The organism is Hahella ganghwensis DSM 17046 (genome assembly GCF_000376785.1).
Lineage (GTDB): Bacteria > Pseudomonadota > Gammaproteobacteria > Pseudomonadales > Oleiphilaceae > Hahella > Hahella ganghwensis.
In genome coordinates this window covers 1-44,682 of record NZ_AQXX01000087.1, presented here as the reverse complement: position 1 = coordinate 44,682, position 44,682 = coordinate 1, and the positions used below count along the sequence as shown (strand labels likewise).

General features: G+C 49.5%; 33 protein-coding genes and 1 rRNA gene. 13 read left to right on the top strand and 21 right to left on the bottom strand.

Annotation, left to right across the window (positions count from 1 at the left end; genetic code table 11):
* The first annotated feature begins 150 nt into the window (after positions 1-150).
* The gene (locus F566_RS0106590) at positions 151-900 is read left to right on the top strand and encodes an NAD(P)H-dependent oxidoreductase (protein WP_020406195.1); all 750 of its coding nucleotides are present in this window, start codon (positions 151-153) and stop codon (positions 898-900) included.
* Positions 901-911: 11 nt separating this feature from the next.
* Here F566_RS0106590 and F566_RS35270 read toward each other — a convergent pair whose 3' ends face one another.
* The 3 genes from F566_RS35270 to F566_RS0106575 form a co-directional block, all read right to left on the bottom strand.
* The gene (locus F566_RS35270; protein WP_020406194.1) at positions 912-2,144 is read right to left on the bottom strand and encodes a HupE/UreJ family protein; all 1,233 of its coding nucleotides are present in this window, start codon (positions 2,142-2,144) and stop codon (positions 912-914) included.
* Positions 2,145-2,196: 52 nt separating this feature from the next.
* Entirely contained in the window at positions 2,197-2,769 is a 573-nt protein-coding gene (locus F566_RS0106580) for a hypothetical protein (protein WP_020406193.1), read from the bottom strand.
* 70 nt (positions 2,770-2,839) lie between these two features.
* On the bottom strand, positions 2,840-5,815 hold the full coding sequence (locus F566_RS0106575; RefSeq protein ID WP_020406192.1) for a fibronectin type III domain-containing protein: 2,976 nt from the start codon (positions 5,813-5,815) through the stop codon (positions 2,840-2,842).
* A gap of 432 nt (positions 5,816-6,247) precedes the next feature.
* Between F566_RS0106575 and F566_RS0106570 the strand changes: the two genes are divergently transcribed.
* The gene (locus tag F566_RS0106570) at positions 6,248-6,976 is read left to right on the top strand and encodes a class I SAM-dependent methyltransferase (RefSeq protein ID WP_020406191.1); all 729 of its coding nucleotides are present in this window, start codon (positions 6,248-6,250) and stop codon (positions 6,974-6,976) included.
* 68 nt (positions 6,977-7,044) lie between these two features.
* Here the strand turns inward: F566_RS0106570 and F566_RS37895 are convergent, their stop codons facing one another.
* Positions 7,045-7,167 carry a hypothetical protein gene (locus F566_RS37895; RefSeq protein ID WP_020406190.1) on the bottom strand — a complete coding sequence of 41 codons (123 nt, stop codon included), beginning with the start codon at positions 7,165-7,167 and terminating at the stop codon, positions 7,045-7,047.
* Positions 7,164-8,099: a PDC sensor domain-containing protein gene (locus F566_RS0106560; RefSeq protein ID WP_020406189.1), complete on the bottom strand. Its 936-nt coding sequence runs from the start codon at positions 8,097-8,099 to the stop codon at positions 7,164-7,166. Before F566_RS0106560 ends, F566_RS37895 begins: the two co-directional genes overlap by 4 nt.
* 427 nt (positions 8,100-8,526) lie before the next feature.
* Between F566_RS0106560 and F566_RS0106555 the strand changes: the two genes are divergently transcribed.
* The 6 genes from F566_RS0106555 (at position 8,527) to F566_RS0106530 (ending at position 15,340) form a co-directional block, all read left to right on the top strand.
* Positions 8,527-10,077, top strand: a complete 1,551-nt coding sequence (locus F566_RS0106555; protein ID WP_020406188.1) for an ABC transporter substrate-binding protein — start codon at positions 8,527-8,529, stop codon at positions 10,075-10,077.
* 154 nt (positions 10,078-10,231) lie between these two features.
* Positions 10,232-11,215, top strand: coding sequence for an ABC transporter permease (locus tag F566_RS0106550; RefSeq protein ID WP_020406187.1), 984 nt, complete (start codon positions 10,232-10,234; stop codon positions 11,213-11,215).
* Between the two features lie 10 nt (positions 11,216-11,225).
* A complete protein-coding gene (locus tag F566_RS0106545; RefSeq protein ID WP_020406186.1) occupies positions 11,226-12,167 on the top strand; it encodes an ABC transporter permease in 942 nt (313 codons plus the stop codon).
* A gap of 47 nt (positions 12,168-12,214) precedes the next feature.
* Entirely contained in the window at positions 12,215-13,210 is a 996-nt protein-coding gene (locus F566_RS0106540; protein ID WP_020406185.1) for an ABC transporter ATP-binding protein, read from the top strand.
* 18 nt (positions 13,211-13,228) lie between these two features.
* On the top strand, positions 13,229-14,236 hold the full coding sequence (locus F566_RS0106535; protein ID WP_020406184.1) for an ABC transporter ATP-binding protein: 1,008 nt from the start codon (positions 13,229-13,231) through the stop codon (positions 14,234-14,236).
* A gap of 177 nt (positions 14,237-14,413) precedes the next feature.
* Positions 14,414-15,340, top strand: coding sequence for a LysR family transcriptional regulator (locus F566_RS0106530; protein WP_020406183.1), 927 nt, complete (start codon positions 14,414-14,416; stop codon positions 15,338-15,340).
* Between the two features lie 10 nt (positions 15,341-15,350).
* Here F566_RS0106530 and F566_RS0106525 read toward each other — a convergent pair whose 3' ends face one another.
* Positions 15,351-16,253 (bottom strand): TraB/GumN family protein, encoded by a 903-nt coding sequence (locus tag F566_RS0106525; RefSeq protein ID WP_020406182.1) that lies wholly within the window; start codon positions 16,251-16,253, stop codon positions 15,351-15,353.
* Positions 16,254-16,780: 527 nt separating this feature from the next.
* Between F566_RS0106525 and F566_RS0106520 the strand changes: the two genes are divergently transcribed.
* The 3 genes from F566_RS0106520 (at position 16,781) to putP (ending at position 22,565) form a co-directional block, all read left to right on the top strand.
* Positions 16,781-17,551, top strand: coding sequence for an AraC family transcriptional regulator (locus F566_RS0106520; RefSeq protein ID WP_020406181.1), 771 nt, complete (start codon positions 16,781-16,783; stop codon positions 17,549-17,551).
* 237 nt (positions 17,552-17,788) lie between these two features.
* A complete protein-coding gene (gene putA, locus F566_RS0106515; RefSeq protein ID WP_020406180.1) occupies positions 17,789-20,968 on the top strand; it encodes a bifunctional proline dehydrogenase/L-glutamate gamma-semialdehyde dehydrogenase PutA in 3,180 nt (1,059 codons plus the stop codon).
* A 124-nt stretch (positions 20,969-21,092) separates the two neighbouring features.
* Positions 21,093-22,565, top strand: a complete 1,473-nt coding sequence (gene putP / locus F566_RS0106510) for a sodium/proline symporter PutP (RefSeq protein WP_020406179.1) — start codon at positions 21,093-21,095, stop codon at positions 22,563-22,565.
* 53 nt (positions 22,566-22,618) lie between these two features.
* Here putP and F566_RS0106505 read toward each other — a convergent pair whose 3' ends face one another.
* The 10 genes from F566_RS0106505 to ppc all read right to left on the bottom strand — a co-directional run bounded on the left by F566_RS0106505 (position 22,619) and on the right by ppc (position 33,708).
* Entirely contained in the window at positions 22,619-23,194 is a 576-nt protein-coding gene (locus tag F566_RS0106505; protein ID WP_020406178.1) for a YceI family protein, read from the bottom strand.
* Between the two features lie 132 nt (positions 23,195-23,326).
* The gene (locus F566_RS0106500) at positions 23,327-23,875 is read right to left on the bottom strand and encodes a cytochrome b (RefSeq protein WP_020406177.1); all 549 of its coding nucleotides are present in this window, start codon (positions 23,873-23,875) and stop codon (positions 23,327-23,329) included.
* Between the two features lie 116 nt (positions 23,876-23,991).
* Positions 23,992-24,900, bottom strand: a complete 909-nt coding sequence (locus F566_RS0106495; RefSeq protein ID WP_020406176.1) for a DMT family transporter — start codon at positions 24,898-24,900, stop codon at positions 23,992-23,994.
* A gap of 598 nt (positions 24,901-25,498) precedes the next feature.
* Complete coding sequence (locus F566_RS0106490) at positions 25,499-26,314, bottom strand: class I SAM-dependent methyltransferase (protein ID WP_020406175.1); 816 nt, start codon at positions 26,312-26,314, stop codon at positions 25,499-25,501.
* Positions 26,301-26,657 carry a hypothetical protein gene (locus F566_RS32120; protein WP_020406174.1) on the bottom strand — a complete coding sequence of 119 codons (357 nt, stop codon included), beginning with the start codon at positions 26,655-26,657 and terminating at the stop codon, positions 26,301-26,303. The genes F566_RS0106490 and F566_RS32120 overlap by 14 nt, the downstream gene beginning before the upstream one ends.
* Positions 26,658-26,794: 137 nt before the next feature.
* On the bottom strand, positions 26,795-27,595 hold the full coding sequence (locus F566_RS0106480; protein WP_020406173.1) for an undecaprenyl-diphosphate phosphatase: 801 nt from the start codon (positions 27,593-27,595) through the stop codon (positions 26,795-26,797).
* A gap of 55 nt (positions 27,596-27,650) precedes the next feature.
* Entirely contained in the window at positions 27,651-28,364 is a 714-nt protein-coding gene (tsaB, locus tag F566_RS0106475) for a tRNA (adenosine(37)-N6)-threonylcarbamoyltransferase complex dimerization subunit type 1 TsaB (protein ID WP_020406172.1), read from the bottom strand.
* Between the two features lie 71 nt (positions 28,365-28,435).
* Positions 28,436-29,089 (bottom strand): adenylate kinase, encoded by a 654-nt coding sequence (gene adk / locus F566_RS0106470; RefSeq protein ID WP_020406171.1) that lies wholly within the window; start codon positions 29,087-29,089, stop codon positions 28,436-28,438.
* Positions 29,090-29,438: 349 nt separating this feature from the next.
* The gene (locus F566_RS0106465; protein ID WP_026179808.1) at positions 29,439-30,824 is read right to left on the bottom strand and encodes an HDOD domain-containing protein; all 1,386 of its coding nucleotides are present in this window, start codon (positions 30,822-30,824) and stop codon (positions 29,439-29,441) included.
* 244 nt (positions 30,825-31,068) lie between these two features.
* Positions 31,069-33,708 carry a phosphoenolpyruvate carboxylase gene (ppc, locus tag F566_RS0106460; protein ID WP_026179807.1) on the bottom strand — a complete coding sequence of 880 codons (2,640 nt, stop codon included), beginning with the start codon at positions 33,706-33,708 and terminating at the stop codon, positions 31,069-31,071.
* A gap of 428 nt (positions 33,709-34,136) precedes the next feature.
* Here ppc and F566_RS0106455 point away from each other — a divergent pair, with 428 nt between their 5' ends.
* A complete protein-coding gene (locus F566_RS0106455) occupies positions 34,137-34,481 on the top strand; it encodes a hypothetical protein (RefSeq protein ID WP_020406168.1) in 345 nt (114 codons plus the stop codon).
* A gap of 80 nt (positions 34,482-34,561) precedes the next feature.
* Here F566_RS0106455 and mazG read toward each other — a convergent pair whose 3' ends face one another.
* From mazG to cysM, 4 genes are all read right to left on the bottom strand, one after another.
* On the bottom strand, positions 34,562-35,440 hold the full coding sequence (mazG, locus tag F566_RS0106450) for a nucleoside triphosphate pyrophosphohydrolase (RefSeq protein ID WP_020406167.1): 879 nt from the start codon (positions 35,438-35,440) through the stop codon (positions 34,562-34,564).
* Positions 35,433-37,682 carry a GTP diphosphokinase gene (gene relA / locus F566_RS0106445; RefSeq protein WP_020406166.1) on the bottom strand — a complete coding sequence of 750 codons (2,250 nt, stop codon included), beginning with the start codon at positions 37,680-37,682 and terminating at the stop codon, positions 35,433-35,435. The genes mazG and relA overlap by 8 nt, the downstream gene beginning before the upstream one ends.
* 207 nt (positions 37,683-37,889) lie before the next feature.
* Positions 37,890-39,224 carry a 23S rRNA (uracil(1939)-C(5))-methyltransferase RlmD gene (gene rlmD / locus F566_RS0106440; RefSeq protein WP_020406165.1) on the bottom strand — a complete coding sequence of 445 codons (1,335 nt, stop codon included), beginning with the start codon at positions 39,222-39,224 and terminating at the stop codon, positions 37,890-37,892.
* Positions 39,225-39,417: 193 nt separating this feature from the next.
* Positions 39,418-40,305 carry a cysteine synthase CysM gene (cysM, locus tag F566_RS0106435; protein WP_026179806.1) on the bottom strand — a complete coding sequence of 296 codons (888 nt, stop codon included), beginning with the start codon at positions 40,303-40,305 and terminating at the stop codon, positions 39,418-39,420.
* Between the two features lie 643 nt (positions 40,306-40,948).
* On the opposite strand from cysM, the gene F566_RS0106430 reads away from it, so the two are divergent.
* Complete coding sequence (locus F566_RS0106430) at positions 40,949-43,828, top strand: response regulator (RefSeq protein WP_020406163.1); 2,880 nt, start codon at positions 40,949-40,951, stop codon at positions 43,826-43,828.
* A 632-nt stretch (positions 43,829-44,460) separates the two neighbouring features.
* Here F566_RS0106430 and rrf read toward each other — a convergent pair.
* Positions 44,461-44,574: ribosomal RNA gene (gene rrf, locus F566_RS0106420) — 5S ribosomal RNA — on the bottom strand.
* Between the last annotated feature and the right edge of the window lie 108 nt (positions 44,575-44,682).

Below are 44,682 nucleotides of genomic sequence, written 5' to 3'. Positions count from 1 at the left end.
CTTACGCTTCTTATTCTGGTATTCAGCTTCGGAGAAAGTCATCTGATCCATGGATAGTATTCCTGATGAGTGAAGTTGGCCGTATTATGACTGATTTGGGGAGTTATTCAGAGCCTCCCTAAAGCTGAAAATAGAAATGAGGCCGCTGAAATGAACATACTGATCGTCTTTTGCCATCCTGAGCCCCAATCTTTCAATGGAGCCCTCAAGGAAGTGGCCAAAAAACACTTCCTCCATAAAGGTCACCAGGTAGAGGTATCTGACTTGTATGCCGATGGCTTCGATCCGACAGAACATCCCCGTCATTTTCCGATACGTGCAGACGGAGAGTATTTTGCTCCCCTGACGGAACAGCGAAACAGCTATGATCAGGGAAACCTGCCCCAGCAGATACATGAGGAGATCGAAAAACTGGAAAGAGCTGATCTGGTCATTTTTCAGTTTCCACTCTGGTGGCATGCTCAGCCGGCCATGCTCAAGGGATGGTTTGATCGGGTATTTGTCTACGGGGGAATTTACAGTGGCAGTGTCCGATTTGATCGCGGCAGATTCGTCGGGAAAAAAGCACTCTGCTCCGTCACAACAGGTGCACCGGAAGCCACTTTCTCCCCTTTCGGCAGAAGTGGCGACATCATACAACTCATGTGGCCGATTCACTGCTCATTATACTATGTCGGCTTCGATGTCCTTGCACCACAGATCACTTACGGAGTTCAGGGTGGTGGATTGAAGTATGTAACAGATGAAAACTTCCGGAAACATCTGGAAAACAGCAAAGATGATTACGCCAATCGTCTCGCCCACCTGGCTGAAGAATCCCCGATTCCCTTTACTGGTTGGGATGACTGGGACGAAAATGGAGAACTTGATGTTCGTCATCCAGCCAGGTGGCGAGCTTGACAAAGGTCAGGTCAGAACACTACACGCTGCCAAAGCCATAACGCCCCGAAGAGCGCGATATTGCCAGAAAGAATCCCCGCAAGAGCTTTGCCTTTGGACCAGCGAAACAGAAGAACAACAGGAGCACATAAGGCTGCCACCAACGCCAGTTGGCCCAATTCAACCCCGAGATTGAAATAGAACAGTCGGCCGACGGCGGGCAGGCCACTACCAAGCTCAATTAACAGATAGCTAAAGCCGACACCATGAATCAGGCCAAATACAGGGATGATCAGCGTACGCCACTTCAGCATGGAATTGCCATAACGCATCACCATGATGTTCTCAATGCCGATCGCCAGCACCGTTAGCGCTATGAGCGGTTCCGTCACTGATGGCGGCAATGCAATCACGTCATAATAGGAAAGCGCCAGCGTAATCGAATGGGCAACGGTAAACAGGCTGATCCAGAGCAACCAACGTTTCCAGGATACAGGAACCAGTAGCAGAGCTATCACGAACAGGACATGATCAATCCCACCCCAGATGTGTTCCATTCCCATCCAGATAAATCCAGGATCTGCCAGACCCGACTCAGATGACTCAGGATCTACCCAAACTATAGCCGCCTCCCCGGTATCCAGAGCTGCGGAGGATTGATCGGCATTTGCCAGTTCTTTGATCACCTTATTGGGGTCATCAGGAAAGAACTGCTCATCCAACGACCGGTCCCACTCTGCCAACAACTGCATGACAGGTACGGATAGCTTGTTTCTATCAAAAGCAAAGCGGGTTCGCATTTGCTGATCCGCCATATAGACACGACTGTAGTTTCGATGCCCCTGCCACTGTTCGGTAAAAAGAGAATAGTATATTTCGACATCATCCAGTCCCTGAGGACAGGAGAACAGAAGTGTGTACTGATAAGATTCCACGGTATCCAGTCTTACCGCTTTGAGGTCATCAAGGTGGCAATTGCGTTTACGGGAATCAACTTTCCAGCCATCAGCGACAGCGTTTGAATAAGCCTCCGGTGGCATGGCTTCTGATGCGAATGAATCACTATCTGTACCGGCAGTTACATCAACATCTGCCAGATTTTCCAGCCCGGGCGAGCCATCCAATTCAAGCAGGTTATCACTGGGGAGTGTGTAGATAATTTTGATGCCAGGTTCGGCAATCTGTATCGAAGTGTCTGTAAACCCCGAGAGGTGAGCCTGGGCATTGCAAACGAAAAACAACCAAAAAAATATCAGCTTTCTCATAAATCCATATCACCTGCACAGCCGGTAAACTGCACAGGTGCCTTCATCCATGTTAATCGAGACGGGATGATCTGGCGCGGTATATCCCTAATACCAGTATCAACAATCCCATAGATGCCGGAGCAGGAACCTCATTGGCCTGCAACGTCACCGAAGCATCGAAGTCCACGACCTCAGACAAATAGAAAAGCCCCTGGTTAAAGGATGCCTGGCTATCAGATGCAATTTGCAGCATCAATTGGCCTGCGCTGAGTACTTCAAAATACAGCGTGCCTAACAGCAAATCTGTCTGGCCGGTATCTTCAATTCCCGGAAAGTTGGATCCGGCGATATCAGTATCCGCAAAAAAATCTGAATCGTCATCCCAATTAGCTGAAATATTTTTCCCTGCCAGAAACAACTTGTTGGAATCAAACATCAGGTCAAACCCAAAGCCTGAAAGCACGTCTCCAGAAAACGCACCGTCAAACGGATCATTGAGCCTCACATCAACACTGAAGACATCACCGACCAGAACTTCCTGCTGACTTGATGTTAGCGTTATCAATCCTGCCTGAGCCATCGTCCCCGTCAGACAAAGCCCCAAAATCACAATAATCCGCGATAATCGTTTCATTTGTTTCATCACAAACCTCTTAAAAACTTCCAACACCTTTTAAACAACTTGCTGTCGCCTGTTGTGAATACCTGTTCGTCTAACCATTGCTTGCGCGGTACAACGCCAACCACCTACGGTAGTCCTGCATGGTGATGCAGCCATCCTTGTCAAGATCAGCAGCATCGGCATATTCACTGTCGCCACTGCACTGGCCAAATGCCTGACGTAGCTGGTTACGATCCGTTGCATCGAGCACACCATCACTATTCAGATCTCCCTCCAGAACGGCATCCACCACTTTAAACGACACTCTTGGTGTCACTTCGTCGTAACCGTCGTTGGCCAACACCACCGCAAAATACTCACCGACAAGTAAGCCGGAGAACCTCACACTACCTTCGGGTCCAGGCAGGTATTGCCATACCGTGGAGGCTGGTCCGCCCGGCTCTTCACCAACGTTGTATATGCCAATCCAGTCCTTGGCATGTCCCGGCGTGTCAGCCCAGGTCAAGACAACATCGTCTCCTACAGGAATCTCCTGACCGGCTACTGACAACTCACCCATCGCCGGGCCATCACCACAACCACTGATATTTCCAATAACAAAACAGGCCCGATTCGATACCTGGTCATAGGAGTCATTGGTGTACATTGCCAGAAAATACTCACCAACAGGGAAATCCTCGGTAAAGGTCACACTGCCGTTAACAGCGCCATCAAAGTACAGATAAGACACTAACTCGCTTCCTGTCTGACCTGGTATTGCGCCTTGCTCAAATACGCCGATATAGTCTTTGGGATGGCCCGGACCTCCGGAGAAAAACACCGTAATATCTTCAGCTTCCTCGAAACGGGCCTTCGTCAGGGTAACGTCTGCGATCTCTTCCCCGACAGAAAAGAAGACTCTTTCAGAAACTTCTGAATAGCCGTCGTTGATAAAGAAAGAAGCAAAGTAGTAACCTTTGGCCAAGCCACTAAATGTGGCGCTCCCACTTCCGTCAGGCGTGTATTTCCATAAGGTGGAGCTTTGATTACCCGGGGTGTCACCAATCCGGTATACTCCAATCCAGTCTTTGCTGCCGGCTCCGGAACCGCTCCAGCTGAGCACAATGTTTTCATCTTCTGAATACTGGGTTTTATCCGAACTTAACTGGACCACTGGCCCAACATAGAAATGTACCCGGTCAGCAATTTCGTTATAGCCGTCATTCTCGAAAAAACCGACAAAGTATTCGCCGTCCTGAAGTCCGTCAAAGCTGACAGAGCCGCTGGGCGCAGGAACATACTTCCACAGAGTCGCCTGAGTACCGTTCGGTGTTTCACCTTTGCGATAAATACCAATCCAGTCTTTCGAATTGCCGCGCCCTCCAGTGTAGTCAACGTCAACGGTTTCCCCGCTTTGGAAGCGCGTTTTGGACAGCACCAGCTCTGGGTCTCCATCAGAACTGCCTTCTACAGTAAAGGCCACAGCATCTGACCACTCAGACCATTCCATATTGCGGTCCCGGTGGCGCACACGAATGTAGTAATCACCATTGGCCAGACCGTATGCTGGAATTTCCCAGTTCAGAATATTCACGTTTTCATGGATATCCACGGGTTCGTACAAGGGTGCCCCGGTATCACCGAAGATATTTTCATAATCCCGGATACGATCCACAGCCAGATTATCGAAGCTTGACTCTGTCGCGATCTGAAACTGAGTACTGTTCAGTTGCTCAGAATCCGCCGTATTGAAAGCAGTACTTTCAAAGGTATATGGCAAGGCGATCTGTCCATTGATCACGTTAGTGATCGCCGGCTGCATCGGAGCAACACTGTCCAGTTTTCGATGGAAACGATCGATCAGGCGGCTGTTATAGTGGAAGCCTTCTGATTTGTAACGAATGGGATGTGCTTCCGCATAGGTTTCCACCAGCATCTCACGATTGGCGATATCGATATCGATGACCTGCCAGGCCCAGTTGGCGATGGTTTTTTGAACATCATCATAATCCACTTCATTGGATTGTCCCCAATATTGGTCCCAGGCCGTACCACCGGAAATCATATGGTAAGTGGGCCACTCCCGGGTTTGGCCGCGAGCATATAGATGATGGTGACCGCCGATATTCAGCACATGTTTACGCGTGCTGGAAAGAATACTTATCCAGCTGTCGCGCAAGGTCTGGGAAATATCTCCGACGTATTGTTCTGCCTGATAGGGATGGTGGATGACACTGATAATCCAATCCACAGAGCTGTCGGCATCTGCCGCCGTCACAATCTGCCCCAGCCAGTTTTGCTGCAAAGCATCCGCGCGCATGCTGTTCATATGGACAAAGAGTACTCGTCCGACCTGATAGGCATAGTAGCTCTCATCCTCTGCACCCTGAATGCCCTGATAACTCAATCCGTCATAGATGAAATGGGCACCATAGTTGGCCAGGTTTCCGTCATAGTAATACTCATGATTACCGACAGTGGTCATAATCGGCAGATTGGGAGAAAGCGCCGCTGATTGAGCAAAATGAAGGTTCTCATAGTGATCAAGTGTCCCCACATCCACCTGATCACCATCATTCAGTATCAGGTTAATGCTCTCCTCTATTGAAGAGCCATATAGGGATTCCAGCTTGCTTTTAGCCGCTTTGACCAACTGCTCGTAACGGTTTTCATTACGTATCTGATGATCCCCCATCACCAGGATGCGTATATGGCCACTATCAGTGCCTTTTACCGGCGGCGTTTTAAAACGATAGATGTCAGATGCATCATTACCGGTTCTGACCCGATAGTAATAAAGCGTGTTCGGCTGCAATCCGATCAGTTGAACCTGGTGGTAGAGATAATCGGAAGCCAGTGATTCATACTGACCACTGACACTTTGATCCAAAGAGGATTCACTGAGACCATATTCCACCACTGACTCAGTACCCTGGGCAGTTTTCCAGGACACCCAGATGGAGGTTTCTGTGGGAGATTGGAGATAAGGGGTTAGTGCTGCATAAGCTGGCAGACCCACCAGCAGCAATAACATCAGGCACACTCTTTCCCACCAGTTGGAGTGGCCCTGTTGCAAGTTCAGTTTCATACCGCGTACTCCGAGTAGTCGTTTGCGGACGCCATTGGAACATCAAGTTATTAAGCTTAGGTGACCGTTTTGTGAACCATGTTAAGTTTTCTTCAGCTCAACGTAAGACATTAGTCTAAGAGAGGATAATAACAGCCTCCCTAACGCTCTATTTCACAGCAAATTGATTTGTGGTGTTTGTTTATGAGGTTTGCTTGCGAAGAACCGGGAACCCGGCAGGGTTTACATCCCTGTAATGGTCGATTAGTCTGATGACTGCTCTGGCGGAGCTGAAAGGACAACTTCTTTCGCTGTTACAGCCATCTTTTTGCTATTACAGCGCTCTTGAATCGCTCCTCAAAAGAAGACTTCCCTAAAAATAAGTGCTCCTTGAATTGACCTTTTCTAATGGCCTGCCGACAGGTCTTAAGCAAAAACGATTGGAGAACTTGTATGCCTGAAGCACATACCAACGCTCACCATAATGCCCATAATCACAATGATGGCACTGTCACCGTAGAAAACGGCTATGCCGTCTGGTCCGAACACTACGACAGCTTCAGTAATCCGATGACCTACATTGTCGAAAAACATCTGGCGGATATGCTGGATATGAATACGTCCACGACGGGCCCCGTTCTGGAACTGGGGTGTGGTACCGGGCGTAATCTTGCGCACATGATTGATCTGGGTTTGTCAGAAGGAATTGGCATGGACATCTCAGAGGACATGCTGAACATTGCACGGCAAAAAATTCAGAATACGAGCTTCAGCGTTACCCGACACAACCTCAATGAGGCATTGCCTCAGGCATCAGGATCGATTGGAACGGTATTGATCAGCCTGGTACTTGAGCACATTCAGGATATCGATAGAGTTATCAGTGAGGCCGCGCGGGTACTGGTTCCAGGCGGCCAACTGATAATCTTTGAAATTCATCCATTTCAACGGCTCAACGGCCGAAGAGCCCACTACCAGGATGAATCAGGTGAAGATCAGTTCCTTCCCAGTTACCCGCACCTGATCAAAGACTATGTTGGCGCTGCGAAAACCGCCGGACTACTACTTGAGCACATGGAGGAATACCGGAGCAATCCGGAACTGGAGAAAGAGTTTCCGAAGCTTGCCCGCTATGGCGACATGCCGATTGTTCTCGGACTGAAATTTCGTCGCGCTTTCTGATCGGGAAATCTGCGTATGACACCGATATTTCTTCCATAGATTTATTACGAGCCGGCGGCTGGAAGGTCTCACAACCTAAACCAGCCCAGCGAGCCAACTATTCCTTGTTCAACTTTTATTCCTTGTTCAACTTTTATTCCTTGTTCAACTTTTATTCCTTGTTCAACTTTTATTCCTTGTTCAACTTTCATTCCTTGCTCAACTTCAAATAAATCCCCAAACCAATCAATAATCCAACTGCGCTCAGCAGCATCCAGACCGCGTTTTGCAGTTGCCCGGCTTCCCCTAACAGGGATTTGAACATCAACAGCAGCGACTCGATAGATACTGCGATCAATATGGCGGCCATAAAGCGGGTAATCGTACGCCGGGTACTGCCGTCATGATGAATGTCTTTGTGCAGCAGGACTTCCTCTTCAATAATCGTCTTACCCAGATCGAATATCGCCAGTCCCAGTGTGACGAGTATCACAATACCAAAGGCTTCTGTCGCCATTACCCGGTGCGGGTAGAGAACGCCGACAAACAGATCTGCCGCGGAATATACCAGCAATCCGGCCACCAGAATCAGCATTCCTCCGATGACACCATAGATCAATTGAAAGAACGGATGTATTTTCCGCCGGTACTCATCGCCGTTTAAAAAGGAAATCAGGCGTTCAAGATTGAAGTTAAGTACCAGATACCCCAGCACCTCGCTGGCTCCGTTTTCAGTATTCCCACAAGAAAAACGATGAACACCGGAAATCGAGAGCTTATGGGTAGCGCTGGACAAATAGGGATCGGTGACCACTACATCGGAATCAGAGGAACTTGCCAGTTTAAAGTATGGCCTCTCACTGCGATCACTTCCCTGCCCCAGAGACCGCCGATTTCGCTCGCTGACACTTTCACCAAAGGCGGTATTGAATTTTTGAATACCGCTGGCATCCACACTGTAAATCAGCTCGACGAATGGATACTGGCGACTGAGATGACGCGCGATATCAATCTGCCCATGATAGTCATCCACCAGCGCGGCAGAGGTGATACTGGTGGTAATGGATTCAATCAACTGAACGATGGTGTCATGATGAACTCGGTATTGGCTGAAAAGGTGCAGATAATTTTGATGTGAGGACATAAAAACAGCCGGTCATTATGATTGTTTGATTCAGGTTAACCGACCAGACAAATGCTGAATATTCGACCATCACCCATCAGTGACTTTACGTACAAATGTGATCATAAATCACACCAAAAGCGAGAAAATATTCTTTCCCGTCATTTTCATCCCCTGTTTTGCCCCTAAATATTTCAGGATTTTTCCTTTAGGAACCAATAACGTGCATCGCTATACATTTCCCGCATAACTCATGTCGAAATTTCGATTGTTCCCTTGATTGGATGCAGATTAGGCTTGTTTCTCGTTGCAGAGGCCGGCGATGGAAATTTGCCGGCTTGTTCTGTCTGACACATCATCGTCTGGATCGACGATTTCTCAGATAACAAAAATCAATCATTCATCGATAACAACAAGTCATTCCAAACATAAAAAAAGGAAGACAAATATGAAGAAGTCGTTAAGTTTTATCGCCGGGGCTATGCTCTCATTAGGATTGGTCAACGTAAATGCAGCCACCTTCAAGGTTGCCATGGACGCCGACCCTGTTTCTCTGGACCCACATGAGCAGCTCTCAGGTGCGACTCTGCAGATGTCCCACTGGGTTTTTGACCCACTGGTGCGCTGGTCCAAGGATCTGAGCTTCGAGCCCCGTATAGCGGAAAAATGGGAACGTGTTGACGACCTGACCATGCGCTTTCACCTGCGCAAAAACGTGACTTTCCACAGTGGCAACAAAATGACGGCAAAGGATGTGAAATGGACCTTTGACCGACTGAAAAATTCTCCTGATTTCAAAGCCATCTTTGACCCATTTGCCGATGTGAAAGTCGTTGATGACTACACTATCGATCTGGTGACCAAAGAGCCATTCCCTCTGGTGCTGAATAATGTCACCTACCTGTTTCCGATGGACAGTGCGTTCTACACCGGTACAGATGAAAATGGTAACAGCAAAGACATGCTCGTTAAGCATGGTAATTCTTTCGCGTCCCGTCAGGCATCAGGCACCGGTCCATTCCAGGTCACCTATCGTGAGCAAGGCGTGCGCGTTGAGTTTTCCCGTTATAACAACTACTGGGACAAACAGTCTCCAGGCAACGTTGACAAGATGGTCCTGACGCCCATCAAAGAAGATCCGACCCGTGTTGCGGCTCTGCTGTCCGGTGATGTCGATTACATCGCCCCCGTACCGCCAAATGACCTGAAGCGTATTGAAAATAATAACGGTTCCAAGTTGATTACCATGAGTGGTACTCGTATTATCACGTTCCAGTTGAACCAGGAACGTCGTGAAGAGTTCAAAGACCCGAAAGTCCGTCTGACTATCAACTATGCCATTAACCAGGAAGGTATTGCCGACAAAATCATGAAAGGATTTGCCACTCCGGCAGCCCAGATGAGCCCTGAAGGCTATCTTGGTTTCAATCCTGAACTGAAACCTCGTTATGATCTGAAAAAAGCCAAGCAGTTGATGAAAGAAGCTGGCTATGAAGATGGTTTCAGCATTTCCATGATGGCTCCGAACAATCGTTACGTTAATGACGAAAAAATTGCCCAGGCGGTTGCGGCAATGTTGGCGAAGATCAACATTAAAGTTGATCTGAAGACTCTGCCAAAAGCGCAATACTGGCCTGAGTTTGATAAGCGGTCAGCTGACATGATGATGATCGGATGGCACTCAGATACAGAGGATTCCAACAACTTCTTCGAATTCCTGATTGCCTGCCCGAACAAAGACACCGGTCTGGGTCAATATAACAGCGGTAACTATTGCAACCCGAAAGTGGATGCCCTGATCAAACAGGCAAACACTGAGACTGACCCCAACCTTCGTGCCCAGATCATGCAAGGCATCGAACGTACATTGTTTGAAGACGGTGCGTTTGTACCACTGCACTGGCAGGATCTGGCATGGGCCTCCAAGAGCAACGTAGACGCAGAGGCTGTCCTGAACGTCATGAACTTCCCCTACTTTGGTGACCTGGTCATCAAGTAAGGAAGTTCAGCCCTTTAGCCAAGCTCGTCAGAGCTTGGCTTCTTTTTGCTTCCGTATAGATTTATCAGAGCAGTAGCACTACACGAGCAAACTGCGGTTCGCGTGCGATCCGCTTTACCAAAAAACAGCTATAATTATCAGGTTATACCCCGCTATGTTGGCGTTTCTAATTCGACGACTGGTCCAGGCCTTTGTGGTCATGTTTGTGATCAGCCTTATCAGTTTTTCCATCCAGGATAACCTCGGGGATCCACTCCGGGAGCTTGTTGGCCAATCTGTTTCTGAAGCAGAGCGCCAGGCATTAAGAGATGAGTTGGGGCTGAATGATCCGTTCCTGACCCAATACTGGCGCTTCGCCAAAAATGCCGTTCAGGGAGATCTGGGCACCTCCTATTTCTTCAAGGAGCCCGCACTGGATGTCATTCTCAAAAAATTACCGGCAACTCTGGAACTGGTTTTCGGAGCCACACTGATCATCGTGTTTTTATCCGTACCACTCGGGGTTTACGCCGCGATCAAACCTAATACCTTGCTTGCCAAAGCCGTCATGGGCTTCAGTATCGTGGGGATATCCATCCCGGTGTTCCTGACCGCCATCATGCTGGTCTACGTCTTTGCCATTGAACTGGGTTGGGCACCTTCTTATGGACGTGGCGAGTTGGTCCATGTCATGGGTTACTGGGAATCCGGCTTTTTCACAGCCGACGGCCTTGCCCACCTGATACTGCCTTCCATTGCCCTTTCCTCCATCATGCTGCCGCTTTTTATACGCCTGATTCGGGCAGAAATGATGGAAGTACTGCAATCCGAATACGTTAAATTCGCCTGGGCCAAAGGTATCAGTCCCAAGCGTATCTATTTTCTCCATGCCCTGAAAAACACCATGCTGCCCGTTATCACAGTGGGCGGAGTACAGATCGGCACCATGGTCGCCTACACCATTTTGACTGAGACCGTATTTCAATGGCCGGGCATGGGCTTTTTATTCCTGGAAGCAGTCAACCGCGTGGATACACCACTGATAGTGGCCTACCTGATTGTGGTGGGTGCGATCTTCGTGGTAACCAACACCATTGTTGACCTGATTTATGGCCTGGTTAACCCCACGGTCAAACTTACCGGCAAACAGTCACACTAAGGAGGCAGTCATGCAAAATATCGAAGCAAGCTCCCCGAGTGTGTGGGCGCGTTTCAAAGGGTCTCATTTTTGGCACAGCTTTAAGAAGGACAAAGTCGCGATCCTGAGCTTTGTCATTTTCCTGACTTATATTCTGGCCAGCCTGCTGGCACCATTAATTGCACCTTTTGATCCCTATGATATGACCCAGTTCGATATCATGGATTCTGAGATACCACCTTCCTGGCAGGAGAGCGGCGACGAACGCTTTGTGTTCGGCACCGACTCCCAGGGACGTGATATGTGGAGCACCATTCTCTACGGCACTCGGATCTCTCTGACAATCGGTATCTGCGCCGTTTTGCTGCAGGCATTTCTCGGTATCATCATCGGGCTGGCTGCCGGCTATTTCGGAGGCCGCATCGACAGCTTCCTGATGCGATTGGCCGATATACAGCTGTCTTTCTCAACACTGATGGTGGCGATTATCGTCCTGGCGGTATTTCAGGCCGCATTCGGCGCAGAGCTGTATCAGGATCTAGCCCTGTTCATGCTGGTACTGGTGATCGGTATTGCTGAGTGGCCTCAATACGCCAGAACCATCCGCGCCTCGGTACTGGCAGAACGCAAGAAAGAATACGTCGATGCGGCTCGGGTGATGGGTCTGAAATCCAATCGGATCATGTTCCGGCACATTCTGCCCAACACGCTGTCGCCGATTCTGGTTATTTCTACCGTACAGATCGCCAATGCGATCATTTCAGAAGCCTCCCTTTCCTTCCTCGGACTGGGTATGCCGCCTTCACAGCCTTCTCTGGGATCTCTTATTTCCAGCGGTTTTGAGTTTATCTTCTCCGGTTCCTGGTGGATCACCATCATACCGGGTATCGCTCTGATCGCACTGGTTCTGGTCATGAACCTGCTGGGTGACTGGTTACGCGATGTGCTCAACCCAAAACTCTATAAAGGCTAAATTCAAGAATAATGACTAAGTTCAAGAATTATAAATAGGTGTCGCACATGGCATTGTTAGAAGTAAAGAATCTGGAAGTGAAATTCGGGTTGCGCACAGGTGAGGTGACAGCTCTAAGAGATATCAGCTTTACCCTGGATCGAGGCCAACGTCTGGGTATTGTCGGTGAATCCGGCGCGGGAAAATCCGTCGCTGCATTTTCCATTCTCAACCTGATCAGTCGACCCGGTTATATATCGGGAGGGGAAATCCTGTTTGACGGCAAGGATCTGGCCAAACTTTCTACAAAGGAAATGCGCTACATTCGCGGCAATCGCATCAGCATGATATTCCAGGATCCGATGATGACCCTGAATCCCGTTCTGACGGTCGGTGATCAGATGGTGGAGTGCCTTCAGGCACATACGAAGATCAATCGGGAAGAAGCTCGGCGAATTTCCCTGGAAAAACTGAAACTGGTCCAGATTCCCTCTCCGGAAAAGCGTCTGGATCAGTACCCTCATGAGCTGTCCGGGGGAATGAAGCAGAGGATCATCATTGCCATTGCCCTGCTGCTTAATCCGGACATCATCATCGCCGATGAACCTACCACGGCACTGGACGTCACCATTCAGGCAGAGATTATGGATCTGCTGCTGGAGCTGTGCACCAGTCAGAATCTGGGACTGATCCTCATTACCCACGATTTAGGTGTGGTGTCGCAGGTCACTGAACAGGCGATCGTCATGTACGCAGGTCGTATCATTGAACAGGGTCCGACCAAGGAAATCATCAACGACGCCCAGCATCCATACACTCAGGGATTGATCAACGCCCTGCCCCAACAAGGTATCCCAGGTGAGCGGCTGAACCAGATTCGTGGTTCCATGCCCCCCCTGCACCGGATACCTCAGGGCTGTGCTTTCCATCCGCGCTGTGATTATGCCGATGCCATTTGTGAAAAAGAGTTACCGGGGTTCACCCAATCAGGTGGTTGCCAGGCAGCCTGCCATCTCGTGGCCGGGCGCATCGCTCTTAAAGCCAAAGCCGAAGAAACTCACTGATCGGGGTCGTTGAAAACCATGACATCTTTAGTAAGTATCAAAAATCTGTACAAGAAGTTTCCGATTCACGGAGACCTGCTGGATCAAATCAGTTTCTCCGGCGGTAAGTTTCATCTCAAGCATGAATATGTGCATGCTATCAACGGCGTGAATCTGGACGTCGACAAAGGCGAGGCCCTGTGTGTTGTTGGCGAGTCTGGTTGCGGCAAATCCACCGTGGCCCGAACCGTTATGGGTCTGCTTTCCCCCAGTAGCGGTGAAATCCAATACAATGGCCAGCGCATCGATAATCTGTCACCAACGGCGATGATGCCCTATCGACGCAAAATGCAGATGATCTTCCAGAATCCTTACGCGTCGCTGAATCCGCGAATGACCATCACCCAGGCTCTGGAAGAACCTGTTCGCTGGCATCAACCCAAACTGAATACTGCCGAAGTGAAAGAAAAGGTGGCAGAAGTCATGGCATCGGTGGGCATCGATCCCTCCTGGGGTGTCCGCTTTCCTCACGAATTTTCCGGTGGTCAGCGACAAAGAATCAGTATTGCACGGGCATTGATTGTCGACCCTGAGTTTATTGTCGCCGATGAACCGATATCGGCACTCGATGTCTCCATTCAGGCCCAGGTTCTCAACCTGTTGATGGACGCCAGAGAGCAGCGCGAACTGACATACCTTTTTATTACTCATGACCTGTCAGTTGTGGAACATTTCGGTACCCGGGTTGCTGTCATGTATCTGGGAGCGTTATGTGAGGTCGCACCGACCCGCAAATTGTTCTCCTCCCCCAAACACCCATACACACAAGCTCTGCTGAGTGCAATTCCTCGTCTGGAAGATGAAAAACCGGACTTTATTCGCCTTAAGGGGGAAGTACCTACACCGGTTAACCTACCTTCCGGTTGTGTCTTCCACGGCCGCTGTCCGCATGCTAACGAACGCTGTAAACAGGAAATTCCCAAACTGCTGGATGTAGACGGAACCAGAGTTGCCTGCCACGCCGTTGAGGAGAAGCGTTTAGGCTAGACGACCTGACTTTGGGCTATCCAAAACTGCACAGTCTATCACCAAAAAAATCCGGAGAATGACCGGTGGAGCACTAGACGCTCAGTTTCCCTTGCCCCATAGTTACCCCTGGTTGCTTTGGTACCAAAGCAACCATCCCTAGGTTATGCACTCAACGTTTTAAGTCGACAGACTGTTATGGAAATTCGCTGGTTAGAAGATTTTATTGCGCTCGCCAAGACACAGCACTTTTCACGTGCCGCCGATGAGCAAAACGTGACACAACCCACTTTCAGCCGACGCATCAAGTTGCTGGAAGAAGAAATGGGCGTGCAGTTGATTGACCGCAATACATTACCGTTAACTCTGACCCCTGCCGGTGAGATTTTTCTCACCGCAGCGGAACGTATTACCCGTACCCTCAGGGATGCTCGGGAAGAATGCCATGCAATCAAGGAACAGCAGGCCAGCCGTCTAGTATTCGCTACAACACAGACCCTGTATTTGTCGCTCTATAATTCATGGTTGGAACCTCTGTGCAGGCAATTGAGCATCGACCTGGAACTGAATCTTCGATCCACCGCCTGGACTGTCAGGGATTTTTCGCATGCGCTGGTGGAGCAGCAATGTGATTTCATGCTGTGCTACTGGCATCCGAGTATCGATTTGTTCAATGACACCACAGCTGACGTATATGACTTCGTCAAAGTGGGCGATGAGCACCTGATTCCTGTCACTAGTTGCGATGACAACGGACAGCCCCGTCACACCTTGCCAGGGACAAAACGTAAACCTATTCCGTTTATTGATTATCACGATAATGCTTTCCTCAAACCGGTCGTTCACTATGGTGTTAATCATTCAAACAAAGAAGTTCATCTGACGACAGTGAATCAGAACTTTCACTCAGTCAGTGTCAAAGCCATGATCAAGGAAGGCTTTGGCATCGGGTGGATACCCGGTCGCCTGGCCCAGGAAAGCTTACGTTATAAAGGCCTGCAACTGGCTGGCGGCATGGAATTCAATATCCCATTGGAAATCCGCCTGTATCGGCGCAAGGACAATCCTCACGCCGGGTTGAACCGGCTATGGTCGGAGTTGCAGAAAACTCAGGGTGCGTCTTAAAGGCGTCCCCTTACTTCTGACGTACACTGAAGCCCTTTTCAGTTAACGCTTCAACCACACTTCCATCTCCCACCAGATGACCCGCTCCGACAACCACAAAACAGGTTTTATGCTCTTTCACGCACTGTTGAACTGAATCAGCCATTGGACCGTTGCGCTGATAGAACAGCACGTCATAAATGGGAGCCGCTTCTGGAGACTCTTCCAAAGGATCGGCAATTGCCACCCGATACATGCGATCAGCATCTCCGGTCACCCACGCTGCCTGCATTTCCTCCCACATTTCCGCGTAATCATCCATTTGTTCAATGGTCTCACGAATCGCTTCGTCATCCTCGGGAATTGCCGTCATAAACTCCATCTGCTGGCGGAACGTTTCCATTTGCAGAATGGGCTTCTTGCCTCTGGCCAAGCCCATAAAATGGAAATCAATGCCTTTTTCAGGGATATAACCCAGCCTCATCGCCTGCACAGAGGCCAGCATCATCGCCACAAAGCCCGGGCGAAACTGCTGCACCGCCTGTAATGGCACTCCGAATTCATCCAGGCGTTTCTGAATTGCCGACATGGTTTCTGCACCCACATGCTGCTGCAGCGATTCACCTGGTGGGTAAGCGACAGTCTCCATCATGATTTTCTGTTGCTCTTGGACTGGAATCGCCTGATCATCCATTTCCACCAGCAATACAGGACTTTCCTCGTAGGCAGACATGATATCGGCGCGAAGAGGATAGAAGCTATCATTACCAAGATGGATCGCCCCAAGCAGATAAGCAGTGCCGGCAGAAGACTCCGCTTTCCAGAATAATCCTTTTTTGGAGTTTTCAGCGGCCCATATAGTTGTAGCCAGGGACAGCAGGACAATTCCCAGACACCAGCGAAAAGCTTCTATTACCCCTGACTTGATCTTCATTATTCATTTCCCCAACTTTGCTTATAAATACGGCAGATAAATAGCTTCCTTCTATTTATCTGTCACTCAGGATAGTCTGTAACTCAAAATAGTCTGCAGCTAAAGATTGTCTGCAACAACAGAGCTTGCGCAGGTCAGGCTCTGTCTCACGCGGCTTGTTCATGCACCTGATTATCAATATGTTCAGTATCGTTGCCATATTAATTATCTTTGAGTGCACTGATTTGTATCAGTATGTAACTTTGCACATTCGCATACGAGACCGTGCAAGTGTATAGAAACCAGGAAGATTTTGAAGTTAATCCGGATTTATAAATGACGACCATTCAGTCAGATCGCCCACCGAGCTCTCACCACACCTTCCATTCTCTCTCACTACGCTTTCCATTCACACCCACTAAATATATACAGCCTTGGAAGACAACAACTTGTGCGGATTTGCACTTAACCTCATTAGTATTTACCCTTATAACAAGTTGTACAGTATTTAACCTAAACTTCACCGCTTCGTTAAGTGAGGTGAATCAATGCCGCAAGCTAAGGTCATGAGCCTGCCGCAGACCGTCAATCGGCACAAGCACGACCACTATCAGTTGGTCTTGGGGCTGACCGGCTCTGCAGAAATCGATATGTGTGGTCTTGCCGCTCATCTCGATGTCAGCCATGCCTGCATTGTCCCCACTGACACCTACCATGACTTTTTCGGCCGTCCAAGCAATCACGTACTGGTGATTGACCTGGATGAGAGTTCACCGGCATTCCATGACCCTCTTCATCCGGATTACGATATTTTGAACCCCCTGTTTGAATCCCCCAAACTGGTTTCACTTGATCAGGGCATGCGCCAGTTGACCCAGGTCTGCATACAGGAGATCCAGCGTGCAGAAACGGATCTGGCATTAAGACATCATATGGCCTGCACCATCATCCGCTGTCTGAGCCGTCGGGTATTGCCGGATACCAAACCAAAAAAAGTGCCTCTGCTCGACATCAATCGGATTGACCACTATATCTGGCAGCATATCCAAGAGCGGATCAGCATTTCCGATCTCGCAGACTGCATCTGTGTCAGTGAGCGTCACTTCCACGAACTGTTCAAACAACAGACTGATCAGACTCCCCATCAATACGTCATTCGTATGCGCCTGAACTATGCCAGCAGACTTTTAAGAGAGACCAATCTTTCACTGGCAGAGATCAGTCAAAAATCCGGATTTTCAAGTCAGAGTGCCATGACCAACAGCATGCGGAAATATGAAGGATTTACACCAAAGCAGCTTCGTAATAGATTTAATTAATCGATAAGTCCCCCAACCCCCCTCTCCAACCTCCATATCACAGTTTTCTGCAAAATTGCTGCGGGAACTTACAAGACCACGGAATTCCACTCGCGATAGATTTAATCTACAGAATCTCACGTTTCTCAGCAGGCATGACCGTGCTGATAACAGCATGTCATTAACAACAACAATTGTTCGACAATTCTCAGGCTTCGAGCCACTCCATGTCGAGCTTTGGACGGAGGAAATCCATCTATGTTCAAGGCGTCCAGCGCTCTCGCTGAAGACTTACTGAATCAACCCCTGGACCAGATCTGGCAACACATCACCAGCAACTATGCTGTTGATGAAGCCAGCTATCTGAAGGAACTTCTTCCCCTGGCACAACCTGACACTGACGGTATTGGTCAGATTACAGAAGAAGCGACCAGGCTGATCGAAAACGTCCGTAAACAGGACGACTCCGTCCATATGGTAGATGCTCTGCTGCAGGAATACAGCCTGGATACTCAGGAAGGTATTCTGTTGATGTGCCTGGCAGAAGCCTTGATGAGGGTTCCGGACAAGAGAACTGCCGATGCCCTGATTGAAGACCGTCTTTCCGGTGCAGACTGGGAAAAACACATGGGCAAAAGCGAATCCACTCTTGTCAACGCTTCTACCTGGGGACTCCTCCTGACCGGTAAAGTTGTCAAGATGGACCGCACCCTCGACGGCCGCCCCGCCAGCGTATTAAACCGACTGGTCAAGCGCAGCGGTGAACCTGTGATCCGAGCCGCAATGCATCAGGCCATGAAAATCATGGGCAAGCAGTTTGTCCTGGGTCGCGACATCCAGGAAGCACTGGATAACGGCCGAAAGTACCGGGAGAAAGGCTACAGCTATTCGTTTGATATGCTGGGCGAAGCAGCACTGACAACCCATGATGCCAAACGCTATTTCGATTCCTACATGCAGGCGATTGCGTCCGTTGGGGCCGATTCATCAAACGCCGAAAAGCCCGGTTCCTCAAGTATCTCCATCAAGCTGTCTGCCCTGCATCCCCGTTATGAACAGGCACAGGAATCCCGAGTTCAGACAGAGCTCTATAACACCCTGATGGAACTGCTGAAGTTTGCCCGCGACAAGAACGTCAGCATCACCATTGATGCTGAGGAAATGGATCGTCTCGAGTTGTCTCTGCGCCTGTTTGAAAAGCTGTACCGTTCTTCCGTAAACCAGGGCTGGGGCCAGCTCGGACTGGTGGTGCAGGCCTACTCCAAGCGAGCACTTCCGGTATTGGTCTGGTTAGCAGCTCTGGCCAAGGAACAGGGTGACGTAATTCCGATACGTCTGGTAAAAGGCGCATACTGGGACAGCGAAATCAAGCTTTGCCAGCAAAAGGGGCTTCCCGGATACCCGGTATATACCAGGAAAGAAGGCACTGATGTTTCTTATCTGGCCTGCATGAAGTTCCTGTTCAGCCCGCAAACTGTTGGTCGAATATACCCGCAGTTTGCCACCCACAACGCTCATACAGCGGCCTGTGTGCTTTATCATGCCAAACAAATGCCTACCAGACCTTTCGAGTTCCAGCGTCTACACGGCATGGGTGATGCTCTGTATAAAACCATTCTCGCCAACCATGACTATAACGTCCGTATTTATGCACCCGTCGGCGCGCACAAAGACCTGTTGCCCTACCTGGTCAGACGTCTGCTGGAAAACGGCGCCAACTCGTCATTCGTACACAGACTGGTCGATGCGGAAACGCCGATTTCCAGTCTGGTCCACCATCCGGCGCTTGAGCTGCAGAAATATACACACTTGTTTAACAACCGAATTGCCTTACCTGGAGACATCTATCCAGACCGTCCAAACTCGGCAGGAGTGAACTTATTCGTGGAACAACAATATCAGCCCTTGCAAGAAGAAATCCGGCTCTGGGATAACACCCAATGGCATGCGACACCAATCGTTAACGGACAGGCCGATACTGAAGGCGCCGGCGAAACGATCGTCAGCCCATACAACCGCAACCTGTCAGTGGGAACCGTTCTTTGGAGTGGCCAGCAACACCTGAAGAACGCCCTGGACAGTGCGGAAAAAGGCTTCCCCCTCTGGAATGAAACGCCTGCGGACAATCGCGCTAAAATCATTGAAGCTTTCGCAGACAAGATGGAAGCCAACTTTGCTGAGCTGATGGCACTATGTTGTCGCGAAGCCGGTAAAACCATGCAGGACAGTATTGACGAAATTCGCGAAGCCGTGGATTTCTGTCGTTATTATGCCCAGCAGGCCCGTAAAGAAATGAGTACACCTACTCTGTTGCCCGGGCCTACCGGAGAGTCAAATGAGCTGTACCTGGAAGGTCGCGGTATCTTTGTCTGCATCAGCCCGTGGAACTTCCCTCTGGCGATCTTCACCGGCCAAATGGTGGCCGCTCTGGTTGCAGGTAATGCTGTGATTGCCAAACCGGCCGAGCAAACCACATTGGTTGCTCATCGGGCTGTACAACTTCTGTTTGAAGCAGGACTCCCCAAAGAAGCGCTGCAGTTCCTTCCGGGCGATGGAGCCAAAATCGGTCCGGACCTGATCTCCGACCCGAGAGTTGCCGGCGTTGCTTTTACCGGTTCAACCCAAACCGCGCATATTATTAACCGCAGCATGGCGGCACGTGAGGGCGCTATCGGTACTCTGATCGCAGAAACCGGTGGTCAAAATGCCATGATCGTTGACAGTACCGCACTGCCGGAGCAAGTGGTCAAAGATGTTGTGCAATCCTCCTTCGCCAGTGCCGGACAGCGTTGTTCAGCATTGCGGGTATTGTTCGTACAACAGGATATTGCAGACAACATCATGGAATTGCTGGACGGCGCCATGAAGGAACTGAATGTTGGCGAACCCAGCTTGCTGAAAACAGATGTCGGCCCGGTCATCGATGCGGAAGCACAGACCAAACTGATCAATCACATCCGCAAGATGTCCCAAACGGCCAAGTGGCAAAGTAGAGCCAATCTGCCGGACGATGCTGATAAGGGATATTTCGTGCCACCTTCAGCCTTCGAGATCAGCGGAATCGAGGAACTGACCGAAGAACAGTTCGGCCCGATTCTTCACATAGTGCGCTATGACGCTGCCGACCTGGATAACGTGATTAAAAGCATCAACAACACTGGCTTCGGTCTCACACTGGGTATCCATTCCCGTAATGAGTCCACAGCTTTGTATATTGAGAAGAACGTAAAAGTCGGCAACACCTACATCAACCGCAACCAGATTGGGGCTGTTGTCGGTGTGCAACCATTTGGCGGCCGGGGCCTGTCAGGCACCGGGCCAAAAGCCGGAGGTCCACACTACCTCCACCGCTTCACCAATGAAAGGACTCGGACCATCAACACGACAGCTGTAGGCGGAAACGCTACCTTGCTGTCACTGGGGGTGGAACACGTTTGATCCTTTGAAGCCTGAAACTTCATCAGGAGTTTCAGGCTTCATCGCGCCATGACATTTTTATAATAGGGCACAAGCGTACCACCTGTTTTACAACAACAAGAAAATCGATCGAGGAGTACTTCGAATGATAGAAAACCAATTAGCCGTGGGGATGACCTTCATGGTGTATCTGATTGCCATGCTGGCAATCGGCCTATGGGCATACATGCGAACGCAAAATATGTCCGATTATATTCTGGGCGGCCGTAATCTTGGTCCCTTCCCTTCAGCATTGAGCGCCGGGGCTTCAGACATGAGTGGCTGGTTGCTTCTGGGTCTGCCCGGTTATGCTTACGCAGCAGGTTACGAAGCCAGCTGGATTGCCATCGGCCTGCTGGTCGGAACCTGGTTGAACTGGCTCGTCGTGGCACGCCGCCTAAGGATGTATACCAAGGCTGCCGGAGACTCTTTGACCATTCCTGAATTTCTAGAGAACCGTTTCGAAGACCGCAGCCATGCCCTGCGCGTAATTGCAGCTTTCTTTATTCTATTGTTCTTCCTTTTCTACACAAGTTCCGGTCTGGTTGCCGGTGGCAAGCTATTCGAAACGGTTTTCGGTCTTGATTATCACATTGCAGTCGTTGCTGGTGCAGTAGCCGTCGTCTCCTACACCCTTTTCGGCGGTTTTCTGGCTGTTAGCTGGACAGACGTGGTGCAAGGCCTGTTAATGGCCGCCGCTTTGATCATCGTACCAGTCATTGCTCTGAATGCTGACGGCGGCTGGGGTGCTGCCCAAGAAGCGATGGCCAGCAAGAATACAGCATTGCTTGATGCCTGGACCAACTCTTCCGGAGAACCTCTGGGGCTTATAGCTATCCTGTCACTGCTGGGCTGGGGACTGGGTTATTTTGGTCAACCACATATTCTTGCGCGTTTTAAAGCCATCCGCTCTGAGAATGATATTCCCATGGCACGTCGCATCGCAGTGAGCTGGACAGCATTGACTCTAATCGGATCGGTCGCGTGTGGTTTCGCAGCTATCGCTTTCTTTGACGCTCCTCTGGAAGATTCAGAAAAAGCCTTTATGTTGCTGATTAATGCGCTATTCCACCCAGTCGTTGCGGGCGTACTGCTTGCAGCAATCCTGGCTGCGGTGATGAGTACAGCAGATTCTCAGCTGCTGGTTTCCTCGTCAGCACTTGCGGAAGATTTCTATAAAGCGCTGTTCCGTAAGAAAGCGACACAGAAAGAACTGGTCATGGTAGGCCGTGGGGCAGTTATCGGTATCGCCCTGATCGCAACCCTGATTGCACTGGATCCAGAGAGCAAAGTATTGGGAATGGTTAGCTATGCCTGGGCAGGTTTCGGCGCAGCATTCGGTCCTGTATTGATCCTGGCACTGTTCTGGAAACGAATGAACCGTAATGGAGCTCTGGCAGGAGTTATCGTTGGTGGTGTCACTGTGGTGGTCTGGAAGCAACTGAGTGGCGGAATTTTCGATCTTTATGAAATTATTCCTGGCTTTATCCTGGCCGCAATTGCCGTTGTAGGAGTTTCCATGGCAACAGGCGAGCCATCACAAAGTATCCAGAAAAAGTTTGATGAAGCTGTAGGTTAAGTTTAACCCTCGCGTTCAGCCCGGCCTTGCGCCGGGCTTTTTTTGCCCGCAGATTACTGGCGAACACCTTCAAAAGACATGTAGATTTCCACTTCTTTGGAGGCAGGCCCCAAATCCTTGGGAATTCCAAAATCTTTAAGAGCAAATTTGGTAGTACCTTCAAAGCCCTGACGCACGCCTCCCCAGGGATCTTTACCACCACCAACGTGGGTGGCATCGATCACCACTTCTTTGGTCACGCCATGAAAAGTGAAATCACCAACGATCTGTGCTTTGCCGTCGCCCATGGGCTTAACAGACTTGCTCACAAAGGTCGCTTCGGGATACTTATCCACCTCGAGGAAATCTGCACTGCGCAAATGCTTGTCACGCTCTGCATGGTTGGTATCTACACTGCTGGTATCGATTGTTACACTCACCTTTGAAGCGGCTGGATTGCTCTCGTCATAGCTGAAAGAGCCATCAAACTGATTAAACTGGCCAACAATATAACTAAACCCGAGATGACCGATCTTGAACTGAATAAAAGCATGCTGCCCCTCAGTATCAAATTGATAATCATCAGCCAACGCAGCAACGTTGAACAAGCTGGCACCGGCAAACGCAGCAGCCATCAACAACTTCTTCATTGAAGATTCTCCTCGTAAATTTTCAGACATTAGTGAATTTATATATGGAATGGGTGGTTACTTTCCCAATGCTGCCCCCAATCTAGATCAGCAACATGGACACTAACTTTCGCCAGTATGTCTGCGTGAAGCTTACTTCTCCGGACGCAACATCCGGACAAGCGTTTTGTCTTTATCGATAAAATGGTGTTTAAGCGCAGCAATACCGTGAACTGCAGCGAAGATAACCAAAGCCCAGGCCAGCCATTCGTGTATCTCACCGGCAAGATCAGCCATATCTTCGCCTCCAGCATACAGCGCCGGAACCTCAAACAAGCCGAATACGTTAACTCCCCGACCTTCTGCAGTAGGAATCAGATAGCCCATGACAAGTGTGATCAGAATGATAAGGTAAAGTCCGCGATGCACCCATTCACTGGCACTTTTCTCAAGTCGAGACAAGGATTCCACCGGATGAGGACGAGGATTGAGCCAGCGCCAGAGCAGACGAAACATCACCAGAATAATCAGGAGCATTCCGATACTCTTATGAATTTCCGGTGCATCGTGATACCAAGGGTCGTAGTAGGACAGGTCTACCATATACACCCCAAGACCAAACAACCCAAAGATGGCCAAAGCCGCAACCCAATGGATTAAAATGGTCAGCCAACCGTATCCTTTGGAAGAATTTCTGAACATCTGTAACCTGACTAATTGAAATCAATGACAAATTGGTCACCAGGGGAGCAGCCCCAGTGAATATCAGGCGTATTTAAAGGGATAATTATTCGTAAAAAAAGTAACTTTTTTGTCACCTAGCTTTCTAATTTTTCGAATTCTTTCCCCTTATCGTTGCCGTAAACTAATCGCCTCAATTGCTTAATATTGACTGAAACCAGCGTAATACCAACCAGAGTCAGCAAGCCTCCGACAATCAGCCTCCAGCCCAACACATCATCAAACCAGAGGATACCGAAGATCGTTGCCAGAATGGGCGCCAGCAGCAACATGGGAGTGACCAGGGAAACGGGGTACCGTCCCACCAGATAATAAACAATGCCATGGCCGACAACGGAAGCACCGATAGCAGAATACAGTGGTGTCCAGTAGTCCAATAATGACGATTGTTTAAGAATATCCCACTGCCCTGATTCAAATATCAGCGACAGCAACAGGAGCGACGGAGTCGCCACCAGTGCAATCCAGGCTTGTAGTCTGAACACTCCAAGACCGGGACATTGCCGCATAAGAATCGTGGCAACGGCCATCACAAAGGCCGCGCCAGCGACCCACAGCAGTGCATCGAGATGATTGAATACAATAGGATCAAAACCGATCAGCATTACGCCCGATAATGCAATCACGATAGCCAGAATCCTGACCAGTGAAAGCTTTTCTCTGAGAAAAATGGTCGCAAGAATCGCAGAAAAAGGCACATAGAGCTGAGTCGCAATTGCCACCGACGCAATATTTCCGCCAGCATGCAACCCCATAAAAATCATGCTGAAGTGAAAGACTCCGAGCAGTAGAGCAACCCTGAGTAATGGCTTCATCACCCCTGGAGCTGGCCTTAGCCAGGGAAGCATTATCAACAGAAGGAAAGCAAAGCGAACGGCAGTAAAAAACAGCGGCTGGAAGTGAGTAGCCCCTTCTTTGCCGGCAATGAAATTGAATCCCCACGCCAAATTAGCGATCAGCACAAGCATCAGATCCGAAGGACTCATGTCATTCTTTCTCTATATTTCATCATGGAATCCTTCCCTGTTAGGAATCAGATCTTCGGAAAAGACCAAGTCCTTTCATGCTTCATATAAATAAAAGTGTCACGAGAATCCATGACAGACAGTTTGCACCACAGATATCAACCGGGACAGTCAATACAGGTGCATAGATACAAAGCATTAGACAGGATTTGGGCAGAACGAGCTTCTTAAACTTTCGTCTTACGACGTTCGAATGACAAGAGACAATCACAAAATCTCAATTAATACAATAGTATAGATACGGGAATTTACGTAAAGATTTAATTCACGGGATTGTCTATATTGTATACAACTCAACAAGAGGAGAAAGCACCATGGAAAATCAATTTGACGAAGATATCGTAGTACCAAGCAACAACTAATTTATTGACTCAGACGGCTCCCCCAGTTTTGTTGCACTAGGGGTGGAGAGCCAGTTTCACTTGAGGCGAAAGACGACTGCAGGGAGGATTATCCGGATCACCGAACTTCAAGGCCAACAAGGCCTGCGGGGATCAAAAGGACTACCACAGGATGTCTTCGCCACAGAGTGAAGCCGCAACCCTTACTTCACTTCCCGTTATTCCTTCAGCAGACTTTTGAGGGAGTATACGTCGAATCTGCCACTCTTCCCTTTAAGTTGTACACTTGGCGTTTTACCTGCCAGAAACGGCGCAGCTTTAGGGCGCTTCACCACGACACGCTTAACCGGCGCATCAAGCGCACGAATCAATAAAGAATCACTATCCGCATCGCCTCCCACTATATCCTTGAAAATTCGCATTTCCTTCTTAACCTGGCTGGATTTCTTTCTCTCGGGAAACATGGGATCCAGGTAAATGACATCAACCGGCTTTCCCCAATCAGCCTCTCCATAATACAGCGTCATGCGATCTACCACCTCGTTAGCCTCGGTATGATCTGATACACGAGCTCGATGAACGCCATCATAGAGTAGCTGATACACCACAGGGTGCCTTTCGTAGATGTCCAGCCTGCAACCCAACGCGGCCAGGACAAAGGCATCGCGGCCCAGGCCAGCAGTGGCATCAAGAATGTGCAGGGATTTCACTTCCCCTTTTAATCCAACAGCTTTGGCAATCATCTCGCCCCGTCCACCGCCATGCAGACGCCGGTGTTCCAAAGCACCATGAATAAAATCCACATAAACAGGTCCCGGAGCTTTTTTGTACCAACTCAGCAACGCAACATAATCCGGACCATAGTCCATGACATAGACAGGTTCAAGGCTCTGTTCAGGCAGCTTCTCAGAAGGGCAAAAACAATAGCCGAATTCTTCGGCAAACGAGATAGCCTCAGATACGCGGGCCGGGTCGCTTGCGGAAATATAGAATGGAATGGCGTCTTGAGTAACCGCCGTGTCAGACAAAGACATCAATACCTACAAGTTCTCCGGTATTCTTATCCTGGGCCACAGTAGATTGATTTGATTGGTAGGTTCTAAGTGCCTGCTGATTGCCAAGGGGAAGCTCATCCTGCTCTCTTTGCCGTTGAAAACGGCTTTCCTCTGCCTCCCTCAAAGCCTCGACTCGGCGAACATCCGGCTGGGACAGAACCTGTTCACTGGCGTTAGGATCTGCTGCCAGAGCGGATGCCCGTTCAGCATCGCCAGCTGCAGAACGTTGCTGCAGTTCGCGCCGCTGCTCTTGAGTATTCTCAGTCAGATCCCGGCGATTCTGCGGAAGCAACGGTAATGAATTACCAATTCCACCAATCATAGAAACCCGGCCAAATTCCCGCCGCCAATTCTCTAGAAGTTCTTGTTATGTCACCAGCCGACAATGGCTGAATCTCTAACTAAACACCTTAACAAGGTCAAAGTATAGTCAACTTTTGTAAAAACTGATCAGCCACGTCAGCCGACAATAACCCAACCCAATAGAACCACGCCCAGCAGTAAACGATAAATAACGAACGGCATAAAGCTCAGTTTTTCCAGAAACTTCAAAAACAGGTGGATACAGGCGTATGCGCTAACCGCAGATAAGACAGTTCCCACAGCAACCACCATAAATTGGGAATCAGTCCCGGTCTCTGCAAGCTCAACACCTTTCAGGAGCCCGGCAGCCATAATCAGAGGAATAGACAGCAGAAATGAAAAACGCGCTGCGGTATCTCTATTCAGGCCTAGAAACAAGGCGGATGTCATTGTAATACCAGACCTAGAAGTCCCTGGAATCAACGCCAAAGCCTGGGATAAGCCAATAAGCAGAGCGTCTCTGAGAGTAAGTTGATTCATATCCCGGGTACCGGTCTTGCGATCAGCCACTCCAAGCAGTATACCGAAACCTATAGTGGCCAGGGCAATCACCAGGGCTGAACGAAGGTTAGCTTCAATCCAGTCAGATCCAAAGAGTCCAGCAAGCCCAGCGGGAATCGTCCCCAATATAACACACCAAGCCAAGCGGGCTTCCTGAGAGCTGCCGTTACCGGTAATCTGACGCAACCATGCGACGGTAAGACTGTAAATATCCTTGCGAAAATAAAGCATGACAGCTGACAGAGTCCCGACATGAACGGCGACATCAAACAGCAGCCCCTGATCTTCCCAGCCCAATACCTGGGAAGGGAGTATCAGGTGTGCAGAACTGGATATAGGTAAAAATTCGGTTAACCCCTGTACTAGGGCCAACACCACAACTTCTAACCAGGACATGTAATTTCCTTTTAAGGCATTTTGAACAATTTCAATTAAAGGAGGACGGTCAGATTCAGCGTCCGGGAAGCTTTTGCCAAGTCACTTCATCTCGCAGGTAGATTGGTTGGGCATCGGCTGGAGAAACGACCTTACCAGCAGCAAAATATTTTAGTGCCAGCTTTCCAACAGCCGCCGCACGAGGGTGCCAGTCAGGCTCCTGATGGGCAATCGCAAGTTGAGTCGCCTCCGGCATTTCAGCCAGATATGACAGGCCACTACCGATAGCCGACACGGCAGTGGCTTCTGAAGGAAAAGTGACCATCGATGGCGGCAACACCCTCTCTTCCCCTTTCAGACAAAGACTGCTGTCTTCAGCTTGGTAAAGAGCGACATAAACTTCACTCATGCGAGCATCCAACACAGACAAAATCCATGGTGAACCTTCAGCGCCGTCACGAAGCTTATATTCTGAATGCAGGTAGCCATAAGCCATTGCTTCCAAGGTACTGACTGGAACCACCGGCAATTGTCGTGAAAATGCCAGACCCTGCGCCAGACCGGCTGCGATACGCAGACCTGTAAAAGATCCGGGCCCCCTGCCAAATGCAACAGCATCCAGCATCGATAGATCGAGTCCAGCCTCCTTCAAAACCTCATCCACCATGGGCAACCCTAAACGGGCATGGGATCTGGGTTCAAGAGAGTATCGTTCAATGGTCTCGGATTCAGTCACCAGTGCGACTGAGCAAGCATCTGTGGAAGTATCCAGGGCAAGGATATGGGGCATCAGTAATTTCTGGGCAGGGTTTCACAAAGGCGTCACCATTAAAAAAATGACGCCGTTAGCATCGCATGATATCAGGACAGGCCGTCAAAAACCTTCTCGCGAATTTGTTCGACTGAACCAACACCTTCGACACGGAAATATTTCGGGGCAGTACCGGCATCCTTAGCCGCCCAATCCTGATAGTAATCAACCAATGGCGCGGTCTGTGCGTGATACACCTCAAGACGCTTGCGGACCGTATCTTCTTGATCATCTTCGCGCTGAATCAGAGGCTCGCCGGTTACATCATCCTTACCTTCCTGCTGAGGTGGATTGTGTATGACGTGATAAACCCGTCCACTCTGCTCATGAACACGACGACCGCTCAAACGGCTGACAATTTCCTCGTCATCGACAGCAATTTCCACAACATAATCAATTTTGACACCCGCATCCTTCAACGCTTCCGCCTGAGGAATGGTACGGGGAAAACCGTCAAACAGGAAGCCTTTGGCACAGTCCGGTTCCTGAATACGATCTTTTACCAGTGCAATAATTGTGTCATCAGACACCAGACCACCAGAGGCCATCACTTCCTTTACCTTGAGTCCCAGTGGTGTACCGGCTTTGACCGCTGCACGCAACATATCTCCGGTAGAGATTTGCGGAATACCGTATTTTTTCATGATATTTTGAGCTTGTGTGCCCTTACCAGCGCCTGGGGCACCCAATAAAATGACTCTCATACCAAATACACTCCTAATCAGAATTTTTCGTTTGATTGCCAGTCCAATGACATTTTTTAGCAGACTGGCCGACCACTACCCTTGAAGTTGTTATTGCGGTGTGCCGGCGTGGCAGGGCTCATAGAGAGACAACCCAAGCCACTAGTTCACCCGTATTCTTTTCTCGCCCGAACTTGCTAGTTCAACTGTAATTTCACTAGCTCACCTGTACTACTCACCTGCACTAAATAGGGGGGAGGATTATAGGGGACTTACGTCGCAAAGGAAGGGATTATACGGATATCGGGGGGCAAGCTGAAGCCTTGTACTGAATTCCTGTCATTCAGGGGATTTATGGCACAACAGCCTGTTACATCCCGGCGGCTAAATCAGTCAGTGTTGCACTGGATTGTTTCAGTTGTTCGAAGACTTCGAAGGCAATATCAGCATCTATCCCCAGCCGCCGCGTATATACGATAGGGTCGTCCGGCATAAGGTCGTCCCCAAGCTCCAATTCTTTCAACAGACAGTTTGCCAGTTGAATCAAGGCCACATAATCCTGGTGCTCGCCTTCATAGTCCTTTTCCTGGTGATGAGCTGCAGTGGCAGTAATCTCCTCAGGCAGTTGCCATTTTTCCAACAGAATTGCCCCCAGTTGACCATGTCCGACACCCACCAACTCTTTGGCACTCCCCATTCCCAGCACCTGCTTTTCAAGGGACGACAGCTCGGTATATGGCTCTGAAGCGGCCAATTTGTTCAGCATGCCAAATTCCGGTTTGAACAGATGTCCCAAGAGCAATAAACCAAAGTTATGCAACAGTCCGGCAAGGTAGGCGACACCAGGGTCTACACGTTTATCGGGCACATGAAAGGCCAGCCTCTGGACCAAAAGTGAGCAATGCATTGCATGTTTCCAGAAATTGCGGAGCCCTAAAGGGCCATCCTTGGGTAGGTCAAAAGCCTTGCTGGCTGCAATGGAAAGTGCGATCTGACTGACTCGCTCAAACCCCAAAACACGGGCAACAGCGTCTTTTATCGTCTTGATTTCACCTCGATAGCCATAGAGCGCTGAAGCCGCCTGCCGCAGCACCTGCGCTGTCAAACTGGGGTCCTGTTCTATCACTTTGGCTAAATCGTCAACAGATGCATCGATATCCTGAGTGATCTGGAGAATCCTGGCCGCCACAGTTGGCATTGGGGGTAAACGGTAAAGCCTGTTAAGACGTTCTTTAATATCCACTTCTTGAAGAGAGTTGTCGTTACCAGCAGCGGCATCTGCGACTTGTTCGCAGACACATACACTCATTTTCAGGGCATTCCCCATCATTTGCTGAAAACAATCCTTCGTCAAACGCAACAATGTCGTATGACTACCGGATTGAATGTAGATCTGCTCTCTACTGAACAGGGTTTCATCGCATATCGCGTGAACCCCGTAGGCTTTTGCAACGGGAGGATGGGAACCGGGCTCACAATCTTTAAAGAGCCTATCCGCCTGATGCTGGGCAATCCGTTGAAGATTACGGTGGGTCATTTTATTCAGGCGTTCAAGATCCATCTTTTTTCCCAAGGGAGTGATAGACATCACTACACCTTTGGCATCAACCAGAATTTCCGCGACAGCCACTTCATCCTGAACAACTTTTGCCACTTCGATGGCAGCTTCCAATGTGCCGACCCGATCATGGTGGAGCTGCTGATATGCCAACCCCTGACGATTTAGATACTGCATGACTCGAGATGCAACTGGCACTGCTGGATATCTCCTGAATTACACCGAACATCGACTTCACTCTGGATCTGCAGTCATTATAACCCGGCGGAAGCAGTCTGCAGAACCTATTGATCCAAGTTTAATCTGTGTCTGGAAATTCACAGTGCCAATAGCGTCACAGGTTGCGGTAAAGGTTATTTACCGCTTGTAGCCTTTTTGTAACCTGTGACGCTAGTTCATTGAATTACATATTTTTATCTTTCTGCGATCCAATATTCACCGGTCAGCCAGTATTACGCATCCCGGCAGCAACACCGGCCATGGAAACTTTCAGCCCGCGTTCGACGGTCTCCTTGTTGGTTTCTCCTTCCGCTCTATCGCGCACCAAAAGTTCTACCTGGAGAAAATGCAGAGGATCCGTGTAAGGATTGCGCACCTTCAGAGACTGCTGAAACACCGGATTATCCCGCAACAGTTCATCCTGATTTTTAAGTTCATTCAACAGTCCAACAACAGCCTTTGCCCTCTCCCGCAAGGATTGCCCCAAAGAGTGCAGTTCAGGCCTCACCAAACGTTCTTCATAATAACTGGCGATATCCGGATCCACCTTTGACAGCACCATCTCCAGCATGTCGATATGGGTTTCAAAGAACGGCCACTGATCCAGCATTTCCTGCAACAGTTCACTTTTACCCTGTTCCACTGCTTTTGATAATGCCTCATCACTACCCAACCAGGCCGGCAGCATCAAACGCATCTGGGTCCAGGCAAATATCCAGGGAATTGCCCTGAGACTTTCCACTCCACCCGTGGACTTGCGACGTGCCGGCCGGCTTCCCAATGCCAGCTTTCCAAGTTCTTGTTCCGGAGTCGCGGACCTGAAATATTCAACGAAATGCTCATGCCCTCTGACAACGGCACGGTAGGATTCCACTGCAGTGCTCGATAGATCACTCATCATCTCACGCCAGGCCGGCTGGGGTTTTGGAGGGGGAGTTAGCGAGGCCTCAAGTACCGCTCCCAGATACAAATGAAGATTCTGTTCTGCAACCCTGGGTTGACCAAACTTGAAGCGGATCATTTCACCCTGCTCGGTAATCCTGAAGCTACCATTGACGGAACCCGGAGGCTGCGAAAGGATCGCCCGATTAGCAGGACCTCCACCCCGTCCAACCGTTCCGCCCCGGCCATGGAACAACGTCAACTTCACCTGATGCTTACCGGCGACTTCCACCAGCGCTTCTTGCGCCTGATACTGCGCCCAGGCAGCAGCCATCTGACCGGCATCTTTGGCTGAGTCGGAATAACCGATCATGACCTCCTGCTGTCCCTGGGTGTAATCCTTATACCAGGCATTGGACAGCAGTTTATCAATACTCTCTGCGGCATTCTCAAGATCATTCAGAGTCTCAAACAACGGCACAACAGGCATTGAGTGTTGTATGCCGCTTTCGCGCAGCAACAGAATGACTGCCAGGACATCGGACGGCGCTCTGGCCATTGAGATCACATAAGATCCCAATCCCTCGACAGGCTGCTCTGCCACAACTTTACAGGTGGCCAGGACTTCTGCCACTTCAGCACTGGGCTTCCAGTCTCGAGGGATCAAAGGCCGCCTGCCCTGCAATTCTTCAACCAAGAACTCCTGACGCTCTTTCTCCGACCAGGAGGCGTAATCCCCCAGGTTCAGATAACTGCACAATTCCTTGAACACGTCTGCATGCCGGTCGGAATCCTGACGAATATCCAATCTCACAAGCTGCAACCCAAAACACTGAGCCCGACGAATGACATCCAGCAATGGGCCGTTAGCTATCGATTCCATCCCACAGTCAATTAATGACCGATAGCACATCATCAAAGGTTCCAGCAGATCCTTGTTCTCCAGCAGCACCTCACCTGAGGGGGGCTGCGGAGGAAAAACCGACGCCCAGCTACGAGTAGCTTCCAACCTGGACCTGAGCTTACCAAGCACTTTACGATAGGGTTCTCTTGCCTGCCCGGAGGCTCTGGCCATTTCACCATTACAGGCAGTCATGGAAAGCTCTGAGCGAAGTTTTTTGATGTCTCTCAAATATAAGTCCGCCGCCATCCAGCGACTCAGGGTCATGACCTCTCGAGTCACTTCAGAAGTGACATTCGGATTGCCGTCACGATCTCCTCCCATCCAGGAAGCAATACGAATCGGGGTCACATCCAAAGGCAAATCCAGCCCCACCTGTTTTTTCAGGGCTTTCTCCATTTGCCGCATGAATGCCGGAACCGCCGTCCACAATGAATACTCAATGACCGCGAACCCCCACTTGGCTTCATCTACCGCAGTAGGGCGCTCGTAACGAATTTCATCTGTATGCCAGGCTTCCGCAATCAAGCGACGTAAAGTGGCCACCATAGACTCATATTCAGCATCAAGCAGATCGTCCCGATCCAGGGCCTCAAGTGTTTCTGCGATCAGATCATATTTCTGGATCAGGGTACGACGGGTCACTTCCGTCGGATGTGCTGTCAGGACATATTCGACAGACATATCCTGAAGTTGCTCAACAATTTTTTCGCCACTCAGCCCTTTGCCAATCAGGCGCTCGAAAACCTCTTCCAGAGTATCTATACGGTTGTGTACCAGTTCATCCTTCGGCGCTCTGCGGCGTACTGTATGATATTGTTCCGCGATGTTGGCCAGATTCAGAAACTGGTTGAATGCTCTGGCAACCGGCACCAGTTGCTCATCCTCAAGGCTCGCCAGAACATCCTTCAGCTGCTTTCTCTGATTAGAATCCGAACGACGATCCGCCTTGGCAGCCATACGAATTTTTTCAATCTTTTCAAACACCTCATCGCCAAGGTGGTGACGGATATTCAGCCCCAACAGTTCTCCCATGAGACGAACGTTTTCACGTAAATCCGGATGTAGCTCCTTCGTCATAATTACCTGCCTGATGATGGAATAAATTCAATCGATCCCTGCCCCATTTTATTAGCGCCTTTATCAGGGCGTGCCGACGCTTTTTTTAACAGAATAATGAATTCAGTAACCTGTTGCTATTACGAGACTTAACAAAGTCCTCACCATTTGAATACAGATAACCTGTGGCTGGCCTCAGGTTCAATACTAAACTCATTAGGAAAGGGTCTATGGATCTAACGCTCGAGGTGTTAGAACTACTCAGACTCAAGCCACATTTTTTGTGGTAACGCTAATACATTAATCACGGACAGTAGTGCCAAAGGTCTGGTTGATAACAAAGGGTTTTAGGTATATGCGCGTATGGAGGCTCAGCTGACCACTGCCTACACTTAAATTTAGAAGGACATTGTTTATCATGGATCAGCTGTTGATACGAGGTACTCGTTATGAAAATCAGCACTCTGGTGAGAGAGTGGGAATCCAACGCAAAAGCCCGACTTACACATAAAGAATATAATCTGAAACTGGAACTTGAGGACGCTGCAAGAATTGCTGCTCTGGCGGAAATGTACCCAAAACGCCAGCAGGAAGATATTATCCGTGAACTGATATCCGCAGCCCTTGATGAACTGGAAACCAGCTTCCCCTATGTTGAAGGGCAAAAAGTGGTTGCTGAAGACGAAATGGGTGATCCGCTTTTTGAGGATGTCGGCCCCACACCTCGTTTCCTTAACCTCAGCAAGAAATACATATCCATGCTGAAGCAGGAAATCAAGGCTGCCAATAACTAAGCTGGTGGTTTGATGACCTGAACATTGGTCGCAGAGATATTAGGTTCCCGGTTCAGTCCAGAGCCGGGACAGCTTCCAGCCTAAAGCCCTTCACTCTTGGCCTGTTCCCAGAATGCATCCATCTGCTCCAAGGTTGCATCACTCAGACTGACATTGCCTGCCTGCGCCAAAGCCTCAACTCTTTGGAACCGCCTGACGAACTTACTGTTGGTACTTCTTAATGCCATTTCCGGATCGACCTTAATAAATCTCGCCAGATTGGCACAGGCGAACAATACATCTCCAAATTCGTCTTCTATGTGGTGCTTTTCCTGATGACCCGAACCACCAACCTCCTGAATCGCCTGTTCAAGTTCATCCAGCTCTTCCCTGATCTTGGCAATCACCGGTGTGACCTCAGGCCAGTCAAAGCCAACGCTAGAGGCCTTTTTCTGCAGCTTTAATGCCCGACTCATTGCCGGTAAGGCTCTGGGAACATCGCGCAACAATGACGCAGGCTGCTCACTTTCTGCACCACCAGAAATCATTGCCTGACGCTTTTCTTCCGTTTTTATTCTCTCCCAATTGGCGTTAATCTCAGCTTCAGAAATCTTGCATTCTGGATCTACCCGACTCTCCAGAGTGCCTTCCGGAAAAACATGGGGGTGTCGACGCAGGAGCTTACGCACCACATTATCCACTACACCTTCCCACTGAAACGACCCTTGCTCTTTTCCAAGGCGGGAATAAAACACGACTTGAAATAGCAGATCTCCCAGTTCATCCATCAAATGTGGCCAGTCTTCACGCTCAATAGCGTCCACCACCTCATAAGTTTCTTCAATGGTATGGGGTACAATGGTTTTGAAGGTTTGCTTCAGGTCCCAGGGACAGCCGTCTTCAGCGTCCCGCAACCGATCCATCAGGTAAATAAGATCTTCAACGCTGTACTTACCGGATGCTCTGTTCTCTTCAGCCATACTTTTCCCCGCTATGCGCGCGTCGTACATCAATAATATTCGGCAGTCGGCGAATACGGTCCAGCACCCTGGCCAGGGATTCCAGAGAAGCCACTTCTATAGTCAATAACAGGCGTGCCGTATTGAGCTTTTTGTCCGACTGGGTGTTAACGGTGGTGACATTCACCCTTTCATTGGCCAGAAGAATCGTAATGTCTCGCAATAGCCCGGAACGGTCATAGGCATCGATCTGCACATCCACCGGATAGGTGTATTCGGTATCTCCCCAACTCACCTCGATAATGCGATTGGGCTCAGTAGACTGCAATTGCAAGGCATTCATACAGTCTTGCCGATGGATGGAGACTCCACGACCAATAGTAATGTAGCCAACAATGGGGTCTCCCGGCAGCGGTTTACAGCAATTGGCCATCTGCGTGAGCAGATTACCCACCCCAAGAATATGCACATCACCGCTTTTACTGGTATCAGTAGTAGAGCTCGGCAATTGAAGACTGAGCTGGTGTTCTTTCGGCTCCAACATTTTCTGGGCGATATGAGCTACTTGCATCGGCTTGAGATCACCCGCCCCTATTGACGCAAACATATCCTCTGCGGAATGCAGATTAACTTTCTGGGCCAGCTCTTCGTATGGAACTTTTTCCAGGGACAAGCGTTTAAGTACGTCTTCCAGAATTTCACGACCGTCTTCAATATTCTGATCACGATCCTGTAGCTTGAACCAGTGTGTAATTTTGGCCCTGGCCCGGGAGGTCGCCGCATATCCCAGATCCGGATTAAGCCAGTCACGACTCGGCTTTGCCTGGCCGGAGGTCAGAATGGTGACCTGATCACCAGTCTTCAGCATATAGTTTAGCGGAACAATGCGACCGTTGATTTTGGCACCTCGACAGGCATGACCTACTTCTGTGTGAACCTTGTAGGCAAAATCAATCGGTGTGGAACCGGAAGGCAGATCGATGACATGCCCTTCTGGCGTGAAAACATATATACGGTCGCTGACAATATCGTTACGCCATTGCTCCACCAAGTCTGATGTCTTCGCCCCAAGCTCTTCCTGCCACTCCAATACCTGACGTAACCACGCGATCTTCTGTTCGTAACCGTGAGATTTCTGCTGTGTATCAGTCCCTTTATACAGCCAGTGAGCACAAACTCCGAGTTCAGCTTCCTCATGCATTTTATGAGTCCGGATCTGAACTTCCATGACCTTGGCATGTGGGCCTACCACTGCTGTGTGCAGAGACTGATAGCCATTCTGTTTGGGGTTGGCGATGTAGTCGTCAAACTCATGGGGAATATGACGCCATAAAGAATGCACCAACCCTAGCGCCGAATAACAATCCTTGACCGAAGGAACCAGAATTCTAATGGCGCGAATATCATAGATCTGCGAGAAATCAATGCCTTTGCGGTGCATTTTTCGCCAGATACTATAGATATGCTTGGCGCGCCCGGACAGCTCAGCCTTGATATTGTACTGATCCAGTTCGTGACGCAGAGCAGACAACACTTCTTCGATAAATTTCTGGCGATCGACCCGACGCTCATCAAGCTGTTTGGCGATCTTCTTGTAGGCCGTTTCATGCAGATAACGGAAAGATAGATCCTCCAGCTCCCATTTCAGATAACCAATCCCCAGGCGATGAGCCAGAGGTGCGTAGATATCGAAAACTTCCCGAGCCACGCGATGGCGTTTATCTGAGCTGGCATTCTTGACGTCCCTGATTGCACAGGTTCGCTCAGCCAGCTTGATCAGAGCAACCCGCACGTCATCGATCATAGTGACCAGCATACGGCGGATATTATCCACCTGTGTCTGGGTTTGCCCCAATACCGTTCCCTGGTAGGGTTGATGAATATTGGAGATTGCCGCCATCTGCAGTACACCGGATATCAGGTGCACCACCTCTGAACCAAACTCTTTCTCCACTGTCCCAAGGCTAAGCTTTTCTTCCCTGACCGCCCGATAGAGTACGGCCGCAATCAGGCTGGGGGTGTCCATCTGAAGCTCTGCCAGAATCTGGGTCATTTCCAGGCCGGTGACAAAGCTGGTGGTGTTGTCATACCAGAGGTTGCCGGACCTGACCGCCTCAGATTCGATATTCTTGGCGAGAACACAAGCCTGCCGAAGAACCTCCACATCCTCAAGGTTTTCCTGCTGTTGCAGGCGATCGATCCAGCTGTCGATGTCAACCGAACCATCTTCCAGAAGAGGGTAATCTTCGCGAACTTTAACCATGTATGTGTTTCACTTTGTTCTTGATTATCTTGGGACGCGGGAAATGACTGAGAATCCGCTCAGGCAATTGACTTCCCACTCCAAAGGCATAAATGGGTCCACTACCGCTGAAATTAAACCCCTGGGTTTACACTCTGCCGGCATTCGCCGGTTATCACTAGATGCGACAAGCGCATTTCCTTTCCTTCAGACTCATTGGAATCTGATTCAGATCTTTTCAAAAAGCGCCATAGACTCAACGTGAGTAGTATGGGGAAACATATCCATCACACCCGCTCTGACCAATCGATAGCCCTTCTGTGCCAGAATACCTGCATCCCTGGCCAATGTGGCAGGATTACAAGAGACATAGACAATTCTGGCGGCATTAAACAATTCAATCGATTTAACGATTTCTTCGGCCCCTGAACGTGGTGGGTCCAGCAGGATTCGGTCATATTCACCAACCCAAGGCTTCTGTTGACTTTCAGTCATCGGCAGATGAAGGTCGGCCGCGTGAAACTCGACGTTTTCTATCCCATTCTTGCGGGCATTATGATAACCGCGCTCTACCATCGCCTGACTACCTTCCACACCAACCACATGGCCAGTCTGACGCGCTAATGGAAGGGTGAAGTTACCCAGACCACAGAACAGATCAAGAATTCGGTCATCTTTCTTTGGAGCCAACCATTCCAACGCCTGCTGTAACATTTTGGCGTTGATCTCACGGTTCACCTGGGTGAAATCCGTAGGGTGAAAGTCCAACTTAAGTTGATGCGCCGGCAAAGAATACTCGAGCATTTCCTGACCATCCTCCGGCCATAGTTTATGCACGGTATCCGGACCTTTGGGCTGCAAATAAAGCGCCAATCCGGTTTCGTTGGAAAATGACTTCAACTTGTCCAGATCGTCTTCAGTCAGAGGTTCCATATGCCGTATGATCAGAGCAACCGTTTTATCACCTGCCGCTACCTCTATTTGAGGGATTCTCTGATAACAGGAAAGACTTCGCACGAGAGCTTTCAGCTCAGGAATTCGCATGCCAACAGATTCAATCAGAACAGGGCAGGTATCTATCGCTGTCAGAAAATTACTGAATCGTTCCCGGAAACCAACGAGCACTTCGTCCCGCTTGATGACAAAGCGCACCCCGAGTCTGGCCTTAGAGCGGTATCCAACACTTTTACTTGTGATCGGCGGGACGATTTCATCAGGTGTCTGGGCACCAAAATGATGCAAATGATCAAGCAATACCTGCTGTTTATGCACAATCTGGAACGAAAGGTCCACGTGCTGCATGGAGCAACCACCACAGACATGAGCGTGTGCGCAGGGAGGCGTGACCCTCTGCGGATGAGGATTTGACACAGACTCCGTCGCCAATTCGTCATACTTCCGCTTACTGTTAACGTAACGTGCAGTGACTGTTTCACCAGGAAGCCCACCGTCCACAAACAGGGTTTTTCCGTCTAGATGCGCAATGCCACGGCCCTCGTGGCTTAATGACTCAATCTCGCAGGTGACTGGAGTGGTCGGCAGGGCTTTACGTCGTCTGGACATCAGGAAACTCTCTCAGCGTGATTCACAAATGGAATGGTGTGGAAAAAAGTGCGGCATTATAGACGTCCGAAGCTTATAGTGTAAGGCTTGAGCCCCCCGATTATCGGGGATTTTCAAGCCTCACAGCTCAGACAGAAAGAGAAAACAACTTATTTATCAAGCATAAGAGCACCATCAGCCCAGCTTACTTTCATTATGAAAAAACACCTGTAGAAAGGTAGCGGTCCCCCCGATCACATATAATGGCGACGATGACAGCATTCTCGACCTGCTGGGAGACTCTTAGCGCACCGGCAATCGCGCCACCAGAAGAAACACCGCAGAAAATGCCTTCTTCACTGGCCAATCGCCTCATGGTGACTTCTGCCTCTTCCTGACTGATATCCAGGATCTGATCCACTCTTTCAGGCTCAAATATCCGTGGCAAGTATGCCTCCGGCCACCGGCGAATTCCGGGTATAGACGCCCCCTCTCCTGGCTGCAGACCGACAATTTGTATATCCGGATTCTGCTCTTTTAAAAACTTTGAAGTCCCCATGATAGTGCCTGTTGTCCCCATGGAACTGACAAAATGGGTGATCCTCCCCTGACTTTGCTGCCAGATTTCCGGTCCCGTTGTGCGATAGTGAGCCAGCGGGTTCGCAGGGTTGGCAAACTGATCCAATACTGTGCCCTCACCCCGGGCTTCCATTTCCTTGGCCAGATCTCGAGCGCCTTCCATGCCCTCTTCGCGGGTCACACTGATAATTTCAGCCCCGTAGGCAGACATGGCAGCACGACGCTCTTCACTCATATGCGCGGGCATTATCAGAATCATCCGGTAGCCTTTCATGGCAGCAGCCATCGCCAAAGCGATTCCGGTGTTCCCACTGGTTGCTTCTATCAGCGTATCACCCGGCCTGATTTTACCCTGTGCTTCTGCTTCCTGAATCATGCTCAGTGCTGGCCTGTCTTTAACAGAACCCGCAGGATTGTTCCCCTCCAGTTTGGCCAAAATCGTATTGCTCGTCTTGCCAGGCAATCGCTGTAACCTGACTAACGGAGTGTTGCCCACGCATGATTCTATTGTCGGATAAGACATATAACTTGTGACTCTTTAATCTCTTGGTTATCTCTTGGCTCTAAAGCCAAGCCTTCTATATTACAGTTACTGAGTAAAAGTGGCTGCAAGCTTCCTGTTTGACGAGGTTATGGTTCTGGCTCGGCATTAACCTCATTTATTGCAGCCTTTGCTTTATCATTGAAAGCCATAAAGTGGACACCATGATAAGCAATTCAACTTCAACCTGTTATATTCTTTTCCAATATAAAAAGCATGCTTTTATATAAGCATTCAATTAAATCCCTGCCATTTAAGCTATCAGGGTGGAAAACACACGATTTATACGCCCTGGCGAGCAACCAGTGTCAGTCGCTACATCCCCTGTTCGGTAAAATGAACTCCGGCATTAAAGACATGCAGCCCCCTGAGGAATTCAGTTCACTGGTTTACGAAGTTGCTATCGAAAACTTTCTGTCTTAAGCGAATAATAGCCGGTATCGGGGAGTGACTTTTCTTCCCCAGTTAGACACAGGTAGTTTTTCACAGGCACGTTAGGTAAAGTCAGCTTAGAGTTTGTCAGCAACTGATCAAGTGGTGATCTTTGAGTCAAACTTGCGGCCAGGGACCTCCTTAGGGATACCAATTGCCATGAACTCACAATAACAACTGAAACCAGACTCTCATGAAGCATTGGGGCATAGAAACCAAAGTTATTCTTCTCACCCTGATACCAACATTGGGTATCGCGCTGATTATGTCGACGGCCTTTGTTTATACACGGCTGACAGATTTAAACCGCTCTCTCCTGGAGCGGGGAACAGATTCAGTCCGCCATATGGCCAATGCCGCGACCTACGGCGTTACGTCTTCTCAGCGTGCTCAACTATCCAGTCTGACCACCTCAGTTCTGGAAGAACGTGATATACGTTCGGTTACCATCTACGGCAATAAACGCCAAATTCTTGCTCATGCTGGCCCTAAGCTGATGGAACCTCAAACTATACCCGCCAGCCTTGCCAATCAACTGACGATTTATTCCAGTTACGAAGTACTGCGTTTCAGTATGCCGATCTGGCAACAGGCAGAGCTTTCCGAAAGTTCGAATACAACACCGCCGAATTCAGCATTTTCCACGCAGGAATCCAAGGAAAACCTCGTCGGCTGGGCAGTGGTTGAAGTCAGTCGTGCTCCGACGGACCTGGCGAAATACCAAACACTTCTCTTTGCCATTGTCGCCGTCACTCTGGCGGTAATTTTGTGCACCTATATGGCCTTACGCCTCAGCCGGGATCTGACAAGGCCACTTAGCGATGTCTCGGACGCCCTGAACCGAATTCGTGAAGGTAAACTGGATACTCGTGTGTTTATTGAAGCCAGCCCCGAACTCGCCAACCTTCAAGACGGCATTAACTCCATGGCTGAAGCTCTGGAGAAATCCCGGATTGAAATGCAGCAGAATATCGACCAGGCCACAGAAGATCTGCGGGAAACACTAGAGACGATTGAAATACAGAACATTGAGCTGGATCTGGCACGCAAAGAAGCCCTTGAGGCCAGTCGCGTGAAGTCGGAGTTTCTTGCCAATATGTCCCATGAGATCAGAACCCCTCTTAACGGCATCATCGGTTTCACTAAACTACTGGCTAAAAGTAACCTCGGGATTCAACAAAGAGACCAGTTAAATACCATCTATAAATCCTCCGAAATTCTGCTCACGATTATCAATGACATATTGGATTTCTCTAAAATTGAAGCTGGCAAGCTGATACTCGACAACACCGCCATGAATCTGCGTGAAATTGTTGAGGATGTTCTAACCATGCTGGCCCCGGGAGCCCATGAAAAAAACCTGGACCTCGCCGGTCTGATCTATTCCGATGTGCCTGAACACATCATGGGTGATCCTCTACGCATGAAGCAGATCATCACCAATCTGGTCAACAACGGTATTAAGTTTACCCAGAGTGGTGAAGTGGTTGTCAGAGTCATGCTGGAAGACGAAGATGAACATCATCGATCCACCATAAAAGTGACAGTGACAGATACTGGCGTGGGTCTATCCAGAGTTCAGCAAAACACTCTGTTTAACGCATTCAGCCAGGCCGATGCCTCTACCGCCCGACGCTTCGGAGGTACAGGGCTTGGTCTGGTTATTTCCCGCCGACTGACAGAACAAATGGGCGGCATTATTGGTGTGGAAAGTGAACTAGGAAAAGGATCAACTTTCTGGATCGTCCTGCCAGTAGACATTGCCCCTGAACAACCGGAAAACGATATCTATCAACCGGATCTTGCCGGTGAACGAATCATCTATCTGGAAAACCAACCAAAAACGGGACTAGCCATACGGCACACTCTTCAAAAGTGGGGCGCCGAACTCAAAACCGTTGATAACGTTTCAGAACTAATTCAGAAAGTGGCTGAGGCACAACAAAAGGGCGAAGGTTATGCCGTGGCACTGATCGGCATCACGCGCCATCATCTGCGCTCTTCGTCTTACCTCGATGCCATCAGACAACTTGAGTTCTCACTGGATTGTCGAACGCTCGTGCTGACCCCTACGATCACCCTTGGAGCAGATGAGCCGCCAATATTGGCCGAAGCCTCCAACTATCTGATTAAACCGCCATCTCAGCGCCGCATTGGCAATGCACTCACGCAACTTATTACCGGTGCACCGGGAGAGCTACTTCCAGACAACCCAATCCCAGACGACGGACAGCCCCTTGAAAAAGATTACAAACGAGCCAAAGTTCTTGCTGTTGACGACAATTCGGCAAACTTGAAACTGGTGGAGGCTTTTCTCCATGAACTTGGCACAGACACTGACACCGCAAACAGCGGCTATGAGGCACTCACCAAAGCCAAGCTGAAGAAATACGATATTATCTTTATGGATGTCCAGATGCCGGGAATGGACGGCATCGAGACCACTCAAAGAATCCGACAATTTGAAGCAGGAAAGCGCCATACCCCGATTATCGCTCTGACTGCCCATGCGTTGACAGATGAACGCCAACACCTGTTAAAAAGCGGATTTGATGATTATCTGACAAAGCCCACCAATGAAGAGGAATTACAGGGAATTATCGCAAGAAGAGCCGGCATTCATCTCACATTACAGTCTCAGGGAGCAAGCAAGGTTCCTCAGGGGGATGTTGGAAAAATCAAGCCGTCAGTTAAGTTCGCCACAGAACCATCCGTAGACCTGCAGAACAGCATTATTCTCGCCGGAAACAAACCCGACCTGGCTGAAGAACTATTTTCTATGCTGCTTGAGAGCTTACCTGAAGACAAAGCCTCTATTCAAAAAGCGTACGAATTACAGGAAGAAGATAAGCTTCTTGAGCGCGTTCACCGGTTACATGGTGCCAGCCGTTATTGCGGCGTTCCGGCTTTACGTAGAAAAGCCGGAGAGTTAGAAACCCTGATCAAGAAGGAGCAACCACACAAAAGTGAACTCTATGCTCTGATAGATGAAATTGACCGGGTACAGTACTGGGCCGAAAGAAATGATTGGCAGACATCTTTACGCAACTTTCAGGTTAGCCAGGCAACTTAAATCATTTCAGTCGTGATCTACATTCTGGACAGCAGCCACTCTCTAGACGGGTGGCTATCCCCCCTTAAATGTAAGTTGATTCCAACCCAACAGAAGCTTCATGCTTAACCGCTCTGAGCCTCATCTTTGGCCGCAGAAGAGGCTAAGAAGCACTTCAATAGCCGAAGATGGATCTATCGATCCATCTTCCCCAGGCAGGAGAAATTGTCTCTCTCTGTCGCCCAGGAAACCCCGGAAGCCAATGACCTCTGCGCTCGATTCATCGATCATGTTCTGCTCGGCCTTGATCCGTCTTAAAGGCGCTTTCAGGCGGCTACACATATCCTCTTAGGCCACGGACAGGCAGTTTAATATCCTTCCAGACAATAAAGTGTATCCGGACAGGGCCAGGGGGAGAGGTTGGGGGTTTCATCCCACCAATAAAAAAGGCCCATCCGCTAGGATGAGCCTTCTCTATGTATTAGAAGCCTGACGACGACCCGGGGCTACGCAGAGCTTCACCCGCCTGACCGGGATCTTATCAAACTGTTGATAAGCCCTTTTCCCGCCCAGGCACTCCCGTAGGTCTTGGTTTTCATATCCCCAATAAAAAAGGCCCATCCGCTAGGATGAGCCTTCTTTATGTATTAGAAGCCTGACGACGACCTACTCTTGCATGGACGAACCACACTACCATCGGCGCTGAACTGTTTCACTTCTGAGTTCGGAAAGGGATCAGGTGGTTCCAGCTCGCTATGATCATCAGGCGAAACTGCTAAGCCTTGGCTTGTTCGTTTCGCAACCCTGCTTTCTTACCTTCGCAAGGCCACTGATAAAATCGGCATTCGATCACTCGTAACAATCGGATAAGCAAG

What these genes read in the sequence shown, in the direction of transcription:
- F566_RS0106590 (WP_020406195.1), top strand. Translation starts at nt 151, where the DNA reads ATGAACATACTGATCGTCTTTTGCCATCCTGAGCCCCAATCTTTCAAT.
- F566_RS35270 (WP_020406194.1), bottom strand. Translation starts at nt 2,144, where the DNA reads ATGAGAAAGCTGATATTTTTTTGGTTGTTTTTCGTTTGCAATGCCCAG.
- F566_RS0106580 (WP_020406193.1), bottom strand. Translation starts at nt 2,769, where the DNA reads ATGAAACAAATGAAACGATTATCGCGGATTATTGTGATTTTGGGGCTT.
- F566_RS0106575 (WP_020406192.1), bottom strand. Translation starts at nt 5,815, where the DNA reads ATGAAACTGAACTTGCAACAGGGCCACTCCAACTGGTGGGAAAGAGTG.
- F566_RS0106570 (WP_020406191.1), top strand. Translation starts at nt 6,248, where the DNA reads ATGCCTGAAGCACATACCAACGCTCACCATAATGCCCATAATCACAAT.
- F566_RS37895 (WP_020406190.1), bottom strand. Translation starts at nt 7,167, where the DNA reads ATGAAAGTTGAACAAGGAATAAAAGTTGAACAAGGAATAAAAGTTGAA.
- F566_RS0106560 (WP_020406189.1), bottom strand. Translation starts at nt 8,099, where the DNA reads ATGTCCTCACATCAAAATTATCTGCACCTTTTCAGCCAATACCGAGTT.
- F566_RS0106555 (WP_020406188.1), top strand. Translation starts at nt 8,527, where the DNA reads ATGAAGAAGTCGTTAAGTTTTATCGCCGGGGCTATGCTCTCATTAGGA.
- F566_RS0106550 (WP_020406187.1), top strand. Translation starts at nt 10,232, where the DNA reads ATGTTGGCGTTTCTAATTCGACGACTGGTCCAGGCCTTTGTGGTCATG.
- F566_RS0106545 (WP_020406186.1), top strand. Translation starts at nt 11,226, where the DNA reads ATGCAAAATATCGAAGCAAGCTCCCCGAGTGTGTGGGCGCGTTTCAAA.
- F566_RS0106540 (WP_020406185.1), top strand. Translation starts at nt 12,215, where the DNA reads ATGGCATTGTTAGAAGTAAAGAATCTGGAAGTGAAATTCGGGTTGCGC.
- F566_RS0106535 (WP_020406184.1), top strand. Translation starts at nt 13,229, where the DNA reads ATGACATCTTTAGTAAGTATCAAAAATCTGTACAAGAAGTTTCCGATT.
- F566_RS0106530 (WP_020406183.1), top strand. Translation starts at nt 14,414, where the DNA reads ATGGAAATTCGCTGGTTAGAAGATTTTATTGCGCTCGCCAAGACACAG.
- F566_RS0106525 (WP_020406182.1), bottom strand. Translation starts at nt 16,253, where the DNA reads ATGAAGATCAAGTCAGGGGTAATAGAAGCTTTTCGCTGGTGTCTGGGA.
- F566_RS0106520 (WP_020406181.1), top strand. Translation starts at nt 16,781, where the DNA reads ATGCCGCAAGCTAAGGTCATGAGCCTGCCGCAGACCGTCAATCGGCAC.
- putA (WP_020406180.1), top strand. Translation starts at nt 17,789, where the DNA reads ATGTTCAAGGCGTCCAGCGCTCTCGCTGAAGACTTACTGAATCAACCC.
- putP (WP_020406179.1), top strand. Translation starts at nt 21,093, where the DNA reads ATGATAGAAAACCAATTAGCCGTGGGGATGACCTTCATGGTGTATCTG.
- F566_RS0106505 (WP_020406178.1), bottom strand. Translation starts at nt 23,194, where the DNA reads ATGAAGAAGTTGTTGATGGCTGCTGCGTTTGCCGGTGCCAGCTTGTTC.
- F566_RS0106500 (WP_020406177.1), bottom strand. Translation starts at nt 23,875, where the DNA reads ATGTTCAGAAATTCTTCCAAAGGATACGGTTGGCTGACCATTTTAATC.
- F566_RS0106495 (WP_020406176.1), bottom strand. Translation starts at nt 24,900, where the DNA reads ATGAGTCCTTCGGATCTGATGCTTGTGCTGATCGCTAATTTGGCGTGG.
- F566_RS0106490 (WP_020406175.1), bottom strand. Translation starts at nt 26,314, where the DNA reads ATGTCTTTGTCTGACACGGCGGTTACTCAAGACGCCATTCCATTCTAT.
- F566_RS32120 (WP_020406174.1), bottom strand. Translation starts at nt 26,657, where the DNA reads ATGATTGGTGGAATTGGTAATTCATTACCGTTGCTTCCGCAGAATCGC.
- F566_RS0106480 (WP_020406173.1), bottom strand. Translation starts at nt 27,595, where the DNA reads ATGTCCTGGTTAGAAGTTGTGGTGTTGGCCCTAGTACAGGGGTTAACC.
- tsaB (WP_020406172.1), bottom strand. Translation starts at nt 28,364, where the DNA reads ATGCCCCATATCCTTGCCCTGGATACTTCCACAGATGCTTGCTCAGTC.
- adk (WP_020406171.1), bottom strand. Translation starts at nt 29,089, where the DNA reads ATGAGAGTCATTTTATTGGGTGCCCCAGGCGCTGGTAAGGGCACACAA.
- ppc (WP_026179807.1), bottom strand. Translation starts at nt 33,708, where the DNA reads ATGACGAAGGAGCTACATCCGGATTTACGTGAAAACGTTCGTCTCATG.
- F566_RS0106455 (WP_020406168.1), top strand. Translation starts at nt 34,137, where the DNA reads ATGAAAATCAGCACTCTGGTGAGAGAGTGGGAATCCAACGCAAAAGCC.
- mazG (WP_020406167.1), bottom strand. Translation starts at nt 35,440, where the DNA reads ATGGCTGAAGAGAACAGAGCATCCGGTAAGTACAGCGTTGAAGATCTT.
- relA (WP_020406166.1), bottom strand. Translation starts at nt 37,682, where the DNA reads ATGGTTAAAGTTCGCGAAGATTACCCTCTTCTGGAAGATGGTTCGGTT.
- rlmD (WP_020406165.1), bottom strand. Translation starts at nt 39,224, where the DNA reads ATGTCCAGACGACGTAAAGCCCTGCCGACCACTCCAGTCACCTGCGAG.
- cysM (WP_026179806.1), bottom strand. Translation starts at nt 40,305, where the DNA reads ATGTCTTATCCGACAATAGAATCATGCGTGGGCAACACTCCGTTAGTC.
- F566_RS0106430 (WP_020406163.1), top strand. Translation starts at nt 40,949, where the DNA reads ATGAAGCATTGGGGCATAGAAACCAAAGTTATTCTTCTCACCCTGATA.